General features: G+C 44.7%; 40 protein-coding genes (2 of these 40 cut by a window edge). 6 read left to right on the top strand and 34 right to left on the bottom strand.

What is annotated here, in order from left to right; all coding sequences use genetic code 11:
• Window positions 1–1,066, bottom strand: partial view of a galactonate dehydratase gene (dgoD, locus tag FJQ58_RS09535; protein ID WP_139992699.1) — the 5' portion only. 86 nt of this gene lie to the left of the window's left edge; 1,066 of the gene's 1,152 nt are visible here — the first part of the coding sequence; the start codon lies at window positions 1,064–1,066; its stop codon lies beyond the left edge, outside the window.
• Between the two features lie 13 nt (window positions 1,067–1,079).
• Window positions 1,080–1,724, bottom strand: a complete 645-nt coding sequence (locus FJQ58_RS09540) for a bifunctional 4-hydroxy-2-oxoglutarate aldolase/2-dehydro-3-deoxy-phosphogluconate aldolase (RefSeq protein WP_139992701.1) — start codon at window positions 1,722–1,724, stop codon at window positions 1,080–1,082.
• Between the two features lie 281 nt (window positions 1,725–2,005).
• On the opposite strand from FJQ58_RS09540, the gene FJQ58_RS09545 reads away from it, so the two are divergent.
• Complete coding sequence (locus FJQ58_RS09545; RefSeq protein ID WP_139992703.1) at window positions 2,006–2,674, top strand: FadR/GntR family transcriptional regulator; 669 nt, start codon at window positions 2,006–2,008, stop codon at window positions 2,672–2,674.
• Window positions 2,675–3,325: 651 nt separating this feature from the next.
• Window positions 3,326–4,303, top strand: a complete 978-nt coding sequence (locus tag FJQ58_RS09550; protein WP_139992705.1) for a tRNA dihydrouridine synthase — start codon at window positions 3,326–3,328, stop codon at window positions 4,301–4,303.
• Window positions 4,304–4,720: 417 nt separating this feature from the next.
• Here the strand turns inward: FJQ58_RS09550 and FJQ58_RS09555 are convergent, their stop codons facing one another.
• From FJQ58_RS09555 to FJQ58_RS09615, 13 genes are all read right to left on the bottom strand, one after another.
• Window positions 4,721–4,903: a hypothetical protein gene (locus FJQ58_RS09555; RefSeq protein ID WP_139992707.1), complete on the bottom strand. Its 183-nt coding sequence runs from the start codon at window positions 4,901–4,903 to the stop codon at window positions 4,721–4,723.
• A 206-nt stretch (window positions 4,904–5,109) separates the two neighbouring features.
• On the bottom strand, window positions 5,110–6,699 hold the full coding sequence (locus FJQ58_RS09560) for an S-layer homology domain-containing protein (RefSeq protein ID WP_139992709.1): 1,590 nt from the start codon (window positions 6,697–6,699) through the stop codon (window positions 5,110–5,112).
• Window positions 6,696–12,386 carry a hypothetical protein gene (locus FJQ58_RS09565; RefSeq protein ID WP_139992711.1) on the bottom strand — a complete coding sequence of 1,897 codons (5,691 nt, stop codon included), beginning with the start codon at window positions 12,384–12,386 and terminating at the stop codon, window positions 6,696–6,698. The genes FJQ58_RS09560 and FJQ58_RS09565 overlap by 4 nt, the downstream gene beginning before the upstream one ends.
• Before the next feature lie 3 nt (window positions 12,387–12,389).
• Window positions 12,390–19,217, bottom strand: a complete 6,828-nt coding sequence (locus tag FJQ58_RS09570; protein ID WP_139992713.1) for a hypothetical protein — start codon at window positions 19,215–19,217, stop codon at window positions 12,390–12,392.
• Between the two features lie 340 nt (window positions 19,218–19,557).
• On the bottom strand, window positions 19,558–21,198 hold the full coding sequence (locus tag FJQ58_RS09575) for a clostripain-related cysteine peptidase (RefSeq protein WP_139992715.1): 1,641 nt from the start codon (window positions 21,196–21,198) through the stop codon (window positions 19,558–19,560).
• 460 nt (window positions 21,199–21,658) lie between these two features.
• Entirely contained in the window at window positions 21,659–22,354 is a 696-nt protein-coding gene (locus FJQ58_RS09580; RefSeq protein ID WP_139992717.1) for a response regulator transcription factor, read from the bottom strand.
• A 316-nt stretch (window positions 22,355–22,670) separates the two neighbouring features.
• The gene (gene groL, locus FJQ58_RS09585) at window positions 22,671–24,305 is read right to left on the bottom strand and encodes a chaperonin GroEL (RefSeq protein WP_139992719.1); all 1,635 of its coding nucleotides are present in this window, start codon (window positions 24,303–24,305) and stop codon (window positions 22,671–22,673) included.
• Window positions 24,306–24,381: 76 nt separating this feature from the next.
• Complete coding sequence (gene groES, locus FJQ58_RS09590) at window positions 24,382–24,663, bottom strand: co-chaperone GroES (protein ID WP_054026679.1); 282 nt, start codon at window positions 24,661–24,663, stop codon at window positions 24,382–24,384.
• 227 nt (window positions 24,664–24,890) lie between these two features.
• Entirely contained in the window at window positions 24,891–25,865 is a 975-nt protein-coding gene (gene isdC / locus FJQ58_RS09595; protein ID WP_139992721.1) for a heme uptake protein IsdC, read from the bottom strand.
• 48 nt (window positions 25,866–25,913) lie between these two features.
• Window positions 25,914–26,690 (bottom strand): ABC transporter ATP-binding protein, encoded by a 777-nt coding sequence (locus tag FJQ58_RS09600; protein WP_139992723.1) that lies wholly within the window; start codon window positions 26,688–26,690, stop codon window positions 25,914–25,916.
• Window positions 26,680–27,663 (bottom strand): FecCD family ABC transporter permease, encoded by a 984-nt coding sequence (locus FJQ58_RS09605; RefSeq protein ID WP_139992725.1) that lies wholly within the window; start codon window positions 27,661–27,663, stop codon window positions 26,680–26,682. Before FJQ58_RS09605 ends, FJQ58_RS09600 begins: the two co-directional genes overlap by 11 nt.
• Window positions 27,664–27,713: 50 nt before the next feature.
• Complete coding sequence (gene isdE, locus FJQ58_RS09610; protein WP_139992727.1) at window positions 27,714–28,625, bottom strand: heme ABC transporter substrate-binding protein IsdE; 912 nt, start codon at window positions 28,623–28,625, stop codon at window positions 27,714–27,716.
• Between the two features lie 103 nt (window positions 28,626–28,728).
• Window positions 28,729–33,606, bottom strand: coding sequence for an NEAT domain-containing protein (locus tag FJQ58_RS09615; RefSeq protein ID WP_139992729.1), 4,878 nt, complete (start codon window positions 33,604–33,606; stop codon window positions 28,729–28,731).
• A 453-nt stretch (window positions 33,607–34,059) separates the two neighbouring features.
• Here FJQ58_RS09615 and FJQ58_RS09620 point away from each other — a divergent pair, with 453 nt between their 5' ends.
• Genes FJQ58_RS09620 through isdG form a run of 3 tightly spaced genes read left to right on the top strand, consistent with a single transcriptional unit; the run spans window position 34,060 to window position 37,170 of the window.
• Window positions 34,060–35,010 carry an ABC transporter substrate-binding protein gene (locus tag FJQ58_RS09620; protein ID WP_139992731.1) on the top strand — a complete coding sequence of 317 codons (951 nt, stop codon included), beginning with the start codon at window positions 34,060–34,062 and terminating at the stop codon, window positions 35,008–35,010.
• Between the two features lie 10 nt (window positions 35,011–35,020).
• On the top strand, window positions 35,021–36,019 hold the full coding sequence (locus FJQ58_RS09625; protein WP_139992734.1) for a FecCD family ABC transporter permease: 999 nt from the start codon (window positions 35,021–35,023) through the stop codon (window positions 36,017–36,019).
• A 5-nt stretch (window positions 36,020–36,024) separates the two neighbouring features.
• The gene (isdG, locus tag FJQ58_RS33175; protein WP_139992735.1) at window positions 36,025–37,170 is read left to right on the top strand and encodes a heme oxygenase; all 1,146 of its coding nucleotides are present in this window, start codon (window positions 36,025–36,027) and stop codon (window positions 37,168–37,170) included.
• Window positions 37,171–37,286: 116 nt separating this feature from the next.
• Here isdG and FJQ58_RS09635 read toward each other — a convergent pair whose 3' ends face one another.
• The 11 genes from FJQ58_RS09635 to FJQ58_RS09685 all read right to left on the bottom strand — a co-directional run bounded on the left by FJQ58_RS09635 (window position 37,287) and on the right by FJQ58_RS09685 (window position 47,526).
• Window positions 37,287–38,465, bottom strand: a complete 1,179-nt coding sequence (locus FJQ58_RS09635; protein WP_139992871.1) for a DUF2264 domain-containing protein — start codon at window positions 38,463–38,465, stop codon at window positions 37,287–37,289.
• Between the two features lie 43 nt (window positions 38,466–38,508).
• The gene (locus FJQ58_RS09640; protein WP_139992737.1) at window positions 38,509–39,639 is read right to left on the bottom strand and encodes a glycoside hydrolase family 88 protein; all 1,131 of its coding nucleotides are present in this window, start codon (window positions 39,637–39,639) and stop codon (window positions 38,509–38,511) included.
• 30 nt (window positions 39,640–39,669) lie between these two features.
• Window positions 39,670–41,502, bottom strand: a complete 1,833-nt coding sequence (locus tag FJQ58_RS09645) for a heparinase II/III family protein (protein WP_139992739.1) — start codon at window positions 41,500–41,502, stop codon at window positions 39,670–39,672.
• A gap of 226 nt (window positions 41,503–41,728) precedes the next feature.
• Window positions 41,729–42,319, bottom strand: coding sequence for a TetR/AcrR family transcriptional regulator (locus FJQ58_RS09650; protein ID WP_139992741.1), 591 nt, complete (start codon window positions 42,317–42,319; stop codon window positions 41,729–41,731).
• Window positions 42,320–42,391: 72 nt separating this feature from the next.
• On the bottom strand, window positions 42,392–43,558 hold the full coding sequence (locus FJQ58_RS09655) for a YhgE/Pip domain-containing protein (RefSeq protein ID WP_139992743.1): 1,167 nt from the start codon (window positions 43,556–43,558) through the stop codon (window positions 42,392–42,394).
• A 120-nt stretch (window positions 43,559–43,678) separates the two neighbouring features.
• On the bottom strand, window positions 43,679–44,467 hold the full coding sequence (gene tatC / locus FJQ58_RS09660) for a twin-arginine translocase subunit TatC (RefSeq protein WP_139992873.1): 789 nt from the start codon (window positions 44,465–44,467) through the stop codon (window positions 43,679–43,681).
• Between the two features lie 94 nt (window positions 44,468–44,561).
• Window positions 44,562–44,795 carry a twin-arginine translocase TatA/TatE family subunit gene (gene tatA, locus FJQ58_RS09665; RefSeq protein WP_139992745.1) on the bottom strand — a complete coding sequence of 78 codons (234 nt, stop codon included), beginning with the start codon at window positions 44,793–44,795 and terminating at the stop codon, window positions 44,562–44,564.
• Between the two features lie 55 nt (window positions 44,796–44,850).
• Complete coding sequence (locus FJQ58_RS09670) at window positions 44,851–45,906, bottom strand: molybdopterin-binding protein (protein WP_139992747.1); 1,056 nt, start codon at window positions 45,904–45,906, stop codon at window positions 44,851–44,853.
• Entirely contained in the window at window positions 45,903–46,397 is a 495-nt protein-coding gene (locus tag FJQ58_RS09675) for a MogA/MoaB family molybdenum cofactor biosynthesis protein (protein ID WP_139992749.1), read from the bottom strand. Before FJQ58_RS09675 ends, FJQ58_RS09670 begins: the two co-directional genes overlap by 4 nt.
• Before the next feature lie 27 nt (window positions 46,398–46,424).
• Window positions 46,425–46,904: a cyclic pyranopterin monophosphate synthase MoaC gene (gene moaC / locus FJQ58_RS09680; RefSeq protein ID WP_139992751.1), complete on the bottom strand. Its 480-nt coding sequence runs from the start codon at window positions 46,902–46,904 to the stop codon at window positions 46,425–46,427.
• A complete protein-coding gene (locus tag FJQ58_RS09685) occupies window positions 46,885–47,526 on the bottom strand; it encodes a 5-formyltetrahydrofolate cyclo-ligase (protein WP_238403932.1) in 642 nt (213 codons plus the stop codon). The genes moaC and FJQ58_RS09685 overlap by 20 nt, the downstream gene beginning before the upstream one ends.
• Before the next feature lie 154 nt (window positions 47,527–47,680).
• Here FJQ58_RS09685 and FJQ58_RS09690 point away from each other — a divergent pair, with 154 nt between their 5' ends.
• Entirely contained in the window at window positions 47,681–49,615 is a 1,935-nt protein-coding gene (locus FJQ58_RS09690; protein ID WP_139992755.1) for an ABC-F family ATP-binding cassette domain-containing protein, read from the top strand.
• 116 nt (window positions 49,616–49,731) lie between these two features.
• On the opposite strand, the gene FJQ58_RS09695 is transcribed toward FJQ58_RS09690, so the two are convergent.
• From FJQ58_RS09695 to FJQ58_RS09725, 8 genes are all read right to left on the bottom strand, one after another.
• Complete coding sequence (locus tag FJQ58_RS09695; RefSeq protein WP_139992757.1) at window positions 49,732–50,382, bottom strand: response regulator transcription factor; 651 nt, start codon at window positions 50,380–50,382, stop codon at window positions 49,732–49,734.
• Complete coding sequence (locus tag FJQ58_RS09700) at window positions 50,360–52,756, bottom strand: ATP-binding protein (protein WP_139992759.1); 2,397 nt, start codon at window positions 52,754–52,756, stop codon at window positions 50,360–50,362. Before FJQ58_RS09700 ends, FJQ58_RS09695 begins: the two co-directional genes overlap by 23 nt.
• A gap of 33 nt (window positions 52,757–52,789) precedes the next feature.
• A complete protein-coding gene (gene comX / locus FJQ58_RS32290; protein WP_161601433.1) occupies window positions 52,790–52,960 on the bottom strand; it encodes a competence pheromone ComX in 171 nt (56 codons plus the stop codon).
• Window positions 52,961–53,088: 128 nt separating this feature from the next.
• The gene (locus FJQ58_RS09705) at window positions 53,089–54,018 is read right to left on the bottom strand and encodes a polyprenyl synthetase family protein (RefSeq protein ID WP_139992761.1); all 930 of its coding nucleotides are present in this window, start codon (window positions 54,016–54,018) and stop codon (window positions 53,089–53,091) included.
• Window positions 54,019–54,065: 47 nt separating this feature from the next.
• On the bottom strand, window positions 54,066–54,293 hold the full coding sequence (locus FJQ58_RS09710) for a hypothetical protein (RefSeq protein ID WP_139992763.1): 228 nt from the start codon (window positions 54,291–54,293) through the stop codon (window positions 54,066–54,068).
• Between the two features lie 65 nt (window positions 54,294–54,358).
• Window positions 54,359–55,102: an ABC transporter ATP-binding protein gene (locus tag FJQ58_RS09715; protein ID WP_139992765.1), complete on the bottom strand. Its 744-nt coding sequence runs from the start codon at window positions 55,100–55,102 to the stop codon at window positions 54,359–54,361.
• Window positions 55,103–55,699: 597 nt separating this feature from the next.
• Window positions 55,700–56,518 carry a class I SAM-dependent methyltransferase gene (locus tag FJQ58_RS09720; protein WP_139992767.1) on the bottom strand — a complete coding sequence of 273 codons (819 nt, stop codon included), beginning with the start codon at window positions 56,516–56,518 and terminating at the stop codon, window positions 55,700–55,702.
• Between the two features lie 111 nt (window positions 56,519–56,629).
• Window positions 56,630–57,671: the 3' portion of a 2-isopropylmalate synthase gene (locus FJQ58_RS09725; protein ID WP_420799823.1), read on the bottom strand. 512 nt of this gene lie beyond the right edge of the window; only the last 1,042 of its 1,554 coding nucleotides appear in the window; its start codon lies off the right edge, out of view; the stop codon is at window positions 56,630–56,632.

Genomic DNA, 57,671 nt, shown 5'->3' on the forward strand with positions numbered 1-57,671 from the left:
ACTCCTCATTAACTGTAATCCCGAGTCCTGGGCCCTGTGGAATCTTCACATACCCATCCTCATAAGAGAATACGCTAGGGTCGGTTACATAATCTAGCAGATCATTCCCTTGGTTATAATGAATCCCGAGGCTTTGTTCCTGAATGACTGCATTGTGAGCCGTAGCGTCAACTTGCAGACAAGCAGCTAGTGCAATAGGACCCAAAGGGCAATGAGGGGCTACTGCAACATCATAAGCCTCAGCCATCGCAAAGATTTTCTTACACTCTGTAATGCCGCCTGCATGCGATAAATCTGGTTGAATAATATCCACATAACCATCTTGCAATAATGATTTAAAATCCCAGCGAGAGAACATTCTTTCACCCGTCGCAATCGGTGTGCTAGTATGATTAGCAATGTCCCGCAGAGCCTCATTATTTTCTGGAAGCACGGGTTCTTCTATAAACATCAGTCTGTAAGGCTCTAATGCTTTAGCAAGCACCTTCGCCATTGGTTTATGAACACGGCCGTGAAAATCTACACCGATGCCGAAGTTTGGGCCGGTCGCTGTACGAATCGCCGCTATCCGTTCCACGACTTGATCCACCTTATGATAGCTATCAATATATTGCATCTCTTCCGTAGCGTTCATCTTAATAGCAGTAAAGCCCTGCCGTTGCTTCTCCAATGCCGCTAGTCCAACATCACTCGGTCGATCCCCGCCGATCCAGGAATAGACACGCATCGAATCACGACATGCCCCGCCAAGGAGCTGGTAGATTGGGGCATCAAAATATTTGCCTTTAATATCCCACAACGCCTGATCAATCCCGGCGATTGCACTCATCAGTATCGATCCGCCACGGTAGAAGCCGCCACGGTACATCACCTGCCAATGATCTTCAATGCGAAGCGGATCTTTCCCGATTAACAAATCCATGAGTTCATCTACAGCCGCTTGTACCGTATGAGCCTTACCTTCAATGACAGGCTCCCCCCATCCCACGATTCCTTCATCCGTTTCAATTTTCAGGAATAACCACCGAGGCGGTACGATAAAAGTCTCAAACTTTGTAATTTTCAAATTTACCCTCTCCCTATTCTCTAGCTTTCTGAATTTCCTGTCTGAATTTTTGAGCCAAGCTTGTCAACTGCTCGTACCTTTCTTCCACAATCGCTTTCATATCCGTTAAAGAGCTTCCTATGCCTACGGCCACAGCACCTGCGCGAATAAATGAGCCTACATTATCCAATGTAATCCCACCTGTCGGCATCATCGGAATATGTCCGAGTGGAGCCGATAATTCTTTTATATAGTTAGCACCCAGTGAGGAGCCCGGAAAAATTTTAAGCAGGTCTGCCCCGTATTGATACCCCTTCACGATTTCTGTCGGCGTCATGACTCCTGGAATCGAGATACGCCCATAATGATTGGTTTGACGGATCGTCGCTTCATCCAGGATCGGAGAGAATATAAAGTCAGCCCCAGCGTCGATCGCTACCTTCGCTGTTTTTTCATCTAATACGGTGCCTGCGCCAACTAAGGCTTTGCCTTCGTATCTCTCTTTTAATTGAGCAATAATTTCATATGCCCTTTCTGTATCAACCGTAACCTCCAGCGCACCAACGCCACCTGAAACCAGTGCATCGGTAATCTGAATTACCTTGCTATAGGCAGGCTTTCGAATGACTGCAACGATGCCGGAATCTTTTAACCGTAGGAGTTGCTCCTCTTTATTCATGATTCTTCCACTTTCCTCCTCTGCTTTCATCACAACCGACACTTGCTATATTGATCCTATCTATATCAGATACATCAAATTTTAACACATATAGATCCTACCTAATGTCAGATATACACCTATAAAATTTAGATATATTACTTTCCGCCCTTTAAAGATCAGATCTTTATGAGGTTATCATAGTATCTTTATTTTTGGATGTCAATACGTCATTACGATTAGGAGGAGCTTGTACGATTATGTTAATATAGACCTAATATGAAGATACAGCGGGGATTACGATGATGAAAAAAACAACCTTTTCAATAACAATAGAGATCCTAAGACAGAAAATTATTAGTAGAGAATGGCCTCCTGGGTCGCGTATTCCAACACTGCAAGAAATTTCTAAGGAGCTGGCTGTTAGTGTATCTACCGTAAGAGAAGCGCTCCGGACGTTGGAAAGCCAAGGTAATGTCAGCATTGAGCATGGACGGGGAATGTATGTACGTAATGATCCTTTACTGTTAGAAGACCCTACCGCAGACCTTAAGGAACTTGGGGATATTTCTCTCATCAAATTACTGGAAGCAAGACTGCTCATTGAACCCAAACTGGCTGCCTTAAGCGCAGAGCATGCTACACGCACCCAGATTAAGCAGCTTCGCACGCTTGCAGATTCTATGGTTAACCAGATGAAAGAAGGGGGGCCATTTCTAGATACCGATCTTTCCTTCCATCATCTCATAGCGGAATCGGCACAACATCCTGTCCTATTACGCATGCTGGAGTCTATCTCCCCCCTTCTCACCGAAGGCCGCAAACAGACAAACACCTTGCCTCATATGCGTACCAAAGCATCCAATTATCATATCTTAATTGCAATCGCCATTGAGGAACGACACAGTGAGCAGGCAAGACAACTCATGCATAGCCATATTTCCGACATGATTGAAGCATTAAAGAAGTAAGTCATATCTGTCGGCAGGAAAGAAAGGTTTAGACTCAATACAGTAATTGAAACAGCGACAGCCAAGGACGAGAACATAAAGCGGCCTCCGTCCTATGGAATAAAGGACGAAGGCCGCTTAAACTCATTCAATGACTGTCAGAATGAGCTTGGCAGCTTCTGCTCTCGTTGCATTAGCTTTCGGATAGAACTTGTTATGACCTTCTACTTGCCCTTCCATCTTCCGTAATATCCCCACCATCGTTACCCTTCTATTGAAAATATATCTCTAACTTCACCACACACTTCCCCATCAGTATTCCGATATATACTTTGCTGGCATGAGGGAGCTTGTCCACCTGAAACGATGACAGCCACTTCACTATTAATTTCCTTATGAATACCGCTTACCCGCTTGATTTCCTCTTCCCGGTAAAATGGCAGATGGATAAAATTTATATTTTTTATTAATATGCTCCCTTAATCCAGCAAAAAAACCTTTACTATAGGGAACAGACATATGGGTGGAGTAAGCAGGAACAGATCGACAGGTTGCAGGCCCACATCATTGATTCTGTGCATCAAACGAGAAAAAATGATATTATGTATGTTGGGTAAAAGACTTTACTATGACTTTTATCGATTTTTATATATTGCAACAAGAGGAGATATTATGAGTAACGAACACAACTTTTGGCTTGATTTACCAAAGCCGTTTTTTATATTAGCGCCAATGGAAGATGTCACAGACGTTGTATTTCGTCACGTCGTTAGTACAGCTGCGAAACCTGACGTGTTTTTCACAGAATTCACAAGTACAGATAGTTATTGTAACCCTGCAGGAAGAGAAAGTACCCGTGGCCGGTTAACGTTCACAGAGGATGAGCAACCGATCGTCGCTCATATTTGGGGCAATAAACCTATATTTTTCGAACAGATGAGTATTGATATGAAAAAACTTGGTTTTCGCGGTATCGATTTAAATATGGGATGCCCTGTCCAAAACGTCGCATCCAATGGCAAGGGTTCTGGATTAATCCAACATCCTGAACTTGCAGCCGAAATTATTCAAGCAGCCAAAGCAGGTGGATTGCCTGTCAGCGTTAAAACAAGATTGGGTTACCATGAGGTTGACGAGTGGCGCGATTGGTTAGGCCATATATTGAAACAAGATATCGCCAACCTTTCCATTCACCTTCGTACGAAGAAAGAGATGAGTAAAGTTGAGGCGCACTGGGAGCTCATTCCTGAAATTAAAAAATTACGCGATGAAATTGCACCAAATACGTTGTTAACCATTAACGGAGATATTCCTGACCGCGCAACAGGGTTGAAATTAGTGGAACAATACGGCGTCGATGGCGTTATGATTGGCCGCGGCATTTTCACCAATCCATTTGCTTTTGAAAAAGAACCTAAAGAGCATAGCGCAAAGGATTTTCTTCAGCTATTACTTTTGCAGCTTGATCTTCACGATCAGTATTCAAAAGAAGACCTGCCGCGTCCATTCAAACCGCTTCTACGTTTTTTCAAAATCTATGTTCGTGGATTTAGAGGCGCAAGCGAGCTAAGAACCCAATTAATGGAGACCAGGTCGACGGATGAAGTCCGTCGGTTAGTGCAGGCTGTTTTGGAGCAGGAATTAGAGTAAAACAAATAATGAAAGACCTCTCAAAAGTTCAATGAACTCTTGAAAGGTCTCTCATTTTTACTATGTAGTCATTTGTGGAGACGAATCTTTTAAGCAAAAAGCATTCTCTTATGGTTTCTCTCAGAATCCAGCGAGAATGTTTTTTGCTCGCTTCACAGACGCAACGAGTTATCGTTTCTCGGTATATGATATTTGAATCTTCGAGGATGCAAATCAAATTAATCTTGGGCACAAGCAGATGTAGGAGCGGCATTGTCAGCTGGGATGATTCAAGGCCGCAGCAAGGGACAAATTGCCCCTTAGGAATGGATGACTAGAGCAGAGCTATCTGCAATTTTATATCGCTGGCCATTACATACGGATTGTCAATCTTAACCCTTGTATGGTATACAAAAGACACCTAGCGATTAGCTGTCTTCATCCTACAAGTGTCATGGCTCTTATTCCGAAGCCCAACCATCCCACCAAAAATAATAAAAGATATACTCCCTTACCTCGCTTCTTGTTTTTCCCAAACAATGAATACACAACTGCTGTACCAATAAATAACGCAAATCCCCAATAAAATATCATTAATAAAATTAAAGCAAAAATCTCCACTTGGACATCTCCTAGGCAAAGGAACACCACTTATTTCCATTTGCAAATATATTTCCAAGTATATCTCATTTATTTGTCATTGAACATTACGCAAATCGCTAGCTGCACGGCGTTTTATCATGCCGCAGCTTAATCAAAAGTTCACAGAAAGAAACCAAACTGACAAAGAAAAGCTCTAAGGCAGTTTGGTCGTATTCATTTTAAAATTATTCCAACTCTTTAAACCTTTGGAGCATAGTGGCAACCTCTGCTCTGGTTGCAAGACCAGAAGGGTTTAGAGTCAAATCAGAGTTGCCCTTCATAATGCCCTTTGACACAGCCCAATGAATTGACTCTTTGGCAAAGGCTGAAATTTTATTTGCATCTTTAAAGCTAAGACTTGAATTTTCGGTATGAAGGTCAAACCCTTTACCCTGTGCGTATCTATAGAGCATAACCGCAATTTGCTCACGAGTGATTGCATCATTGGGAGCAAATATACCCTTACGATATCCGTTCACAATTTGGTTTTGGTTTGCCCAAATTATAGAATCTGAATACCAATGACCGCTTTGAACGTCAGAGAATACATCTGAAAACTTAACATTTGGTTGATTTTCCATACGATACAATACAGTGGCAAGCATTGCACGGCTCATTTGCCCAGAGGGTGAAAATTTTGTTTCAGAGGTTCCCGTGAATAGCCCCTCGTTATAAGCATACCTTACAGAAAAATAGAACCAATCGTCATGTGCTATATCTGTAAAAGGCGTTTTTCTCGCAAATGTAACAACAACAGTTATGTCACGGCTAACCTCTGGAATGGTGTAAATGTCACGGCCTATAAATTTTTCACCGTTGATAAAGATATATTCGGTTTCAAACCCTTCATCGGGAATCATTCTGATGGTTGCAGAAGTTGTTGCACGAATGGTTTGAGCTTCAAAGCCATCGGCAATTTTGCCATTTCCTCCTTTAACAGAGGCTTTAACAGAATAGTTAATGTTGTTTCCGTCCGAGGCAACCCAACGTTTCGGACCTATAATTTTTGAGTTCTCAAAATTGGAAACACCAATGCTAAGCTTTTCGATTGCTGCTGAGATTTCCGAAGCCAGAGCATTTTCTTTATCAAAAACAGCTTCAGCCTCGGCAATAACATTCCTTAAATTTTGAGCGGATTTTGTTGAATACCAAAAATCCGGGCTATATATGGTTTTGGGATTATCCGCAATAATAACTGAAGCAAGTAAAGATTTTGCAGCAACAATGTCTTCGTATAGTGAAGATTTTGAGGCTTCCTTTATTCCAGAGCCAACAATGATTTGCACATCTTCAAACGGTGTGATATACCGCTGTGACGCATCTTTATTGGTTAGAATGAAGTTACTTAAAGAAAAGTCGAAAGTTCCGTTGTTTCTAGCTTGGAAAACAGCAGTTCCAATATTCTGAAGCATTGAATCATCTTTTCCGCTGGCGGTCATATCCAGATAGATATAGTTGATGACACCATCGGTATATTTCATTGAAATGTCCTTTTCCATCTTAACACTGGTATTTTTCAGAACATAGGAATCAAACTGTAGCTTTCCTTGAAAACCATATACTGGCGCCCTTCCGGCACCAGTATATGAAAGACTTAGTTTAACAAAAATATCTTCTCCAACGTCAAATGATGATTTTGGAGAACCAGAGCTGTCAGTTACTGTGATGTTTACACGATAGCTAAGGTCTGCAGCATCGTTTGCGCTGTAGGCATATGATGGTAAAACAGCCCCTAGAAGCATGATACAAATAATGGTTTTCAGATATTTCATCATCTTCTAAGTGCCTCCATTAGTGTAAGTTGTGCATCTACAATGTCAACAATACCATCACCGTTTTTATCAGATCTCACCCAGTTTTCTGAAGAAGTAAATCCGTTGTAGACATTGTTTAAAATAGCATCTTTTGTTGCCGAAATGTCATTTTCATCAATAACACCATTACCATCGGTGTCTCCACGAAGAAGAATAGGAGATTTCACCGTTGGATCAAAAACAAGGTTGGCTGTTAATTGCTCACCTGTGACAAGCTCCCTTGAAGAACCAATATAGGCTTTCTTAAGGCTGTCATATAAAAGAGTTTGTTTGTTTCCTCCAACCATAACTGTTGCCTTGCCCATGTTTATCTCAGTGTATATGGTGTACAACGAGAACCCTTGTGTTTGACGAACTTCATAACGATAACCAAGATCTTTCACACTAATTTTGATAACGTCTGACAGTTCTTTATAGACCGTTTTCCCATTTTGACCTTCAATTGCAGAAAGTCTATAGCTAACTTTGATTGCCGTTTCGCCGGGAGCTAATGCTTCAATTGTCCCATCTTGTGAAAGGCTGATAATGTTCTGATTATAAAGAACGTGCCACACAACGTCTTCTGCTTTTAAGACGGTGTCGCCAACTGTGCGAAGAGCTTTAACAGAAAGCTGCGTTTTCCCGCCTATGCCAAGCTCGATAGAATCAGGCTGCTCATCGGTGCTTTCAAGGTCAGAGATTAATTTAATGCTTTCAAACTCTGACAAAGCACGATTCACAAGATAAACCTGAACAACCGTTTCGTTTCCAGCACCATCAACCGCTTTAAGAATCAGGGTTTGATCTGGTTCTTCGCTTGAGGTCTTACGATTTACAACGAATGTTCCGTCTGAATTTCTAACAATTCCGTCTGAACTGCCGTCTAAAGTTAATGATGCGGATGGTTCTGATAGACCATGGAAGCTATAGCTTGAGTCCGCACCAACAAAAACAACTTGATTGCTGACGGTGTTGTCAACGTTTTCCTTGTCAAGGCTTGTTTGAACATCTTCACCAAGGAGTAACGTCGGTGCTTTTGTATCAACAGTAAATCCGATTGCACCTGATGACCTGCTGCCTCGAATGGTGTCACGGTTTTCACCAACTGCTAGAAAGTCAATCAATTGCTGGCCGTCTTCAAGACTTTCTTCAAATGACCAAACCGTCTTAAACTCTTGAGGCGTGTTTTTTTCTTCAGTGTTAAGGTTAAATATCATTTTAACAGGCCTGTCGAAGGTATAAGTTGCCTCTAGCTTATCAGTACTTAAATAATATCGTTCTTTTGTTCTGTCAATGTTTGTTTCAATGCTTAAAAGCTGTGGTTTCTCCATTGAAGGCATAACAAAGCTTTGCGATGATGCAAATTCGGTTGAACGATAATATTCTGCATGTTTAAGAGGATCTTCCACAATTCTAGCAGCCTGCACTTTAACAAAATAAGTCTTGCCTTCCTGTAATAGAGGTCGGTTCGTTTTGTCTTCTAATGGTTTTAGAATGATGTCACTGCCAACTTTAAATTGACCAAAGGAATTTTCAACCTCAACACCATCTTCGTCTTGGATAGCAACAAGATAGTGTGTTGCCGTTTTGTCACTTCCCGTTATATCAACCTTCACATAGCCGTCACCACTGTAGACCGCAGAAACAGATTCTGGTTTTTGAGGAAGCAGTGGGTTTGTGAAAGTGAATGTTGAAGAAGTGATTTTTTTGCTCATTCCACCTTGATGGTTAACAAGCATGGCAACAACATGGTATTTCCCTTGAGGGAAGGACTCAGGAAGTGTGAACACATGAGAACCAGATTTAATTTCATCTAACTCTAGGTTGCCAATACTAATTAAAGATGAAGTGTCTTTAATGTTAGTGGATTCAATGGCTTGCATGACTGATGGGTCTTTTGTGACATAGACATTAAGTGCACCCGAATAATTGCTTTGCTTATCCGTTGTCCAAGAAACGTTGATATCACGGCTTGAATTCTCGCTAGTAGAAGCACTGATTCCTGTAAGCTCTGGCATATCGTCAACACTGTTTACTTCAAAGTTGTCGATATAAACATCAGGTGTTTCAACTGAAATGGACCAGTTACCAGCAACAATAAGAGATGGGTCAGTGATTGAAATGTACAAATAATTAACGCCATCTAAAGATTGAACAAGATAGTTTCCGTTACCATTATTATCGTCTTCAACCATTGCCACTTTTTTTCCATCCGGATTGGTGACAATGATTTCTGATGCTGAAGGTTTGACAAATCCACGAAGTGGAATTTCAATGAGAAGTGAATCTTTTGTCGCCAAGCTAATCTCTTTTATAACCCCATTTCCGGCTCTAGTATTAGATATTGCCTTAGTCGTGAGTCTTCTCATATTAGTTCCATACGCCATGGTCGTTGGCACAAGGTTGCCGCTTTCGTCTAGCGCTTCCGAGTGAACATAGTGAACAGCGTTTCCTCTTGAAGACAGGTCGATTGATCCGCCAAAGCTTAGGTCGCCGTTCCAATAATAGATAAAGCCAAGCTTAATGCCAATGACTTTAAAGTTTGCACCCACAAAGTCAGTTGAAACCGCTGCCTCGACTCCTCCAATCTCCTTGCCCCCCACAAATGGGATAGAGTCTGGAATGAACAGTCCTGCGTAAACATAACCATAAAAATAATCTTCCGTAATTTTTATCGTTATACCACCACGTATTATTCCTGCGTGGATGCTGATATCGCCAAATGCATTTAGCTGAAAAGGCGATATCCATTGAACATTCATTCCCGCTCGAATATTAAAGATTCTTCCATCATCGTCTCCATTTAACCGGCCTGTTCCTTCAATTGCAAGACCGGATAGTTTTGCATCCAGCTTAAAATCACCTACAATAATGATATTAATTAAAAGCCTTGTTTGAAGATGGATGGTAATGGGTGGGAGTTCGCCTGCTGGTTCTCCAGCAATGGTATCTGCAAGATTTGAAATGCCTCCGCCAAGTCCTGTAATAAATACATAAGGCGCAACAACAGGTACTTTCGTTGTTTCCGATGCTAAAAAGAATGTGAGTTCGTCAAGCATCATTTTTGGAACTTCGTTAATAGGAACCTTTTTCAGTGCCAATGACCCTTCTACTTCCAGCATGGCTATAGAAACACCTGCATCGATGCTATAAATATCATCAATCGTGTTAATGGTTATTTCGGCCTCTACACCAGCTTCGTTTCCTACTAATGGGCCTAATATATCTTCTGGTAGACCTACAGATAGTGTTGTGTTAACACCAATAAAACCAATCTCGCCGTCTTTACTGCCATAGAGAACATCTTTAACGTCTGCAGTTAGTGAGCCTTTATATTCATCGAATTCTTCACCCTTCGACTTGTCAGGAGCTTTTAAAGGCAATGAGATCTTTCCGCCAAAGCTAATTCCGAAATCTTCATCATCTTGAGTCATAACACCATATTTAATATTGATTAAAAAACCTGCAATATTTTGCAGCATCGTTCCGGCATCTCCAAGCTTAAGTTCAAGTGCCTCAGCATTCTCCTCAGAAACAGCCTCCCGATCCAGGCTGTATTTGGTTCCATTCTTGGCTTCATAATACCATTTATTATGCCAAATATTGACGGAGTTGATCACTTTGATGGTACCATCGCCTTCTAGCTTTGCACCATTATTGTCAACTGTCATCTTAAGGGCTGCGTTGCTGTCATATGCCAAGATGTTGTTAATGGTAATGTCGCCATCGGCTCTGCTAGCAGAGTAGTATTTCTCTGTCCCCGTACCCATAAGCCTAATTTTCCCGCGAAGTGTCAAAAGAATTTCAGTTTTATCTTTTTCAAATCCTATACCTTTATTAAGAAGGCCATCTCTTTTAACGCTGCCAGATACAAATTTTTTCATTACATCTTCGTTTTCAAAACTAACATAGTCATACAACTGTCTGTTGTTTGAACCATTTGTAAATCGAACTAGCGAAACAATACCATAACTTGCACTTTTATCTTTAATATTATTTGTTACATCTAGTGTAGCTGTTGCTTTGATTTTTGTACCAAAGGCATCGATTAGTTGTTGGTTTGTAAATCTAAATTCAATGTCATATTTTCCAACTGCCAACGTTTGATCCGTTGAAAACGCAAGCGTTTGACCTTCTTCAATAAAACTTATTTTTCTTTTATCAATCAGAATAGCCTCGCCGCTTGATGATGAAACAAGATAAAGACTCCATCCATCACTTCCCGAAAGAGCCTCATCCAAAACTTTCATATCACCTGAAACCGTGATATTTTTGTCGCCTTCATAATAAACGGCCGCTGGGAAAACATGCTTCATTGAAACTTCAGGAAGCTTTCCTTCAACGGCAGGAATCAAAATGTTTGTATTCGCACCGTAGTCAACCACTTTATGTGTGCTAGAATCAATAATTTCTGTTGCACTTAACGAAACGACCAAACGTTTGGATGTGATCATAGACTGAGTCTCTGCAATAATTTCAACATTCGGAATATCAAACACAGTTCCAATGTTAAGACCGCCCGAAATCTTCACATTGTATTCTCGTGTATTCGTTGCTGCAAAAACAAGTCCCTCTTCAAGGCTAAGTTTCACGATTGGTTCTATGAGCTCTCTTGCTCCTGTAACACTGTTGTCAATGGTTACCGTTGCTTTAAAAACACCGTTTTTTTCATATCCTTTTTTGTCATTAGTTAGTAAAACGTTCTCGGTTTGGATACCTATTGAAACATGATCCTTTTGTGTTTGGTCAGAAAAATTACCAATACCATAGAGCATTTCAGAAATTCTAACTTGTCCTGGCTCAATTGATTTTTCGTTCCAATAATAAGCAGTTGCCGTGTCAGGAACTAAATATTTGTTTGAATAGTTGGTAAAGTCAACACTCGGGTTTGGTGTATAATCATATCTTGTATTTGCAAGATTAACCCAATGACCAACAATAACTTTATCAACGTCTACGTCTTTGTTGCCACTCCAGCCGGACAACATGGCATAAGCCATCTTGTCCGAAGCTGAAAGAGAATCAACATATCTAATTTGTTGAGGAAGGTTTTCACCGCTATATTCCGTTTCAACGATTGTCGGTTGTCTTGGGTCAACCAAAACGTAAGGTGAATCAATTTCTGAACCAAGCGCGTTGTCTAAAAGAAGACGAATACCCACTTTTCCGGCTGCGGCATTGTTATTTTTCACATCATATGAAATACCAATGTTTCCAGCCCTCGGGTTGCTAGGGTCAATAGAAATGGACACCTTTTGTGTAATGGTATAGCCCTTGATGTCCCATGCGATGGTTAACAGCCTGTTTTGCTCTGAAACGACAGGTTCATGAAGCTTTGTATCTATTCCAAACCAGCCATATTCCTGACCGAAAATAAAATCTTTTCCGTCGATACGAACGGTTGTGAATGATGTTCCATTGCTCCTTGCCGCATCTTCCCTATAAAGAAGCGGTAGGTTGTTGTCGAACGTTTTTTGTGGGTGACCGTCAATCGTTTCGATTGAAAAACCACCCGTTCTTGAATTTATAGAATATTTCATAAACTCGTTTGCAATTGAATAATCCGCACCACTAGCATCAGCACGAATAGGGAAACTTGCAAAAGTGAAAAGCATGGTTAGACAAAGGGCTGCAGCTATGCTGCGTTTTATGGCTCTATGGATAGTCATTGCCTATTTCCCTCCTTGTGTTGGAGCTTTTGAAACATATACAGAAATGTTGAAATAATCACGCTTGTCCGTCTGGATATAAATGGTATACCAACCTTCTGCTACATTATCCATTGTAAAAACTCCATTTTTCTCCCGAAGGACCGTTCCTTTTGTTTTCATCTGACCTTGCGTTAAAATACCTTTTTCATAACGTGCATATGAGATTCCGGAAAAGTTTTTCAGTGAAATTTCAACTTTGTTTCCAAGAACGGTTGCAGTATTTGTGCTGTCCGGCATAACTCCGTTAACAAGGGCTATGGTGTCATAAAGACCCACAAGGCGAATGGTTCGGCGAATGGTGGTTTGATTTCCTGCATCATCTCTTACTGTATAGTCGATATAGTAAGGGTTCGAGCGAACAAATTCATTTGCTGAGATGTTGTCAGGGTCAAACACTCGCCCGCCTACTCCATAGCTGATGGTAACTCGGTTTGTTAGATCAACTTTTTTATTTGCTACCATATCCCATGCTTCGAAGTCGAGAAGCTTTGACTTGTCATATGCAATGGAGGCATCTTTTTTAGGCGTCATTCCTTCGATAAAGATTAGCTCTTCACCATTTTTAAGTTTGAGCACAGGAGGTGTTTTGTCGATTAGACCAATGTTGACACCATACGAGGTATAGTCCCCTGTTCTTCCTTGGAGATTGAAAACATAAAGTCCATTATCCCTATAGTTCATTGACTTATCTTGTTCCCAAACATCGTTTCCGCCAACGAACTTAGCATCTTTGTCAGTGATTACAGTGACTTTGACATCTTGATTTGTTGTTGGGTTTTTATCCGTTCCCACCACATAACCTTCTTCTTTTCCAGATGTGTCAACTCCAACAGTAATCTTGTTTTGATAATCCTTTTCAATCCACTCACCAGCTTGGTTTTTTTCAAGATATTTATAGGACCAACGAACTTCTTTAACCTTTGGTCCTCCTACTTCAATTCCTTCAACCGTCAGTAGAATCTTTTGTGTTATGCCTGATTGGTCTCTAACTTGAAAGACGTGCTCCCCGTTAGTCTTAACGTTGATAACTGTATCTTTATAGGACACAACATCACCGTCTTCATTTTTCTGCTCCGTTAAAAGTTTATATTCATATCCACGATAAGAAACGGTAAGGTCTGTTAGCTTTCTAAGAATGTCCAGTGGAACACCATCACTGTCACGGATTTGGTCAAAGGTTACATTAACGCTCAGCTTATCTTTAGCTAATGCTGCAGTTGCGCTGATTTGCGGCGGCGTAGAAACAATATTTGAAATGGTAATAACCTCATGTCCTTTGTTTCCATAGTCGTCAACAAAGAACATCGTAACCGTACCATTTTTTCTAAAGCGAACCGCTTTTGTGCCAGGGATATGTACGATATCGTTGGCAGTTAGGCTTCCGGTAGGCTCTACACCCGTTACTGTAATGGTTTTAATGTCTTTGCTAAACTGTGTCAACTCAACATTCACACTTTGTGCAGTAATGGTGGTTGGAAGTGTGCTGTAAGTCCTTGATGTTGCAATTGGCACCACTTTATTAATATTTGAAACGGTGATTGGAGTCGTCCACTTGTTCCCTGCGTAGTCATACGCTGTCACATAATAAATGCCTGAGCTGTCAAGCTCAACGACATATTCATTTTCAAGCGGCTCACCTTTAAATGGATAAACCACTTCGCCCTTCTTAACCTCCGCAAATGCGATTTCACCTGAATCATCCGATAAAGTAATCGTTGCAAAGATATTTTGGTTCGTCTTGGAAGTTTTTGATAACACATAGGAGGTCTCACCAATTGTGTTGTCAAATTGGTTATAGCTAACCGTATGAGAACCTGTGTTTCCTGCATTATCCCTAAACTCAAATGTGAATGTGTTAATCTCTTGCGTTAGAGTCCTTGAAAGTGCTGCGTTGTTGTTTGTCATAGAAAGCGTTTTTCCGCCGCCGATAAACTTGAGCGTTGCCATAACCTTTCTATAGGCTCTTCCTTCTTGGATTGGAACCCAATTTCCAAGATAGTTTTCATAGGCGTATTCAACCGTGTAGTGACTGTCTTGCATGATTGGCGTTTTATCAATGTTTGAAACGGTGACTGGCAAGATTGTTTCTATTCCTGCTTTGTTAGTCACTTTGAAATATACTGTTGCATTTTGCTCGAATGTTTCGGTGTGCGAAACAATGGAGTCAATTGGGCTAAAGTTTATGCCGTCATACGAACGTTCAAGTTTTAAAATTCCGCTTTCCGGGTCCGATATAGAAAGTCTTGCGTTAACATTTTGGTTGGTTGACTCCGTGATCGAATAGTCCACATTTGCAACTGGTGCAGTTTCGTCAACCACTGTCATTGCAACATATTCGTCTTCCATCCTGTCGTCTTGAATGCCTTCTGTTGTGTACGCCTCGAAATAAGCTGATTTTATTGTATTGCCATCTCTTAGCGCTTCAAAAACAAGCTTTGAATACGCTGTTCTTCCTTCTGCTTCTGTAAATGAAGGGGCAAGAACACTTAGCTCTGTATTTAGTGCTAAGCCAGACAACACTGCATTTTCAACAAAGAAATATTGTCCAGAATACTTGGGATTGGGAACGACAACATAATAAAGCTTATCGCTTTGGTTATAGGCTATAAACCCTCCGTTTTGGATCGTTTGACCATTTTTCTCTACATACCCTTCAATGTCAAATCCTGTAACAAAATCAACATCAGGGGTGAATTCTAGAACACTATCCCTTCCGGCCTCGTCCTGAATATAAAGGCTGATTGGATTATTATTTTGAATAACAACATCATAGTCCATCGTATATTCAGTGGATGTTGTTAAAAGTCCTGTATAAAGAAGGTTCGACCTTGCCATGTCACCCACAGCATTACCCTGGGCAGGTGCATTAGGCATTACGGTTACTGGAACGTTAAATGAAACGGTAACCGTTGAGGTGGTTTTTGTTGTTGCAGGGTTTGCGCTAGCCGTTACAATGGATGCTTGCGCGTCAACCAGGTCTAGTTTGGAGTCAAAGAAAACTTTTTCAGTAACATTTCCTGATGTGTCAACGGCTTTGATCCCAATGGCATAGCTTCCACTAAGCCCCTTCAATTCAATTTTATAGGTTTTCTGTTTGTTTCCTTCGCCATTAACGATTACCGGACTACTTTGCATGTCCACGGATTGACTTGAATTAAACAACGCATAATCAGCTTCTGTTAGAATATGATTTTCTGTTGGGTCTTTAATAAGTGCGAATGAAACGGTTGTGTCACTCTTGTCTGAAACATCAACGGTGATAACACCATCTTGTCTTGCTCCTTTTGTCACGATTTTACTTGACGCAAGTGCAGATGGCACTGTTTTGTCAATGTTAGAAACGGAGATAGGAACAAGAACTTGATTTCCAAGCTCGTCAGATAGGATTAGGTTTGTTGTTATGTTTTCGCTAATCGTTACGGTGAATGCACCGTTTGCATATGGAGAAACCGTGATTTTGTCTGCATCTTCTGGTGAAACTGTCAGCTTGCTAATTCCCGTACCAACATCATTTGCTATTATTCTTGCTGTCACTGATGCGTTTGTTGGCTGAATGGTGCTATAGTCTGGCAATTCAAAGGTCGGCGCTTGGCTATCATAAAGAATCGTGATCGGTCTTGCTTCTGTTAAAAACTCAGGTTTTTCGTCAGCAGGATAATTGATGAGCCCAAACTGAAGATAGATGGTGTTGACACCCTCTTGAAGCGGAACAGGTGTGTCGAGTGTAAATGTAAAATAACCACCAGAATTATTATCCGCAGTAAACTCAGGCACTAAAACGCCGTTATCTGTTGACGTGCCATCAGTTGTTGCATAATATACCGGTTTTTGATATTTTGATGTACTAGTAGAAGTCCATGCTTTATGGGGTTCACTCAAAGCCGCATAGACACTATATGTTCCATCCGTTGTTGCACCCATTCCGTTTAATGTCTTTGACTGGGTATGGTTTAATTCATCAACTATCGCAGGTCCTGACCTCATGCCAAAGTACGGGGAAACCTTTTTGCTTTCTCTGCCATGCGGGTCTCTTGTAACAACAACAATGCTGTACGCACCTGACGGAAGTCCCGTTATGGTCAAGGTTTGATCAACTTCTACTATGTTTTCACTGTTTGGTGTCAGTGTCAGCGGATAGTCTGGCATATCTGCAATTCTACTTTCTGAGCCTGGCTGAGATAAATAATAATATGCACTTGCAATTCCGCTGTCATCTGTCACTTTCACGTTAAACTGATGTGATGATTTAAAATGATCATGCTGATTTCCGACGGTATAGCTAATTTCCGGTGCATTGTTGTCATAAACGTATTCCCGTGAAAAATCGGTAGTGTTGCCTGATTGTTTATTTGTAACACGATATTCAAGTATATATTTTCCGTTCATCTGCGCTATAGTTCCTTTAATATTACTTTTTTCATCAGCACCAACATCATCGCTCGATTTATATACACTAAAGTTTTGTGTAAAGCTTTGGTCATTGCTCGGATGTGAAATCCACCTATATCTCGTTTCAATGTTTGGATTGCTTATGTCGAAACTGATGTCAAAACGTGGCATTGGAAGGCTATAATCCTCCGTAATGAGTGTGTCAACAACATTTCCATTGAAAATACTCACAGGTTTTTTATAATATCTTGACGCTTGCTCGTTTCTTGAATCGTTTCCAAGTGAGTCCATTGTGAAATAATAGAGAGTTCCATCAAAGTTGTCACCTTTTGGAATGGATAGCATTGCAGTTGCGCTATCACCTTCTGAGTCTACAAATGCCCACATCCCTTGAGTTGAAGCAATTTCTTTTGATGCAGGTTCAATTTGATTGATTGGAGTGTCAGTTGGCGTCGCAGTTCCGTTTATAAAGGTATAATAAGTCCTTGACCAGCCGTTATTGCTTTGTTGAAAGTCGTTCATTTCGAAACGATAATCATTTCTTTTGCGAAGCTGCGCATCTTGCGGATGGATCGTTTCTTGAATGGTCACTCGTGGAGCCTGGCTATCGATTTTGATATTTTCAATTTCTGCATATCCGGCATCTCCGCCTAGTGGATTGTCAGCTTTATCCCATCCATAAAGCCGAAGCTTGAATTCGCCTTCCGTTGGATCGATTGGACTTAGCTTTATGCTGACTCCATTTAAAACTTGCGTGTTAATTGGCGCGGTAACTCTTGTTTTGTTTCCTGTACCATCAAAGTTTGTTATTCTTATCATTGCCGGTTCATAGGAATCATTGGTTTTCTTGTATAATTCATAATTAAAATAGTTTTGATTCAATGTGGTGTGGGCAACATTTCCTTCTGGATAGAGTGTTTCGCTTGAAACCATATAAAATTCATGCATCTTTTGGATCTTGTTTTGAATGGAGTTTTCGCCCACAAGGTCATTTCCACTTTGGTCGGTTACTCTTATGGTTGGTGTTTTTGTGTCAACTTTGTGAGTTGAAAAATAGAAACTTTGAGATGTTGTTGATTCTGGTGTTGGATTTTCCAATTGATAGGCCTGTGTTCGACCATTTTTCACTAGAGAGGTAGACACATTATTAAGCTGGAGCCTTATGCCCTCGCCTTCAACTTCGCTAACATCGAGCGGCACTTTCCCAGTAAACTGAAGTGTGCCGGTTGGTTTTCCGTCATTGCCTTGCAGTTTTGTCATCGTAAGATCAGAAAGCTTTGTTGCAGTACTGTTTCCAAGATATAACTCAGGTGTTGCTTTGAAGTTTGTTATGAGCTCCGTTCTATCTTCTTGCGTCATGTTTTTTTTGTGAATGGAAACCGCGTCAACTGTGATATTAACATCTGTAAATTTTCGATTTAGATATCGATTGTCAGTGCTGGGTGAATAGGTAATCGTTTGATTGATATTGGGGTTGCCAAGGTTATATATGCTACGATAAAACGTATAAGTTACATCTTTATAATAGTAATCCGCTTGCCCTATCTTTGTTGTTAAATAGGTTTTAACTTCGGGATTTCCTGAACTTGTATGGGCAAAAGTCCCTCCAAGGCTTTCAGCGTTGGTAGACTGAGCAAGAAGCGCCACCCTATAGGTTAGTGATATCTCCGCTTTATCTTGTGCAACCATTGCATCGTGAAGCTTATTGCGGTCAATATCCAACTTGAAATTTTTTGTTTTTGTTGGCTCTTCGAATGTTAACCAATCTCTACCTACAGCATCGTCCGAAAGGGTATAGCTGAAAACTGGAGCATCCTCATATTGCATAATGTCATATTGACCATATTGATCCTTAACATTTTTGTCCCAGTTTACACTTTGAGCGCCTGACGAATTAGCATCAAGGTAGAACTCTCCCCCAGGTAAGTCAACGGAACCCATATCTATGAATTTTCTTTTTGTTACGTCGGAAATGTCACGATAAAGTCTGCCCTGATCTTTTGTCCATGATTTTATTGGAATGGTCTTCGCTTGTGTTGGATTTATGTTCCCCCCAATTTGAGGAAGCCACAGAACCACAGATTCACCGTACCAGTCATCACTGCCCACCAGCCAAAAAACGAGTTCATTCATTCTCCATGGTGGAATATTTTGCAATTTAAATGTATGTTGTGGTTCAGACCAAGCCGCCGCGCCGCCAAGATTTACTACATGATCAGAGTTTGCTCCAGGTTCATAGGTACTTACGCCCATGTAAATATCATCACCTGTTCCGCCGTTTTCGTTTCCTCCTGTTTTCACACCAAACACATAGGTGTACTCTGTTGGCACATTCGCATAAACAGGCGCTACTGATGCTAGAAGCGAAAGTACTAGCATCAAACTTAAAATCTTTTTCATAAAATACCTCCTCGTATAATCGTACTTGTAATCGTTCTTTTAAAGTCGCATTCATTTTTGATCTCATAGTGACCTAACTTAGCAGTTATGAACCGTGACAGCCAAATTTCGACAATATTTTTCCTCCATGTTACCATGATTGATAGAAACACTGCTGCTTTATAAAGAAAACTTTAAGTTCCTAGGTAGACTAGACTACGAAGCCAACCAAAACACGCAAAAAAGAGACTCGCAAAAGTTTGGTAAACTCATGCGAAGCCTCTAAGCAGAAACCATCAAGGACTTTGCTGACTACTCCGTGGATGACATTCAGGACAAAGATCAGCCTTTACAGCTAATTTCAGTTGAAAATAGTTGCTATATACTTTGAGCTAAAACCAATGGCTTTTAGCTCTACTTTCATTTCATTTGTGTGTTCGATTTTTTGGTTAGAGACATATAAAGCCACGCCGTTGCGATTTTTATAACCTGCTGAATTTCTTACTTCGAATGCAAGTGCTTGGGCTGCAGCAGTGATTTCTGATGATTTGCCCATTATATCTATAAGATCATATTGATCAAATATCCCTTCGTTTTTGCCTAATAGCTCTGAGTTGTTTGCAAGGTCTGTTAGTGAGAAATCAAATTCTGCATTTTCTATTGCCTTAACCAATAGTTCAGCCTGAGAAAGCTTCATCATTGACATTGTTGTTGGCATAGTAGCTTCAATCCCCGAATGAAGGGTAAAGGAATCTAAAATTAAACGCCCCACTCTTTCCGTGCTAATCTGTGGGTTTCGCTCCATCGCACCTATCCAAGTGGTATAAAACAACCCTGCTGCTGGTGTTGAATCTTCAGAAGCTATGAGATATTTGCCATGGTTTCTAAGGGCATAGGCCGTTTCAACTGTGCCCATAAGACAGGCATCAAACACGATTAAGTCGAAATACATATCTGATGCATCGATTGCCTTCGAGAGCTCCGAAACTTTCATCGTTTTTCGTTCGTTTAGCTCGTCTGCACCAAAGCCCCCCATTGTACCATACCCATGGTCCCATAAAATCAGTATATAACGCTCACTTGGTGCAACGGTTTTGCCCCAAACAAGAAAATCCTTTAGTGTTTTAGGGTCTGATGCGGCGGTTTGGATGTGGCTTTCGTGCTTTTTAAGTTGTCCATTGCCAACTTCAAAGCGTTCTGATGCACCATTAGCCATATATTTGTTGTGATATTTGAGCGTTCCACCTGTTTGAATCAGGATTTTCGTATTTTGGTTTGGCTGACCACGAAAAATTTCTTCCAAGTCATCCGTTAGCCGACCTTGCTGTGATTCAAGGTCAGAACCAACTGCATATATCAAAATCGTCGATGAATCAAGATTTTTATCCTGCTCCCAAAGTGACCTTGCCTCGTTTAAACCTTGCGCTGTGAAAACATCTGTTGCACTGAGGGTTTGACCAAGTGTTGCAATTTGGTTTTTGGGTCTTGTGTTTAAAACATAACTGCTTATTTTCGCAAGAGTTCCCCGATTGAATTCGACTTCTTTTGTAAGGTCTATTCCTAAAACCATTGAGGCGAAAGAAACCGCGGTTTCATAGGTAAAGTCGCCCTTTGTTTCTGAATATCCCAAAATCCTTAAAACCATTGAACAATATTGGTTTAGAGAGGTTGGTCGGTTACCGCCAAAACTAAATTCATTAATTCCGTTAACTACACCCTTTGTATAGGCATACGACACGTAGCGACTTTCCCAACCCGTATCATGAAATGGATTTTTGTAGGTGCTTTTCAGGATCTCTTCTTCCTTCCCCCACAGACGCAGCATCATGACAAGGGATTCTGCTCTGGTAGGCACCCTCTTAAGTTCATATCCATTCCCCGTTCCGTTGAACATTCCCAAGTGGTTAAGCCCTTCTGCATAGCTTGAGCTTTGTGCCGCTGCTGATGGAGTGATTGCAAGAAGAACGATTAAAAAAATGATTAAATTTCGGGTATTTTTCATCAAATTCCGGCCTTTCCATTTGAAAATTTCCTTCTTAAATGTCAAAAATACAATTAGAAACTATTTACATGCTTTTGGCTCATCAGAACATTCAGCCCTTTATTGATCTCAACACCCGCAGCAATTGGCGCTGCTCTCCGTCTTTCGCTTGTTCCAACTCCGCCCAGCTCTTATTCCGAAATGGTATATTACATCATCATCAAAGTTTGTTATTGTATTGATTAAAAGCCTAGAATACATTGTTCTCTTTTTTGCTCTTCAATTAGTTGATTTATCCTATCAAGCTACTACTCTATCATGGCGGATTAGCCCCTGTGTGAAAGTTAAAGAAAACTTTAAGTTCGCACTTGCAGCTCACTTTTGGCAACCAGCGAAAAGAGCCTGATCTCCAGAAGATCAGGCTCTTACATATATCAGAAATCCTATTCAATGAAGTGTTATAAGAATGGATGTATTTTATCTAGGTCACACCACGATCAACCAGCATATAGCCAGTCCCTCGAGCTGTAATAATTGTCTCAGGATTAGCGGGATCTGCCTCAATTTTTTTACGTAAATTACTGATATGTACCGCCACTGTTCTCGTATCCTCTAAACTCTTCATTTCCCAGATGAGCTGGAATAACGCATCAACAGTGACGATACGATTGACGTTTTGTGCCATATAGGATAGCAGGCTGAACTCTTTCTTCGATAAGTAGAGCGATTTACTCCCCATGCTGACAGTCTGCGCATAGTAATCCAGCGTCAAACTCGGCAACTCTAGCAGTTGTTCCCTTCTGCCCGTCGATACTCGGCGAAGATGAGCCTTGATCTTGGCCATGAGTACTCCCGGACTGAACGGCTTGGTTACATAATCGTCGCCGCCATAGGTTAAAGCACTAATTTTGATCTCGTCCTCCTCATGATTACTTAGAAATACGATCGGCGCATTTGTATAGCTGCGTGCGTCCTTATACCAATCTTTGCCGTTGTCATTAGCCAGCAGCATCACATTCAGTACAATCAAATCCGGCTCGAACAATGTAAGCAGCTTCATAGTATCTTCCCCGTTATGACTGCATGCGGATATGAAGCCCTCCCGCTCACAATACGCCTGAACAATCTCGCATATATGGGGATCATCATCGACGATCATAATTTTTTGTGTGTCCATCCTACTGTCACCTTCCTTCTTCTCAATCGACAGGATGTTGGAATTTAACACCTATCTTAGCACGGAAGATTGGACTAGCTATGAAATGTAAAGGAATCTTTAAGATTTTGCTTAATGCACAAATTTAAAGTTTCATTATGATTCGTTTTGGGATACTTTCCTATATCAAAAACTTCGCAACGCTAAAAAAATAGGCTTCTCACAAAGTTCGATATGAACTCGTGAGAAGCCTATTTTTTATTTATGTGGTCAAAATGTGGTCAAATGACGCTTTCTAACTTGAGATTCCTTGCTGGGCAAGGGATTTCAGGTTAGTTTACATCATTCCGCCCATGCCACCCATACCGCCCATATCAGGCATGCCGCCGCCAGCGCCTTTAGGCTCTGGTTTGTCAGCAACAACGGCTTCAGTTGTCAGGAACATAGCTGCAACGGAAGCTGCGTTTTGAAGCGCAGAACGTGTTACTTTAGCAGGGTCAACGATACCAGCTTCGAACATGTTTACCCATGTGCCAGTAGCAGCGTTGTAGCCTACGCCGATTTTTTCGTTTTTCAGACGCTCAACGATAACCGAACCTTCTTGGCCTGCGTTCGCAGCGATTGTGCGAAGCGGCTCTTCAAGGGAACGAAGAACGATGTTTACGCCTGTTTGCTCGTCGCCTTCTGCTTTCACAGCAGCAACAGCGTTGTATACGTTAATGAGGGCAGTACCGCCGCCCGATACGATACCTTCTTCAACCGCTGCACGAGTGGAGTTGAGGGCATCTTCGATGCGGAGCTTGCGCTCTTTCAATTCTGTTTCTGTAGCTGCGCCAACTTTGATAACTGCAACGCCGCCAGACAATTTTGCAAGACGCTCTTGAAGCTTCTCACGGTCAAAGTCGGAAGTTGTTTCTTCCAGTTGAGCGCGGATTTGGTTCACGCGAGCAACGATGTCAGCGGAGTTGCCGCTGCCGTCAACGATGATTGTTGTTTCTTTTGTGATACGGATTTGACGAGCGGAACCTAGGGATTCCACGCCAGTTGATTTCAGCTCAAGGCCGAGCTCTTCCGTAATCACTTGGCCGCCTGTAAGAGCAGCGATATCTTGAAGCATTGCTTTACGACGGTCGCCGAAGCCTGGTGCTTTAACAGCCACGCAAGTGAATGTTCCACGAAGTTTGTTCACGACTAGAGTCGCTTGAGCTTCGCCTTCTACGTCTTCAGCAATGATTAGCAATTGCTTGCCGGATTGTACGACTTTCTCAAGAACCGGTAGGATCTCTTGAATGCTCGTAATTTTTTTGTCAGTGATCAAGATGTACGGGTTGTCAAGGATTGCTTCCATTTTGTCCGTGTCAGTAATCATGTATGGTGATACATAACCACGGTCAAATTGCATACCTTCTACAACTTCAAGCTCTGTAACGAAGCCTTTCGACTCTTCTACAGTGATAACGCCGTCGTTGCCGACTTTTTCCATAGCTTCTGCAATCAATTGGCCCACTTCATCATCCGCAGATGAGATCGATGCCACTTGTGCGATCGATTGTTTGCCTTCGATTGGTTTGGAGATCGCTTTAAGCTCTTCAACAGCAGCTTTAACGGCTTTCTCGATGCCTTTGCGGATAACCATAGGGTTAGCGCCTGCAGTAACGTTTTTCAAACCTTCGCGAATCATCGCTTGAGCAAGAACAGTAGCGGTAGTTGTACCGTCACCAGCAACGTCGTTTGTTTTTGTAGCTACTTCTTTAACAAGTTGAGCACCCATGTTTTCAAAAGCATCTTCAAGCTCGATTTCTTTCGCAATGGATACACCATCGTTCGTGATAAGCGGGCTTCCGAATTTTTTCTCAAGTACTACGTTACGGCCTTTTGGACCTAGTGTAACTTTAACCGCATTTGCAAGAGCGTCAACTCCGCGCAGCATTGCGCGACGAGCGTCTTCGCTAAATTTAATTTCCTTAGCCATGAACAGAAACCTCCCAAAATAGTTTAAGTACAAATATTTTCCGTGTCTTGCTTTCTATGTGACCCGAATCGGGCTGCTATTCAAAAATCGCGTGGATTTCGCTTTCTTTCATAATCAAATACTCTTTGCCTTCGTATTTGATTTCAGTGCCTGCATATTTGGAGAAAAGAACGCGGTCGCCTTCTTTCACTTCCAAAGCAATACGAACGCCATCTTTCAGCGTACCGCTGCCTACTGCGATAACTTTGCCTTCTTGCGGCTTTTCTTTCGCCGAATCCGGCAATACGATACCGCTAGCGGTTGTTTCCTCTTTCGCGATTGCTTCGATCAATACGCGTTCACCCAAAGGTCTGATCATTGAAAATAGCCTCCTTCAAAATTTGTCGCTGCTTTTATTCTCGTTAGCACTCGAAACCTTCAAGTGCTAACAACTATTTTTATCATACTCATTTTCGTTCTTAATTTCAAGTGCTTGGTCTCAATTTTCCGTTTATTTACACAGTGAGGTCCAATCCCTGCTGTAACACACGAAAAAATCGAAGAGGATGCCTCTAAGCCAGCATCCTCTTCTATCATGCATCGCCGTTATTTGCGTTTTAATTTACGGTTGCGGATGAGAATAAAAGATACGCCCGCCAAAATAATAACGACAGAAATGATGGATGACGTCATCCATCGCTTGGAACTCGCTTTCACAGGTTCAGCTTCGCCAATGAGTTCGGCGCTGGCTAGCGTCGCATCTCCACCCACAGAGGCTGTGACGACCTCGTCTGTTTCTTCAGTCGCTTCAGCGGATGGCTCCTCTGAAGGAGCTGTGCTTGCTTCTACCGCAGACTCCTCTTCCGCTTTCGGAGTAGGCTCTGCTGTCGCTTCAGCTGTACCGGCCGAGGATGCCTCGGTTGGAGCAGGCTCATCCGTTGCCTTGCCTGCTTCCGCAGCTGGCGATGCAGCTGCCGTTTGAGCTGGCTTGCTTGTAGGTGCCGCCGTAGCAGATCCCTGCTTCGTCCCTTCAGCTGGAGCTTGTGTCACTTTTGGCGCATCTGTTGCTTTTGGCGCTTGTGTCGGCGCGGCCGTTGCCGCAGGCTTTTCTTCTTTAACAACGGGCTTGCTCACTAGCTTCATGCTTTTCTGATCAAAATCAAAACGAATCGTATAATCATGGTCATAGTCAATGTCCGGCACGGTTACATGAATTTTAGACAGCATCGTGGAGGAAAGGTCAGGCACGCTGAATTGCGTGACTCGGCTATCCTCGGATTTGTTGCTGCTAATCACTTTCGTATTGGCATAGCCGCCGCTGCCATCCGGAGTCTTAAATTCGGTCACCCATTTGCTGTGGTTAACGACAATTTGCATCGTTATTTTCCCGTTTTCTACAATGACCTTGGCAGGCTTCTCCCAGTAGTCATTAGCCATCGATGCTGATTCATCCTCTGCTTTCTTAATCACATAGTCAATCGTATATGTACCGTCCTCAACCTCCGCCGCATGAACGGCAGGTACTGTGAACAGTATAACCAATAAAGCACAAAAACCGATTAATAATGACAGCTTACGCATGTTTTTCTCCGCCTCTCTTCTATATAAATGATGTTTGGGTACAATCACTTATAATGAAATACTTAATGGAATCATATATAAGCCCGTCTCTTCATCCTGTTTCATCACGACATCAACGCCATAGGTTTTCTTAACGACCTCTTCTGTAATTACGGCTTCTGGGGTGCCTTCCGTCACGATTTGGCCTTCCTTCATGACAATAATCGTATCGCTGTAGCGAATAGCCTGATTAATATCATGCAGAACCATTACGATCGTTAAGCCATAGGATTGGTTCAAGGTACGAACGAGCTGCAAAATTTCAATCTGATAAAAAATGTCCAAAAATGTCGTCGGTTCGTCCAAAAACAAGATTTGCGTCTTTTGGGCAAGCGCCATCGCAATCCAGACACGCTGCCGTTCCCCACCGGATAATTGATCCAGCTTAAGCGCCCGCTTCTGCTGCAAATTTGTACAGGTCAACGCCCACTCGATCGCTTGCTCATCCTCCTCCTCTGTCTGGCCGAGGAAGCTTCTGTGCGGCAGTCTGCCGAAGCTAACCAGCTTCTCCACCGTAAGATCGCTCGGTGCTTCATTCTGCTGGTGAACGACAGCCAGCCGCTTCGCCAGCTCTTTGGGCTTCGTCTGACTAAGCGCCTTCCCATCAAGCAGAATCTCTCCCGCTTTGGGCTTGTAGTTCTGTGACATCACGCCCAGCAGCGTTGATTTTCCGCAGCCATTCGGCCCAATAATGGTCGTCACCTTGCCAGGTGCGATTGTACTCGAAATTTGCTTAAGCTGGTCGTTCTTCTTATCGTAGGAAAAGGTGACTTCTTTAATTTCCATGAACGCGATCACTCTTTCTAAGCATGAATATAAGGAAAGGACCGCCGATTACAGTCATAATAATCGAAGCGGGAATCTCCGTTGGCGCGAGAATCGTACGTCCCAAAGTGTCCGCGGTTAAAATAAGCAAGGCGCCGCCCAGAGCCGAGAAGGGAATCAAAACTTTGTGATCCGATCCTACCAGCAAGCGGGCAATATGCGGCACAAGCAAACCAACAAATGCAATCAAACCTCCGATTGCTGTAGCGACAGAGGCCAGCAGCACGGCGACGACCGAAATGAGCAAGCGTGCTCTCGTCACACGAAGCCCCAAATTTTTGGCCGTTTTGTCCTGAAGGCTGAGCATATTGCACCAAGAGCTGAGCAGCAAGGAAAGCAGTAAGCCGACAATGCCATAAATGGCAATAATATTGACATCCTGCCAGGTCTTCATCGTGAAAATTGAGGAAATCGCTTGGTTAACGCTTGTGACAGCATAGCTTCCCCGATAATTAAAGGACTGCCCGAGTCCAGTAAACGTGGCATTTATCGCGATCCCAACTAGAATCAGGCGCAGCGGACTGAGCCCGGATCGCCATGAGAGTGCATATACCAAGTAACAGGCAAACGCGCCACCGACAAACGAAAATAACGGCATCCAGAAAAACAGCCCCGGAAAAATCGTAACGACCAGCAGCGAGACCAGACCCGCTCCGGATGAAATACCGATTACGCCTGCATCAGCGAGCGGATTTTTCATAACCGCTTGCAAGAGAACACCTGACACGGCTAGCGCAGCGCCGGTGAGCATAGAAACAATAATGCGGGGAAACCTTAAATCTTTAATGACCTCAACATGCTCATTCGTTCCTGACAACAAGCCTTGTATAAGCTCGATGGCAGATACTTTAATGCTGCCTGTCATCGCAGATACAACGATGGCCGCCAACAGCAAAATGGCAATAATAACAAAGCTTCCGATCTTCTTAACCATAGCCAACTTCCTTCGTCTAGTGATCGATCTGCAAGCGTCTCTCTATACGCTTAGGGATAAAGCATGCCCATCAAAGCATCAATGGTATCTACCGCAAACAAATTGCCTGTCGTACCGAACAAAGCCTCTTCCAAATCATACACACGATCATTTTGTACGGCCTTGAAATGCTTCCAAATGTCGTTTTTCTGGAATTCCTTGTCGAACATTTTTACAACCTCTTCAGGCATGCCATGAGCGGCGCGCAAAATCACATCAGGATTGGAATTGTGTAAATATTCCGTGTTGGAAGCCAGGTATTCTACATCCTCGCCCTGAGCGATATTAACCCCACCAGCCAAACGAACCAAGTCGCCAATATACGATTTTTCGGTGGCAACAAGGTAACTGCCGGGTACGCCAAGCAAAATGAGTACGGTCGGTTTTTCTTTTCCTTCCGTTGCTTCTTTAATTTCTGCTACCTTTGCATCAAATCTATCTATAATGACTTGAGCCTGCGCTTGCTTGCCATAGGTTTCTCCAAGCTTTTTCAGCTCTTGATTCAAACTTTCTACACTAGTCAGATTAAGAAAATTCGCTTGCATCCCTGCCGCTTCAAATACCGGCTTCAAATCATATTCCAGCGTCGTGACCGACAATACCTCCGTTGGCTTGAGTGACTTCACCAGTTCCATATCCGGGCTCATCGGGTTTCCAACTCGCGTCACATCCTCGTACCGAGCAGGCAGTTCCTTTGAGCTTGTCGGAACGCCTACCAGCTCCACCTCAAGCGCATCAAGCATTTGGGTAATGGCTACTGTCGTGGAGATGACCCGCTGCTCCGGTGCTGCTGTGGCCTCTGGGCTACTTGATGCTTCCGATTGCGTCTGGTTTTTTGTAGCTGCGCTCCCCACATTAGAGCATCCCGCAAGTAAAATAAAAACTAATAGCAGCAAGAAACCATACCATTTCTTCTTGTTCATCCGGACCGCTCACTCCCCTCTATACATCGCTAATAGCATGACGAGGACACCGGGTTTCCGGCATCCTCGCAGCAGCTATCGTGTAGTTTAATTCCTATTGCTCTTACTTTTGTTCAAGCAGTTTCATCACTAGCGTAAGCGCCTCGGCGCGAGTTGCGTTTGCATTAGGATCAAAGGTGTTATTTCCTTTTCCTTGAATGAAGCCCGCTGCAACTGCTGCAGCAACTTCTTTCTTCGCCCAAGCAGGAACCGCACTTGCATCCGCAAAACTTAGAGCCGCATCCTCTTTCGTCTCAAGCTTCGCTGCACGAACGATAATGACAGCTAGCTCAGAACGTGTAATTTGATTGCTTCCGCGGAAGGTCTGATCGTCATAGCCGCCAACTAAACCGGCAGCTACGGCGCTTTCCACATGTGACTTCGCCCATGTTGGTACTAGGTTTCCATCGTTGAACGTTGATGCGGTAGTGCTTGCAGGAAGCTTCAACGCGCGGCTGATAAGTACCGCGAACTCGGAACGCGTAATCACGCCGTTCGGACGGAACTTGCCATCCTCATAGCCTGCAACAATACCTAGGGACAAAGCCTTCGTAATGGCAGCTTCAGCCCAGTGTCCTTGAATATCTTTCAAGGACGTAGCGAGTGGTTCAGTTGCTTCTTCTTCTTTGTCTTTGTCCTCATCATCGTCTGGATCTAACACGCCGCCACCGCTTAACGGGCTAATGCTAGCTTCATTAAATTGAATTTGAATGTTGTACTCGTGGTTATAGCTCATTTCTGGCCAATCAATTTTCACCCAGCCATCCATGATTTTCGATAGATCCGATACAGGGAAAGATACGACGCGCGTATTTTTATCTGCATTTCTGTTTTCAACACTTACATTCGCACCGTTAAACATCAAACCGGTAATTTGTTTATCTTGCTTCAACGTAAGATGAATACGTTTGTTGCCGCCGGTTACTTGAAGCTTAGCCGTTGGAATGATGTAATCCTGCATAACCGAATTCTCATCCGTGCCATACTTCAAAATTCTAACACTGATGCTGTACTGTCCATCCGCTAACCCCGTGCCCGGTGTTGTTGTTCCTGGATCTGTTCCAGGGCCAGTACCCGGTCCTGTCGTTACTTCCGACACGATATTAGCGAGCTGCATAGCGTAACTTACCTCTGAAGTCGTTCCGCCTTCCGTAACATCAATAACGAGAGAGTAAGGAGCGTTAAGATCCTGCACCTTGAATTGAACTGGTGAAGCTATAGCAGGAGATGCAACTGTAGACGCAACTGAGAATAAAGCTGCTGTTTTGGAATAGGCCAGAGTCAATGCTTGCGGAAGCAAAGATGACCCTACCGGTAATATTTCTTCATTCGTATTTCGGTTAATCAACTTTTTAATTTGAACGCCCTCTTTTGGCGTAAAGCTAAGTGTGTTATTGCCATTTCCGATTACCAGACTGCCTGCTGTTTCCAAATGCTTAGCGAAATCCTGGTTAGGTGATTTAAATTGAACCCCATAGCCACCGCTCGCAAAATGTTTGGAAACTTTGAATATATCCAAAGCTTGCTCAAGCTCCTCCGCTGCCTTATCGACTGCTTGCTGGGAAGCAAGCTCCGCTACTGCTGTCTCAGCAGCTGTAATTGCCGTAGAAAGTATCGCTTTCGAGCCGGCAATGTAGCTGCCTGCTTCGCTACCTTCAACCGCTGCAGCATAAGCTGCTTTGGCGGTAATCAGCCCTTGCTTCAAGGTAGAAGCATCAACCTCTATCGGCGTATTTGGCTCTTCAATGTTCTCATTCGTCGCTTGCAACGAGGTTTCATCCAAACTCAGCTGAACATCATATTCGTGGAAATAATTCTGCTCCGCCCACTCGATTTTCACCCAGCCCTCAAGCTTCTCAGACAAGCTCGGCACTACAAAATAAACGACCCGTGTATTGTTCGCTTCATCATGGCTTGCCACTTGAACATTTTGACCGTTGAACTTCATGCCGGTAATTTCTTTGTCCTGTTTGACAGTAAAGAACAGCTTCTTCGTGTTACCTGATACCTTCAATAGGCCTGGGCTTACAACATAATCCTGCATGACAGAGTTCTCATCAGTGCCAAACTTTAAAATTTTAAAATCGATCAAATAATTCCCATCTGGAAGTGCGCTAATTACAGAATCTTTAAAGACAGTAACCGCTGCTTTAAGCGCAACTACTGCGCCATCAATTTGAGTTTGCGTGCTGCTAATATTTATTGCAATTGCGTTAGCTGCATCTATTGCGCTCTGCAATGTTGCCTTGGATTCAGCAGTGTATTCGCCTGATTCCATACCAATCTTAGCGTTTTTGTGCACTTCTTTGGCATCGGCAACCGCTTGGGTTAGTTCGGCCCGGTTAATATTGTTGAAGATCAAACGAATATCATGCGTACGGTCGTAGTTTTGTGCAGGCACGACTGTCCGTACCTTTGCCGCGATCGTTTCGGTCAAGCTCTCCAGCTTGAACTTCACAACTCTTTCATTCACAGCTTCGTTTGTGCTTAAAATTTCCGAATCTACAAACTCTCCGCCTTGCATTACTTTAAACTCTGCAACAGATGAGCTTGATTTGATCGTAAAGACTGCATAAGTCGAGCCATTTTCCTTAAATACTGTAGCTGGTCTAACGAAATAGCTCTCCATTGTGGAGTAAACGTTATCGGTTGCATGCAGCGCCGAGAAATATACTAGTTTGGAATCCGTCTCTTCAATGACAGACGCTTTAAAGGCTGTAACTGCCGCTTTCAGCACAAGTACTGCTTCATCAATTTGCGCTTGTGAGCTGCCAGTGTTTGCTGCAATCGCATCAGCTGAATTAAACGCGTTCTGCAATGCTGCTTTGGATTCAGCGGAATAATCTCCTGATTCCGTACCAACGGTCGCCTTGTTGTGCAGTACTTTGGCATCCGCAACCGCTTGGGTTAGCTCTGCCCGGTTAATGTTGTTGAAGATCAAACGAATATCATGCGTACGGTCGTAGTTTTGCGCAGGCACGACTGTCCGGACCTTCGCTGCGATCGTTTCGGTCAAGCTCTCCAGTTTGATTTTCACGACTCTTTCATTCGCCGCTTCGTTTGTGCTTAAAATTTCCGAATCCGCATAAACTCCGTCCTGCATCACTTTAAACTCTGCAACAGATGAGCTTGATTTGATCGTAAAGACCGCATAAGTCGAACCATTTTCCGTAAAGACGGATGCTGGTTTAGAGAAATAGCTCTCCATTGTAGAGTAAGCGTTATTGGTTGCATGCAGCGCAGAGAAATAGACGGGGCGAGAAGCCGACGCTTTGAATTGATCTATTGCGTTCTGCAAAGCAGCAGTCGCTGTCGTCAATTCTGTTTTGGTTGCCGCCGCATTGCCGCTAACCGATTTGCTGTTTGCTAGCGCTGCTGCTAAGGCTGCCTTAGCGCTAGTAGAATATTGGCCTGTTTGCGTGCCTTCAATTGCTTGGTCATGTAAGGCTTGAGCTGATGACTCCACAGCATTTAATGCTGCCAGCTCTACATCATTAAAGTTCAAGTAAGCAACCTTTTGCTCCGCAGAACCTATCAGGTTGTAATAAACAGCGACAAACCCGCTTGTAATCGCCGTATTACTGCTATTAAATATCAATTGACCTGTAAAGGAGCCAGTTGGACCTTCACTTTTGCTAACTTCACCAAACTTTGATTGCGAAGCGCTAAATGTGAGCAGTCCGGTGTTTCTAGGCTGCAAATAATAAACGCTCGATAGATCAACACCCGCACTATTTGGAATTGTGATATTGGCATATAACTTGCTTCCCGATTTCAAAATGGTTGCTTTAGGCCCGAAAGTGGCTGTTTGCCCCGTAGATACAATCCCTGTTGGGATAATCGCGTCAAGTACCTTAAGTGATACATCGCCTAACGATACGATAGCATCGCTGTAAAAGTTGGTTAAATTATTTTTTAACAAGTAAATCGCCGAATCTATATGATCCTGCGTAGCCAGTTCAGAGTTCAAAACCGTTTCGGCATTAACGATGTAGTCCAAGAAACTATTTTTTACATTGGCAGGATATTCTCCAATAGACCGCACAGCTGTATTTCCGCTTGCATCACCAAATATCTTTGCTTGCTGTTGAATAGCTCTGCTGTCCGTGATCATCTGCTGTAATTTATCTTTTGTTACGGTGACGAGCATTAGCTCGTAAGTTTGTGCCGCTTTGAAGAGTGAGGCATAGGCTGCCTGTATCGCATCATCAGCAGGAGTGTTATCTGCTACTGCTTTGGCGGAAACAATGGCTTGATATAGCGAAACTTTGGAGCCTGGCGCATAATTTCCATTAGCCAGCCCCTCGCTAGTATTGTCATAAACAGATTGCGTTACGGATATCAGCTCATTAAGCATAGCTATATCTGCTGTTGGGGGCTCTTCATTCCCGCCAGACCCTACGGGTATGATAGGAAGCCCTTCTGTATAGATCTGCAATTGAGCATTATACCAGTTGTTATAAGTAAAGTTTGGAATAGTAGTAATATTTATGTGCATAAGAACTTCTTTTTTCATGAGAAGGTTATCAATCGGAATAGCGACCGTACCAAACGCTCCGTTCACGTTCGTAATAGGTGTATAATCCTTAGCTACATACTCATCCTTCTTGTAATCGTCAGCCGATGCATAAGTATAAGGAATGCTTTTCTCTTTCCCTTGTTCTAGATAACCTAGATACTTAAACCAATCATAGCTGCTGAACTCATTTTGAAAAGTAATGACGCCATTTTTGACAATTAATTTGCCTGAATCGGGAACAACAAAATTTTGCATGTAAGAGTCCTTATCAGAGTTATCCGCCAAATATCTGAATTTAACCGGATACTCCCCATCCGCCAGCGTAACCGCTGGGGTAGCTGACACCGCTCCCACATTAACTATGGAAAGCAAGACCACTGCCGCCAATAGCATAGCAACCCATTTTTTAAACTGTATTTTCAACTCTATGACACTCCTCTTTGTTGGTTTGAGAAAGCTAAATCACTAAATTTACAGTTAATGATTATCATTCTCAATATATTGTCAAAAAAAATAACATACTTCTCTGAAGCCTGCCCAACCTCTTCCTTGAACAGCACCGCTTACCTAGCATTGCTGTTCCATGATAGAAATCATCGTAGCCCCATGTCTCTATTTTTTTCTTATAAACCCGCACCTCTTCCAAAAATGTTCGGCTCGTTAAACTCGTTATAGATATTACTTCAAAATTTTAGTAGCCGTCAACCGTTATTAAATTTTTAAATAGTGCGCATTTTCAAGCGTTAGCTATGCTATCCTATATGGAAATTATAAACAGATGATGCGGCAGAAATATATTGACAGAGCTAGCGTCTTTCACTATCCTTATAAATGATATTGATAATCACTATCATTTATTTTGGTTTGGAGGGCTCTATGAAGAAAGGCTTGCTTATTTGCTGTGCTGCTTTTGTATTATCACTTACTGCTTGCAGTGTTGGAGCGGGCGGCTCAGGCCAAGGCGCTAACCAACAGCATGCGCTTATCCAAATTGAGGATTTTGCCAATCGCAAAATCGCTTTCGATCAGGTTCCACACAACATTGTTGCGCTCAGCAACGGGGAGACGGACATTATTTATGCTTTGGGCGGAGAGCTCGTCGGCAGGCCCACCTCTACTACCCCGCTAGCAACACAAGCGGCTGAACAAGTCGAGCAGATTGGATCTGCGCATGAGGTGGATTTGGAGAAAATTACGCTGCTCCGTGCTGACGTCGTGCTTGGCAACAACCCGATGAATACGAAGGATGTGCCTATTCTGGAAGGAGTCGGTACCAAGGTCATTCTAACCAGCGCAAACTCGGTTAACGAAATTGAGAAGCAGATCGAGCTGTTCGGTCAGCTCCTTCAGAAAGAAGAGCGTGCTTCTGAACTCGTTCAGGAAATAGAGAAAAAGTTGAAGGAGTATGATACCGAGCCGGGAGGCACGAAGCCAAGAGCACTGCTCGTATACGGTGCGCCCGGCACTTATATGGCCGCCCTGCCTAATTCACTAAGCGGCAACATTCTAGAGCTGGCCGGCGGCACGAATATCGCATCCGACTATCCCAGCCTGCAAAGCTACCCCCAGTATGCCCAGCTCAATTCGGAGCGAATTGTTGAGGCTAATCCACAGCTCATCCTGATTATGACGCACGGCAATCCGGATGAAGTGAAAAAAGGCTTCCTCAAGGAAATGCAGTCTAATCCTGCTTGGAGCAGCCTAGAAGCCGTTAAGCAAAATAAAGTGGAAGTGCTGCCGTCCGATTTATTCGGCTCCAATCCGGGAACCCGCATCATGGAATCGCTTGACTACCTGCATGAGAAGCTCGAAGGGTTAAAGCAATGAGAGGATTGACATGAATAAACAACTACGATCAAAAAGACGAAAGATTGCCCTTATCGCAGCCCCTATCCTGCTGCTGTTAAGTGTGTTTTATGGCCTGTCATACGGCTCGGTATCGATTTCCCTCAGCGAGATTTGGACAATTTTAACGACTGACGGACAATCCGCTCAAGACACGATCATTATGAATTTGAGGCTTCCCCGCGTACTCGTCGGTTTGCTCACCGGCGCATGTCTCGCTGCTGCCGGCGCTATTCTGCAGGGAGTCATGCGCAATCCGCTCGCCGATCCCGGCATTATCGGAGTTTCAGCTGGAGGCGGGCTTGCTGCTGTGATTACGATGGTCTTGCTGCCACAGCTGAGCTATCTGCTGCCAGCGGCAGCTTTTGCCGGAGCGTTCGTTTCCTCTATCGTCATTTATCTGATCTCTTGGGACAAAGGAACTTCTCCAGTCAAAATCGTGCTTGCCGGCGTTGCCGTCAATGCTCTGCTCGGCGCCATTATGAACGGGATTATGGTCGTTTACAGCGACCGTGTTCAGTCGGTTCTCCCTTGGCTATCTGGTGGCCTGAATGGGCGCAGCTGGCATCATCTATCTTTTATGGCTCCTTATGCCCTCGTCGGGCTTGGGCTGACGCTGCTGGCTATCAAGCCTGCCAACCTCATGCTGCTAGGAGATGATTCGGCTAAGCTGCTAGGGCAAAAAGTCGAGCTTCAAAGGCTACTGCTCATTCTGCTCTCTTCCCTGCTTGCGGGCGCTGCCGTCAGCGCCGCCGGATTAATTGGCTTTGTCGGGCTGGTTGTCCCTCATGCCGTTCGGCTGCTTATCGGAGAGGATTATCGCTACCTTCTTCCCGTCTCCATTCTTGGAGGAGCAGCCCTGGTCGTATTCGCAGACACGATCGCGCGCACGTGGTTCGACCCTATCGAGCTTCCGGTTGGCATTTTGCTTGCATGCGTGGGAGCGCCTTTCTTTTTAATTCTACTGAGAAAACGGAGTAATTGGAGGTGACTATGATGAATAAAGCGATAGATTTGAAGGAAATTGAGCTGGAAATGGGGATGTTTCAGCTTTTTGACGTAACGACTGCCATTCCAGAGGGCAAAATGACTGCCATTATCGGTCCGAACGGATCAGGCAAATCCACCCTGCTCAAAATCATAACGAAGCTGCTGAGCGCTGACAAAGGCGAGGTTGCTATTCAAGGGAAAGAAGCGGGAGACTACTCGAGAGCAGACTATGCGCGTACCATTTCGATGCTGCCGCAAGCCAAGGATATGCTGCCTGAGCTGACGGTCCGTGAGCTCGTCGCTTACGGGCGTTCTCCGCATAAGAAGCTGTTCAAGCAGCGCTTGACGGAGGAAGACCAGAAAATCATTGATTGGGCGATGAAGACGATGAGTATTCGCCGTCATGATGATCGCATGTTTCATACTTTATCGGGAGGTGAGCAGCAAAAAGCGCGTATTGCGATGGCTCTCGCTCAGAAAACGGACATTATTTTGCTTGATGAGCCTACGACCTATTTGGATATTTCCCACCAGCTCGAGGTCATGGGCATGCTGCGAAAGATCAATCAGGAGCATGGCATCACCATCGTAATGGTCCTGCATGATTTGCAGCAGGCTGCCGCCTATTGCGATCATCTCATTGCGATGAAGGATGGCGAGATTATCTCGACAGGAACGCCGCAGACGGTGATTACCTCTCGCTTTTTGAGGCAAGTATACGAGATTGAAGCGAAGGTTAGTTTCGATCAAAACTATCCCGTTATTATTCCAATCCCTAAAAATTATGAGGAGGATGCTACTATGATTATTGTAACGAACACGTCCCACATTACGAAAGGAAACGGCGATAAGCTTATCGAGCGTTTCGACAGAATTGGCAAAGTAGAAGGAATGGAAGGTTTTCTCGGACTTGAGGTTTTGCTGACACAAAATACGGCTGAGTACGATGAGGTATCCGTCGTCACGCGTTGGAATTCCAAAGACGATTTCCAAGCGTGGACGCGAAGCGAAGCATTCCGTGAATCCCATTCTCACCGCAAAACGCCGGATTACATTATTTCGAACAAAATTGTTTTCCAAGAGGTCAAAATCAAACGAAATCCGCTTCCTCCTGTGCATGCCGAGGCCATCGCAGAAGCGAAAGCGCAATAACATTCGTTACGGACTTCTTTCATTTCATTCCATTCCTAAACATATGGTCGGTCGATAAGAACAGGCAGACGACGGAATCATCCATCGTCTGCCTGTTCTTTTTTTCCACTTATACCTTATTTCAATGCGGTATCAAGCCCAAAGGCTTGCCCCGACCAAGCTTTCTTCGAAGTCCAAGGCTCCGCAGCGCTACTCCAAAACGGATGCGTGTCCGGTAAACCCAATGGCAAAAAGACTTCGGAGCATAGGTATAAGCTTCCCGTTGAGATGTAGCGTTCCCCAACCCCCGGCTGATGCCCGCAGAAGCCAATACTTAGCCAGCCTTCAGCCGTAAAATTGCCTGGCACCTCCAAGGTACGGCGGATCGCTGCAGTCAATGCGCAGCGCACCTGCGCGCCGCTAACCGATTTCGGCAGCGTATCCAGCAACGCGCTTTGAGCTAAGCTTTGGAACGCTCCAAAGCGATAGGCCAGCGATCGCCCGATCGGCGGGTATGTGCCATCCGGTCCGATTAAACGTTCAAGCACCTCTGCATAGCGCTGTGCTCGGCTCACAATGGTTGGTCGCATAGCATCCCATTCCGCATAGTGATCGCCAACGGCTGCAAGCACATCAACCAGCATCGGCTGAATGACAAAGCTATTGTAATAATCCCAGTGAAATTCGGGGCCATCGCCATAGGCGCCATCGCCGAGATACCATTGCTCATGCTGCTTTAAGGCATAATCGACCCTCATCGAATCCCAATCGCTTTCGCCCAGCTTGAACAAAGCGGACTCTGTCGTTGCCGCAAACAGCAGCCAGTTCGAGAAGACTGGCTTTCTTGTGCGCGTTTGCTTCAGCGCAGCAACCACATTCGCTCTCACGCGCGGCTCCAGCTTTTGGCCTAGCTCTACGGGAGCTCTCAAAATCGCCTGCGCAAGAAACGCCGCGTCCACAATAGGCTGCAAGCCTTCGCTGAAATTCATATAATCCGGCGACTCCGGATCAGTTCCTGCGTCAATCGCTGCGCGAGCAAGCTCCGCATAACGACTCCGGGTCTCCTCTTCAGCTCCAGTGGATAGCTGATTCTCTAACCAAGGAGCCATGCCGGATAACAGGCGCCCAAGCGCCTCCAAATGGGTGAATGTAGCCCGGTCAGCAAATAGCTCCTCTTTTTCCTTAGCCGAAGCTCCCGGAATTTCTGCGCATTCAATCGGCATTCGCTCTTTGAGGCGACGCTCGGAGAGTGCATTAAGAACCGGATCGCTTATGGCGAGCATCTGCTCCAGCCAATATTTACGGTCAGACAGCAGAGTGCTGCCCAGTTCATTCGATTGCAATGCCTAGCCCCCCATTCTACCAAAAAGTATCGGCATTTCCTCTTAGTCTGGCCAAGCCCTCAACAAAGAAATAATCGCCGTATATGAGCGGAACATCCACGTTTTTCCGCTCCGGATAGTGGCTGGTCCCATGGAGAACCAAGCCTTCTTCTGCATCATTATCCCAAGCTCCGTAATTTTCGTACATCGAGCGCAGGATCCGCTCGCCTGCTGCCTGATAAAGCTCTGCCTCCTCGCTTGGCACCGATCTTGCGATTTCAAGCAAGCCGCATGCCGCGCATGCGCCTGCCGAGGTATCACGGTAGCGCTCTACGCCGGATGGCAAGCGGAAATCCCAATGCGGTACCGAATCCTCAGGCAGGTTTGCCAAGAAGAAATGGGCTACGCGCTTTGCAGCCTCCAAATATCTCGGCTCGCCGGTATAACGGAAGCTCAGCGCCATCCCGTAGATCGCCCATGAGGCCCCACGTGACCATGCCGAGTTTGGCGCAAAGCCCTGTCCACCGTTTACGCTTTCAAATTCACCCGTCTGAGGATGGAAAATAACGATATGATTAACGGAACCGTCCGTCCGGATAAAATGGTCAAGCACCGTATCGGCATGCTCCATCGCCAAATGCTTGAACCTCGGATCGCCAGTCGTTTCGCTAGCCCAGTACAGCAGCGGCAAGTTCATCATACAATCGATGATGGCCCAGCCTTCGTTGCGATCGCCTTCACTCCACGGATTCCACGCTCTAATATAGTTTCCTTTGACATTGAATCGTCCGCTTAAAATGCTTGCTGCCAGCAGCGCTCGTTTGCGCGATTGCTCTTCGCCAAGCAGCTTGTACCTAGCAACACTCGTAAGTGACCACATAAAACCGATATCATGGTCCAACTTGTCAAATCCCGTTAATACCTCATCTAGCTGCTGCTCGCAAGCTTCGGCAATGTCTTTGTACCGCTCATCCTTCGATTCCGAGTCACGGTATAACAGCCATAACAAGCCCGGCCAGAAGCCCGCGGTCCACCAATGAGGCGCCTCTAGCACATAAGTGCCCTCTACGCTGGCATGTGGAAATCTAGCACCAATGCGATTGCTCGTTCTCGTAACCTTCCCATGTACCTTTTCCCAAGCTTCATTTACCCAACTCGTTTGCACCATTTTTTTCTCTCCCTGCTGTATCCTTGTCGATCAGGATTCAAATTGAAAAACAAAAGTCCCAATGAGCGGTTTTGCTTTAACTGCCGTTGCATGAAAATCAAGCGTGTGCCAGAAACGTTCAACGCCAAAATGATCAATGTCGCTTCTAGCGGTTACGACAGGCGTCCAAACCGAAGGATCGTAGGTCAAGCTTAGCTTTCGCTTTCCTTCGATGAGGATCCGCCCTTCTCTATCTTGCGTGGGACTTAACAGCGTAATAAACCTCTCTGTTACGGCCCGCTCAGACGAACGGTTATCATTCATGCCAAATAAAAAAGTATCGGTCAGCACAAGACGAGGAAGCGCTTCCTTATTCCAGCTGAAGCTCCGCTCAAGCCGCTCCAGTCCCGTGTCTTCATAAGCTGAGCTGAGCTCCAGTATCAGCTTATCCATATCATCGCCAGAGGCCGCCTCAACAACCTCAGAACGATAGGTTACGCCGCTTTTCTGGTAATGATCGTCAATAATCGGAACCGAATGTCCCTGCGACCCATTGCACCATAATGTATAACGCTCTGGGCCAAAATAGTGCGCCGTATATTTTCCGCTGCCGAGATCTGCCAAATAAGCTTGTCCGTCCGCATGCACCATAAAATGGCCAAGATCGTTATGATTATGCGGTTCATCATTGTGGCCGCCCTTGGCTGCAAAGCTGTACACAGCTCCATCCTCTTTGACATTCCTAGACAAAAGCCACCGCACATCAGGCAGATAATACGATTCGGACGGCCACATCGCCTTGTCTCCCGAGCTCGTCAGCCATTCTTCTTGCGTCCAAAGCAAATTGCGTATTGCTGGGGCCCAGCGCCCGCAATGGTCGGCAGCATACGACGCTCTCAGGCTCGCATCTGGTACAGCCACTTCTTCATACTCCTTATGCAAGCAGCAGCTTAATCCCATGAAGATGCCGCTGGAAGCGGGAGAATCCGAGAAATTGACAACCATGCTCCCGCTCGTAAAACATTTCTGCTGGAATAATGCGATCTCCTTAACCTTGTTGGCAGCAAACAAATCAATTTCGCCGGATGTCGCTGTCTTCAAGAGCTCGGCAAAATAAACATAATAACCAAAGCCATACTGCCAATATAAATAACCTTCGGCGCAAGCTCCGTCTTCGCCAAAGCCGCTTAAGTAACATGCGAGAGAACCAAGAACGCGCTCCAGCACAGCAGATAATCTTGCCGAATCGTCCATAAGATGCAGTGCCGCTGCGCCAATTGACCCCGCACATACCGCTGACCAATTGTGATCAGCCGTCTCCCAGCCGTAAGGACCTTGTTCAAGAAAAGGTAGGAAAATCCTCCGCTCTACTTCGTCTGTAAGCTTAGCTTTCAACAAGGCAGGCATCCGCTCGCCTAATAACGCCTTCACTTCGCTAAGCGCAAAAGCCGTTTCCGCAGCAAACAAATCAATGTCCGGTCTCACTGCACCCTCATTATAGTGGGCTGGCAGACACCAGGTAAACTCATTGCAGATGGACCAGACGATATTCCATGCCGCCATCTCATAACCTGAATGCTGAGGCTCAAGCAGTGCCATAATAACAAAAGCGTTCAACCTTTTGCGCCGCTCAAAATAAATCTTCTCGTAAGCTAGCCGCTCTCCCGTGTCGCCATATAAACGAAACAAATCGTAGGTTAGCTCCGGATCGGGCGTTTGCCCAAAATGGTCAGCTTCTGCTTTCATTTCATCAAGCAGCGAACGATTATCCTTAGAGCTGTGCAGCCTTGCAGCCAGCAGCTCAATTGAACTGTCAGGAGCAAGCAGCGCAAGCCCTCGTTTTCTGCGGCGCTCGACAATTGTGGCGATCTGATCGCGATTCATCTTATCACTAAGCTCCTATTCTGACTGCCCTGTTTCTTCGTTCCGGATGACAGATTACTATGTATTTTCGTTATAAAAACGTTGTGCATGCAGCACCTTAACTCCTTGAATGCCACCTATAAATTGTACCAGTATTAATTCCCATTCGTCTATCTCCACATGCCATTCCTTCTTATAAAAAAAGAATACCGCACAGCGAATTTTCGCTAGCGGTATCCTGTCACGTTTATTTATCTTTATATTGCAATCCGCCCATGATGAACATGGTCAAATCCTCAATCAACGGCTCCAATTCAGGATCGGCCTCTTCAAGTATGATAGACCAATACTCGGTATGCCTATGGAATAATAGCGTGCCAATGATCGACATTAATGCGGTATCGAGCGAGCGGAAATGGAATAAGCCCTGTTCCTCGCCCTGCTTAAGCCATTCCCGAAGCAGCCTCCACATCGGCATCACATGCTCCCGTATTTTTCGAATACGGTCTGTGTTCATAATAATTTCCTGCTGAATGATGCAAATAAGCTGACGATCGCTGAATCGGAATTTGGTTACTTCTCTGATAATAAGCTTAACCCCCTCGACCGGGTCCAGCTGTTGATCCACTTTGGAGATTTGATCATTGGGGAAAAAATGCTCAAATATGGCGCCAAACATATTTTCTTTCCCGCCAAAATGGTAGGACACGAGGGCGACATTGGCTCCAGCCTCCTCGCAAATTTGCCGTACGGTCGTTTTTTCGAAGCCGTACTTAGCGAATAGCTTTTTGGCAGCTAGCAAGATTTTAACTTTAATATCCGCATCTCCTGTTGACATGTCGGTCCCCCATTGAAGCGTATTTCCTTTATTTTGAACGATTCTTGGACAAACGGCAAGCGCCTAGCTAGATTAACGCTTCTGGCCTGCCACGACAACCGTTGGCTGCTGCTGAAGCACAGGCTGTTTCTTCATGGCTACGGCAAACATGCTAATCGCGATGGCAATCACTGCAATCAAGCTAAGCAAAAGGGCGTCAGAAGTAGCAGCTGGGCCGCCGAACAAAATATTCATTGTGCCTTCTACTGCATAGGTAGCAGGAAGGGCATCGCCTAGCTTGATGTAGAAGTCCGACAGCAGCTCGCGCGGAACGATAGCACCTGAAGTAACCAACTGCGCAGACAATAAAATAATATTAAACAGCATGCCGGCCATTCCAAACAAGTATAGAAATAACTGCGATACAAAAATAAACGTGAGTACGAACAGTAGCTGGAATAACCAGATATGAAGGAAGCCCTGAACCATTTGACCGCCGAAGGAAGCAAGCAAGGTGGAGCCAACCAGCGAAACAACAACCGCCGCGATTACATTGATTACGCTTCTTGCCGCAAATCGGCGCCATCTGCTTACCGATCCGCTTACAGCCATAGACGATTGTTCAAAGTTCATGCCCATAATCATGGCCCCAACATACGAAGCAAGCACCATCATCATCGGAACCATCTGGTTGTTCATTCCCTTTACCACATTCGTCGATTGAACGTCCGATGTGACACGCTGTGATAATCCTTGCGCCGCTGCTGCTGCTTGATCAGCTGGCATGCTCATATTGCCAAGCACGGTTTGAATGCCGCCTGCGACCGCTTGACCGTTAATTTGGGCCGTAATTTGCGCTGCCGCGCCGCTCATTATGCTTTTAATAAGCGCAGGATTCGATTCATTAATCAAATACTGAATGGAAGCCGTGCCATCCGCTGCAGATGCTTTTTGAGTAAAATCAGCCGGAACGACAACGACCATCTGTAGCTCACGAGCATTCAGCTGATCCTTGGCATCGTCAAGGCTGTCGATTTTACTCATATTAAAAGGCAAGCTTTGAAGCAAGCCAGTGGAAATTTGCTGCCCCATTTGTTGATCCTCGCTGACTACAGCAATTTTCAATTGATCAATGCGATCCGTAACGCCATTATAGCCTGTCATCCAAATGACAGAGAAAATAACCTGGAACATAATGGCGGTAATAAGCCCAACCCAAGTCGTTGGACGTTTCATAAAGGCTTGTAATGCATTTTTCATTCCTATCCACTCCTATTGTCTATTTAAACGTTTGTTTTAAACACCTGTTTAAATACTACGAAGAAACTAAAGTTTTGTCAACAACAAAAAAAAGGAGAAGAGGAATATCCTCTTCTCCTTTTATGCCTTATGAAGCGAGTCATCAAATTCGGACTCCCATTTTGCATCTGCCGCAAGCTGCTTCTTATGCACCGTTCCGGATAAAAACACGCTAATCTCATAAAGAATGATCAATGGAATAGCGACCAAAATATCTGAAATAAAATCAGGCGGCGTAATGACTACCCCAATAAACACCATGACGAAATAAGCGAACCTGCGCATCTTGCGTAGGCGTTTCGGGTTCACCAGCCGAATGGCCGTTAAAAACATAATAACTAAAGGCAGTTCAAAAAGCAGAGAGATCGGTATTAACAAATTGAACATGAACGTAAAATATTGCGCAATACCGTACGTCTCCTCCAAGTTCAAGTGCTGCGCAACCGTTCTTGTAAAGTTGAACGCGAGCGGAAATACGACAAAATAAGAAAAAGCGAGACCAATTAAAAACATTAGCAGAGCGAACGGAACGTATTTCAGCGTGGATCGCTGCTCATTCTTGCGCAGTGCAGGCTTTACGAACGCCCAAAGCTGAAAAGCAATCATCGGCAATGCCAAGATTAAAGCGATGACGAATGCAAATTTCATATACATGCCAATACCGTCCCAAAGCGAGAACGTATGTAAGGAGATCGTATTGGCCGGCTTCTGGCTCATCAGGAAATCATAAACAGGCTGCGCGAATACAAGACCGACGACCAAGCCTAAAACCAATATAATCAACACGTAAACGAGTCGCTTCCTTAGCTCTCCAAGATGCTCAAGAAGCGGCATCAGCCCTTCTTCGCGAAGCAGCGCTTTACGTGACATCTGCCCTGATTTATTTTTTGCTTCCGTACCCACCTGTATGTACCTCCTTCACTTACCGTTTCCAGCTCTTTATTCAAGAAAAAAGCGGGCCCGATTAGTCCGGAAGCCGCTTGTTTTCTTTATCATTATTTTCTGAGCGATTTACTTCAGCACGGCTGGAATCCTTGTCCTTACGATCATCATCGTCCATGATATCTCTTGCACCTGCTTTGAATTCACGCAGCGTCCGTCCGAAAGCACGGCCGAGCTCCGGCAGCTTGTTTGGTCCAAACAGCAGCAAAGCGACCAAGACTAACAATATAATACCCGTTGCACCTATACCTGACATCTTATTACCTCCTTCATGTCTTACGAACCCCTATGGCTTCGCAAGCATTTTAAACTTAGCAGTTGTTTAACCCGCCGTAGCCCATACTGACGATATCTTCACGCACAATCGTATCCCCCGCCAAAATTCGTGGCAGCAGCACATCAAAGGATGTGTACGGATCATGCATTACGCAGCCCGGCAAGCCCATAATCGGCACTCCATTCAAATAACCGATGAGCAGCATCGAGCCTGGCAGCATCGGTGTTCCATAACTTATGATCTCCGCGCCTGATGCTTTAATCGCGCCCGGCGTGCGGTCATCGGGATCTACCGACATTCCGCCTGTCACTAGTATCATATCATACCCTTGTTCAAGCAAATAGTGTATTTCCTTGACAATTGTTTGTCGATCATCCGGTGCAAATCTCTGCTCGCCAACCTCTGAGCCAAGAGCTTCTAGCTTGCTTCTCACGGCCGGACCGAATTTATCCTCGATTCTGCCGTTAAACACTTCTCCGCCAGTCGTTAACAGGCCTGCTCGAATTTTCCGGAAAGGCTTGACGGTTAGAGGAGAATGCCCTTCATATGCTGCGCGGTATTCAGCAGCCAATCGCTCCACAGCTTCTACCTTTGCTTTGGGCACAACGAGCGGGATGGCCCTTGTTGCAGCAAGCTGCTGTCCAGGCTTGACAACCGTATTGGTCTTAATCGTAGCCAGCGCGATTTCTCCAAGCTCGTTAATGGCATCCACGATGCTTTTATCCACGATTGCCAATCCGAGAAGATTCGATTTGATGCCTACCTTGCCCTCATGGGGCTCGGATAGCAGAAGCTGATCGTCTTGCAAAGCCTTGGCCATTCGAATCGCCGCGTCATCCTCATGCAGTTCATTTTCGCCAAGTTCCATAATGTAAATATGTTCTTTGCCGATATCAAGCAGGTTAGGAATATCTGCCTCGGTGATCACATGCCCTCTCTTGAAGAGACGTCCCTTGAATTGGCCGGGAATAATACGCGTCAAATCATGTGCCAGCCGCAGCCCAATTGCATCATAGACGGATACTTCCCTTAGTATGGTCGTTCCCAGCTGCTCGACACCATCGTTTCCCTGCTGCTGATTTTGGCTCATCCGCTATGCTCCCCCAGCTGGCCGGACAAGATGCCCAGTGCATGCGGCAGTTGATCCATAATCGCCATCAAGCTCTCGTGAACGCCTTTTGGGCTGCCAGGCAAATTGACAATAAGCGAGCTTCCACGAATGCCGCAAACGCCGCGGGAGAGCATGGCCCTTCTGGTCTTCTGCAAAGCCCCCATCCGCATCGCCTCTGCTAGCCCCGGCACGGCACGATCAATGACCTTAAGCGTTGCTTCTGGTGTGACATCACGCTGGGCAAGCCCCGTCCCGCCTGTCGTTAGTACTAGATCGGCATGGAAATACTCCGTCATCTCAATGATCGCAGCCATAATTTCATCCTGCTCATCAGGAACAATTCGGTAATCCACAATTTCGCCGCCGAGCTCTTCCTCAATCAGCTCGCGAATAACCTGAGCGCTTGTGTCCTCTCGCTCCCCGCGTGATCCTTTATCGCTTGCCGTTAATATTGCTACCTTCCACCGCATTTCCCATTCCTCCCATTCCTATTCCGCTCATGGGTTTGACGAAATTTGATAATCTCCGCTCTTGCCGCCAGTTTTAGATACCAGTTGCGTCGGCCCAATGACCATATCCTTTTGCAATGCCTTACACATGTCATACACAGTCAAAGCCGCCGCAGAGACAGCCGTAAGGGCCTCCATCTCTACGCCCGTTTTTCCAGTGGTCTTCACGACGCCTTCTATGTATAGCTCGTCCGTCCCATTATCGGTGAACATAATATTTATGCCTGTGAGCGGAAGCGGGTGACACATTGGAATCCAATCTGCTGTTTTTTTGGCGGCCATTATCGCTGCAACCTGGGCAACGGCCAGCACATCCCCTTTGCCAATTTTGCCTGCCTTAATTTGTGCTAATGTTTCCGGATTCATGATTACTTTCGTTTGAGCAACGGCAGTGCGTGAAGTGACTTCCTTCTCGGTAATGTCAACCATCCGCGCCCGTCCCTGCTCATTAAAATGCGTCAGTTCCACTCCTATCACTCCTTCTATGCAAATACACCGCTTGCTCGGTAATTACCCCGTCCATGACTAAATCATGTCTTTCGAGAGGAACCTCGTCAATTAGCTGTTCTTCAAATGAAGCGCCGAGCCATAGCCGATGGCCATTTCCAGCTGCGTAGCCTTGCATTTGTTCAGCGAATCGGTCGTAATAGCCTCCGCCGTACCCCAATCGCCCGCCATTCCTGTCGAAAGCAAGGCCTGGAACAATAATGGCTCCCGGTGCAGCTCCTGCTTCCACCTTTGTCGCTGCTTCGGGGTTTGGCTCCATGATCCCATATGCACCCGGTGTTAGCTCGTCCCAGCTTCGCAAATAATAAAGGATCATCGAACGATCGGCAGCTATGCATTTGGGCACGATAACTTCACGTCCCGTTCGCCAGCCCCATTCAATAAGCTCAGATAAATCAAGCTCGCTCCTAAAAGCAATGTATACCATAAAAGAATCGACAGATCTGCTTTCAAACAGCATTTGTGCATTTGTGCAGGCAGCGGCTGAGGCTATTTTCCTCTGCTCTGCTCGCAGACCATTCCGTTTCATGGCCATCTGTTTCCGTATGTAAGTTTTATCGCCAATTGGATTTGTTTCAGCCAAAAGCATTCACCTATTCTGCATTACATCATTTTTCTTTCATTAATAGTAGTTTACCACTGTTATGCAACTTTCGCCAATGCAAGCGCTCGTTTATGGTACACTAAGGAGTAGTGAAAGCCTACTTAATTTACAATTATTTGTTGGAGGTTTCAAAATGCTGCTGCAGGTTTCTAACGTAACAAAGAGCTACGGCGTTAACGTCGTGTTATCCAATATTTCATTGCAGGTTCAAGAAAGAGAACGGATCGGCCTGGTCGGAGTTAACGGAGCCGGCAAATCCACGCTGCTAAAAATTATCGCTGGCGAAATGTCCATGGATTCAGGGGCCATTCATAAAGCAAAAGAAACAAAAATCGGCTATCTCGCCCAAAATAGCGGCTTACAATCCAGCCGTACGATTGAAGCTGAAATGCTTGCTGTGTTTGCTCATTTGCTAGAAGCGGAACAGGAGCTTCGCGAGCTAGAGATCAAAATTGCCGATCCTGCCCTTCATGATGATGAGAAAAAATACACCGATATCCTTGACCGCTATGCCAAGCGCTCCGATTGGTTTCGCGAGCAAGGCGGATTCGAAATCAATACCCGCATTAACAGCGTTCTTCATGGCATGGGATTTGGCAGTTTTCCGCCCGACACCTTAATTTCAACGCTAAGCGGCGGTCAAAAGACACGCCTAGCTCTCGCCCGTATTTTGCTTCAGGCACCCGATTTGCTCATGCTCGATGAGCCTACCAACTATCTTGACATTGAGACATTAACCTGGTTGGAATCATATTTGCGCGGATATTCTGGCGCTATTCTTGTCGTTTCGCATGACCGGTATTTTCTCGATGCGCTTGCACAGACGATAATTGAAATCGAGCGTCACACATCGAAACGCTACACTGGCAATTACAGCCGATATATGGAGCTTAAAGCTGCCGAATATGAAATCAATATGCGGCAGTTCGAGAAGCAGCAGGATGAAATTTCTCGGATGGAGCAGTTCGTCCAGCGCAACATCGTCCGGGCTTCAACCACGAAGCGGGCACAAAGCCGCCGCAAAGCACTCGACAAAATGGACCGTCTGGACAAGCCTCAGGGCGATTTGAAAAAAGCAAATTTCACATTCGAAATCGAACGTTCGACAGGTAAAGACGTTCTTGCCGTTCAAGATGTTTCCGTTACCTTCCCAGAGAAGGACTCCCCCATATTCCGCAACGTTTCCTTCCAGCTTACCAGAGGCGAAACCGTGGCATTAATCGGACCTAACGGCATCGGTAAATCGACCTTGCTGAAAGTAATCGTCGGACAAAATGAGCCTACGTCTGGTACCATCCGTTTCGGAACGCATGTCAAAGTCGGCTATTATGACCAGGAGCAAACTAGGTTAAACGGTCAAAACACCGTTCTTGAAGAAGTATGGGGCAATTACTCCCATATGGAAGAAGCCCGCATCCGCACGGTATTGGGTAACTTCTTATTCAGCGGCGAGGATGTACTAAAACGAGTTTCATCACTTAGCGGCGGTGAGAAAGCACGGGTCTCGCTAGCCAAGCTGATGTTAGCCCAAGCGAATGTGCTCATTTTGGATGAGCCTACCAACCATCTTGATCTCTTCAGTAAAGAAGTGCTTGAAGCTGCTTTGCTTGATTATGAAGGTACTTTGCTGTTCATATCCCATGACCGTTACTTCCTGAACAAGATGGCAGAACGAATTGTCGAACTCAAACCAACGGGAACAGATCATTTCCTAGGAAATTATGACGAAATGATAGAGAAAAAAATTGAAATCGAAGAAGCAAGGCTCGAAGCGCTGTCAAAACAGGCTACTCGCTCAAAATCTACAGCTGTTTCCGACAATGCTCCCGCCAGTTCCTATGAAGCCGACAAGCAAGCCAAGCGCGAAGAACGTGCAAAACAGCGCAAGCTGGAGCAGTTGGAACAAGAAATTGCTACACTTGAGCAGCAAATTACGGAATTGGAAGTACAGCTTACAAATCCGTCAATTTTCAACGATTATATTCGGATTCAGGAAATTCAGGCGGTCATAGAAACTCGTAAAAACTCTCTAGCAGCCGCCTATGAAGATTGGGAGCAATACATGTAACCGATCAACAATATCATGCAAGACATAAAACGGCAGGTTAAGGATAAATCCTTAATCTGCCGTTTATGATTAACTGGGTAAATGCTTTGTTGCATAAAATGTCCCAGCGTATCTAATTAATATTGTTCTAGGCTGATTAAACCGAGTCGTTGTGCCTCTTTGATCGCTTCCGAGCGCGAGCGGACATTCAGCTTGTCAAAAATTCGCGATAGCTGATACTCTACGTTTCTCTGGCTGACATGCAGCATGGCTGCCAGCTCCTTATTGCTAACACCAGTTGCTACCTCGTGTAGAATCGTCTGCTCTTTCTCGTTAATCGATACATCCTCAATCGTAACTTCGGTCCTGCCTATAGTTACCTCATGCCGTCTAAGCTGCTTGAGAAGCGTGATTGGGATAACCGTATCTCCCCTCATTACGCAGCGAATCGCATTGTGAAGTTGCTCTCTGGAAACCGTCTTGGAAATGAAGCCTGATACGCCTGACTCGATAAGCAAGTTAAAATGCGAGCCAATCTCATAACCCGAATAAATAATAACTTTTCGTTCCGGGTCCTGTTGGATGAGACGCTTGGTTAGCTCCAGACCGCTAATGCCAGGCATGTTCAAATCGCATAAAATCAGATCAAAAGGCTCTACCTGTACAATATCAAGCGCCTCGATTGCCGATAGGACAACCGCTACCGACATCTCGGAGTCTTGCTCAATCATCGTTTTTGTTCCTTCCCCAACGGAAGGATGGTCATCAACTAATAAGATACGAATCACGCGATATACCCCTCTCCGATATGCCGGTTGTCATTGTTTCTGGCAACAAAATAACAACCTCTAGGCCGTTACCGCGTTGAGAATAAAATGAAATGTCTCCTTCAAGACCCGTCACCCGTTCTTTAATGCCTGACAAGCCCATATGCTCGAAAGAAACTGTCATTTGATTTACATCCATACCTACACCGTCATCCTGATACCGGAAATAGATAGTTCCTTTACGCAGCTCTAGCTCAAGAATAACTAATTTAGCTTGTGAATGTTTGTCCGCATTGCGAAGCAGCTCTTGCACAATACGATATATAGCCGTAATTTGCTCCTCATTAAGCGGACGGTTAAACGATTTAGCGCGGAAATCAACTGCAAAATTCACGCGCATTTGAGTATGCTCAATAATGGATTCCACGGCCTCAACCACGCCCATTTCCTTCAGCAGCGGCGGACGAAGCTCGTTGCAGGTCTCCCTAATTTGATGGATAACATCGAGCAGCCCCTCCTTGATATCCTCCAGCTCCCGCCCAAGACTATCCGAAATCGGATAATCCATCATGATAGATTCGAGCTTCCGATACCATAACAGCTGGTCCTGCAGTGCTGAATCGTGTAAATCTGCAGCGAGCTTCCTTCTCTCGTTCTCCGACAAGCAGAATAGCAGGCGAAGCACCCATGGTGAAGTAGACTGTTCCTTGCGAACTTCGGATTCCAGATCCTCGATCAGTCCCTCAATTAAATACAAGTTTTCAAAAACGATACTGGAATAGTTCGACATCGTCTTAAGCCAGCGAAGCTCGTCCGAGTTGAAGCGAGTATGGTTCGTCTTCATTCCGATCCAGAGAATATGATATCTCGACCGCTGCCTTCCGATAACCAGTCCCAGGCCGTAAGGTAATTCAATCAGCTCGCCAACCTGAAGGGAATTAACCGTTCCCAGCAAAAATTCTGCCGTGATCAGTTCCTCCGGATGCTCTCCCATCGGATAGACGGTATTTTCCGATTGCTCGACCACCATGAACGTAATGCGATTGACTGGCAGTAGATCAGCAATCTCCTGCTTTAGCACAGCCTCCAAATCGCCTTGCTTCATAACTCTGGCTATTTTGCGGGAGAAGCGGTCAAGGCTGTCCTGGTAGCTGTACATCGCCTTGAACAGCTTTGGTCTAAAGCGTTGATCGATTTGTTCTTTGGCATATAAAAACAACGTCATTCCGATGTAGATGACAAAAAACACGCCAAACCATGCGGCCCATGACGGATTGTTCTCCCCTAGTAATACAAAAGCTACAAGAGCAGACACGATGACTGCGGGTACAAATGCAAGCGCCGTGTAGTATTTAAATCTCGTTAAAATAAAATCAATATCGAACAATTGATTGGAAGTGGATAAATAGAAATAGACGATTGGAAGAATAAATAAAAAGAGCGCCGTAAATGCCGCCGGGAGAATTTGGCTTTTCCCGAATATTTGAGGAAGCAAATTCAATGTGGCGAATGGTGTAAATGCTACCAAATGCGATATGAGCGTAATGGTAAACAGAGAGTGCAGCTTGGTATTCCGATATTTCATAAATTTGCTGACTAGCTTAAATACGCATACTAAATTGCCTAAGAGCACCATCCCGCTAAAGGCCATTTCAATATAGTTATAAAATTGGATGGGAAACAGATTGGTCCAAATATAGAGCAAGCTGGAAGCACCGACTAGCCCTATTACGGTGAATAAAGTACGCAGCAGTTTCTTGCTGATGAAATTCACGTCGAATCTTTGCAAATAAATATTCATAAAACTCATAAACAGCAAAGGAATGGCAGGCAATATTAAATAAATAACGCTAATGCCTACTGGATCGCTTCGATAAGAAGCGGCTGAGCTGTAATAGCTAATCCCAATAGAAATAAAAAATAAAATAAGCATAATGACAGATTTGTCGTTTCTTCGCTTCACATATAAAAACGCGGAGAAAGCGCAAAAAATAACAAGCGATATTCCCGGAATATACAATTGAAGCAATAGTTCCCAAAGCGAATGGTCACCTGTCCATCCTTTCGGAAAGGATATGGCTTGCTGAACGTTATCCTTATGTAAGAGAAGAACATTATCGGCGTTCTCAATTGAATTATACTTCTTCACATTGCGGAACTCTTCAACCGGCTGGCCGTTAACCTCTAGAATCTGATCGCCTACCCTTATTCCCTTTACTTCTGCCTGACCTGCTGGCTCTATCGACTTCACGATATAGCGATCGTCAGTATCCTGAATCAATACGGCACCTATAGAGGGGACTCTTACGATTACGGAAGTCAAATAGAGGAGCGAAGCGAGAAATATTGCTAGGAAGAGGATTGCAATCATGCGGTTCAATACGGTAGGTTTCATGCTGTCCTCTTCCCTTCAAGCATAATCAAGATTTTAGCTCCACATGTATGCGTATCCGCTGTTCTTTTCGTTTTTTTCTTTAAGTTCGCCAAGAAGAGCTTTTTGTTCCGCCGCAGAAACACCTGCAATTTGCAATTGTCCACCCATAGCCATAGACATGTTACCAGTGTTGCTTACCAACTGTCGAATCGTTTCTTTCAACATTTTAACTCCTCCGCTTCTCTACTAAAATATTATAAAATATGATACTTCTCTACTATAACAGGAATAGAATCGACAGAAAACGCAAAAGTGATTCGTATTTACCGAAACGTCTTTTGCGCGGTTTGTTTTTATGCAATTTCTTGGTTTAAAATAGATAAAAAAGTCGATTTCCAAGGACTTATCTCCTGAATGGTATCCAAGAGCTCTTCAAAGCGATTATAGTGCATGCGACTCATGACTGATCCATACAATGTGACGCCCGTTCTCTCGCAAGTTTCGAGAAAAAGCTCACGCTTTGCTTCGACGTCCTGAATAGAGATAAAGCCTTGAAAATACTCTTTTATCCAAAGGTCCTCTTCCGCTTCTCCTTCTATTAAATAAAGAGTAAGCAAAGTACGTTTCCGTTGTAGAAAATCGCTCTTGTCATCCCATCTTAGCAAATCACGGAGATCATTTTGAATTTGGGCCGCCATACCGATCTCGAGTGAATATTCAGCTACGATTGGATTCCAAGGCTGACCTGCGAGCAAAACACCAGTCATGCAGGCAAATTGCAGCATCGTTGCTGATTTTTGCTTAACCATAGCCAAGTAGGCTTGTTCGTCCTCTATTACATTGACCAAATCCAGCATTTGCCCGTTTGCTGCCTGAAGCAGCTGAGTATTCATCATTTCCATTAGGGAAAGCCGGATCTCGTTACCAGCACTGCTGACCAGCATAGCCTGTTGAGATAAGGTTAATAATGCCGTCGCCACATGAATTGCAATAGGCTGCGGCGCTTGCATCCACGACTTATGCGGAGCATCTTGGTCCTGAAGGTCATCGAGAATGTCCGAAGCCAGTACAAACAGTTCAACGGCAGCCGCGGCCTCGTAGGCTTCATCGCCCATACCGCCAAACATACGGTAGTGAATGACAGTCAGCTGTCCAAATCGAATGGATTCTGCCAGCTTGTCCTCAATAAACAGCTCTGCGTAATGGATAAGGGGCTCAGCTGTGAAGTATTGCTGAACCAGCCTCCGCATTTGCCCGGCTATAAGTGGATTACAATTATTCACAATGGATCCTCCGCAAATCGTGATCCTTCTATTATACTATGAAACCGTTAAGTAAACATACGCTGAAGCATCGTTACGCATTGCCCTAATCTGTTAAGTATCCATACGCCGTTGCAGTCGATGATTCTTGTGCGCTTATTCTCCGTCTCGCTTTCTTTCTTCGGGCTATCCTCCTCATTCATTTGATAAACTAAACTTGCGATCATCTCCATTCTCTTCTCTAGTAGTTTTCTGCGCTCGACTGACGGACTTTCGATGTGATCGCGATGATCCATTGACTAAAAAGCCCTCCTTGAGGTTTACGTGTGCATCTTAGGCGATTGCTGAATGTCTTCTTTTCTTATACGCTCACACTCCCATTAATTTCTACTGCATGATGCATATATACAGCTTCCATTGTCATGCCGCCGCCCGGCAACTGAGCAATCAGCGTCGTTGGATTGTCACAAGTAATAAATTCGCCTTTGCGCATGACACATACCCGATTGCAATTGCGCTGAATTTCCTCCATATCGTGGGAAGCAACAACAATCGTTTTTCCTTGCTGCTGAAGCAGCTGCAATAAGGACCAATAGTCCTTTTTCGCTTGCGGGTCCAAACCGGTTGTTGGTTCATCTAGGAATATGATTTTCGGATCGTTAACGAGTGCGATTGCCAAAGCCGTACGCTGCCTCCAGCCGCCTGACAAACGTTTTACTAATTTATCGGAGTAAGGGCTTAGGCCAAACTGTTCAATTATTTGGTTTAAATCATTTTTTCGTTTATAAAAGCCCTGAAAAAGCTCCATCGCTTCGCGGACATTCATTTTGTCGACCAAAGATGTGCTTTGCAAATGAATGCCGATATCTTCCTTTAGGCGTTCCGCGTCAAGCACTACGTCATGCCCGTAAATCCGGATGCTTCCTTGGTCCGGCATACGGATTCCCATTAACATTTCAAGCAGCGTCGTTTTTCCAGCACCATGCGTACCGATAATGCCAAACATTTCTCCTTCGTTAACTTTAAAGGATACCTTGTCCACTGCTTTGTTCGCACCATAATACTTGCTGACCGAGCTTACCTGAATGATCGTTTCCTTATCCATTCTTTGGTTAACCTCCATTCACGCTTAAACCTTTTGAGATTGATATAATTTAAGGTGAGATTTATGTTTTGGTATGCGTCATAGTTTCACGATAACCGAAAGTGATAACTTTTTCACCGAAAACCTGTTTAGTATTTCCCGCAATTTTTTTGCGTGACCGCAATCGAAGCGCAAAACAGGAAAACTGATAAATACCAATAATTAACCAAAATAAAAACAGTCAAAACACTAAAAGATAGCGATTTGACTGTTTTATTTTTGATAATAGCTATGTTATCCATAACCCAAACGTTATCCACAGAGATATCAACAGTTCTGTATAAATTGTTAGTTAATTCAGTCGATAACCTAGGCGAATTTTAGTAGTATTTTCGCGAATTCCGTCGTTTTATAGGTCCAAACTCATAAGTCTTCTGAATTTATCCACGTTATTCACATTATCCACAGAAGTAGACCGAAGAAAATATCCCCTTTTCGCACACAATGTTAAGCGTTCGTAAATCCAGTGTTTTCGGGCATTTCTCCACTTTATACACAATTTAGCACCTCATTGTGGATAACTTTGTGCACAACACTAAATTTGGTAAATTTATTGGATTATTTTCTTCTCCCGATATAGAGCAAATGCGAAGACATGCCAAGAATATGAGTATTTTCAGCGGAGTCATATAAAAATTGCATAAACCTCGCGTATTCCGCATCACCGAGCGATTCCCAGTAATCAAATTGCTCCTTGCCAAGTAATCCTGCTGCGCTAGAGGAGCCAATGAGTTTAATCGTTTCAAAGCCATGGGCTTCCATAAAGGGCGTTATCTCATCCACATTGTAATAGTACGCGCCTGTGAATCTTCCTTCGTCGCTATGATTAAATATGCCCGATTCCATAAACGCGTTGATGTCCGCCATATTATCGGTTGGCCTCCAGCTGCGGGGATGGGCAAGCGCCGTAAGCGCATGTCTGATCCGGGTCATGAATGAAACAAATACATAGCCGCCGATCCTGGTTACGCGATGCAGCTCGCTCGCGGCTTGTTTTCTTTCTTCGAGCAGCTGCAGGTGGTACAGCGGTCCCATCATTAAGGAGGCATCGAAGCATTCGCTGGAAAAAAGGCTTAGGCTCCTCGCATCCGCTACATAGAAGCCTTGGAAGCGATTGGCAAGCCCAAGCTCTTCCGCTTTTGCGCTCGCCGCCTGCACAAGCCTCGGCGTTAAATCGGCCAATGTGACCTTATACTCGCATTTGGCCAGTTCCATTGCATATTTACCGGGACCGGCACCATTGTCGAGAATGTGTCCGCTTAAAGGCAGGAAGCGTCTGATATAATGCCAATTGATATGGAACTCAAGCGGCTCGCGATCAAGGCGCCCCCATTCATCAAACTGGCTGTAATAGTTTATCGTGCGGCTATCATCCATCCCAGCAGCTCCTTTGCTCACAGCCTGCAATCCTTTAACAAGATGGTTTTCCCATAATAGAGGCTTCTCTCTCTACTATGGAAAAAACCGCTGTTTATTTTGTCTTATCGATTAATTAGCTGCCTGTTTAGCGGCTGATTTCACCATCCTGCTGCCTGTTGTCATAACTGCTTGATTACAAGCTGCAACATAGGCTTGTGCCGCTGCTAGGACAATATCGTTGTGAGCAGATGTCCCACGAAAACGCTGCTGTTCATGCAGGATGCTGACGACTGCCTCGCCATGCGCATCCTCGCCCGTTGATAACGAATGCAGCTCTAGATCCTCAAATTCAGCTGCAACGGGAATCGCTTGTTGAATGGCATGAATAACCGCTTCGATCGGCCCTGCCCCCATAGCTACATAGGTTTGCTCTGCGCCAAATTCATTTTCACGAATCGTTACGGTAGCCGTGCGAGAGCGCTGCGTTCCGGCATGGACTTGAAGATCGACCAGCACATAAGGGTCCGGCTGCGTCTGCGTCAGCTCGCCGGCGATGCGGATTAACTCGTCATCCGTCACGATTTTTTGCACATCTGCCGCTTCCTTGAACTTGTCGTACACATCCTGCAATTGAGCCTCTGTCATGGCAATGCCATACTCGGAAAGACGGTGCTTGATGGCATGGCGCCCAGAGTGCTTGCCCAGAATAATCATGTTCCGCGGAATCCCCATCGCCTCTGGGTCCATAATTTCATACGTGCTTCGGTTTTTCAGCAGTCCGTCCTGATGGATGCCGGATTCATGCTGGAATGCATTACGGCCCACAATCGGCTTATTGTAAGCAATCGGGAAGTTCATCGCGCGGCTAACCATTCGCGAGGTTTCATAGATCTCTCCGATTTGAATATTGGTTTCCGCTTGAATGGCATCCTTCCTCGTTTCGATGGCCATTACCAGCTCCTCTAGGGAGCAATTGCCCGCACGCTCGCCGATGCCGTTTACCGTCACCTCAATTTGCGTTGCCCCTGCTTGGATCGCCGCAATGCTGTTCGCAACCGCAAGTCCAAGGTCATTATGGCAATGCGCGCTGTACCTTACGGTGTCGCCGCCTCTGGCTTCTTTCCTAACCACGCGGAATAGCTCTTTCATTTCCTCCGGCATGGCGTAGCCC

Source organism: Paenibacillus paridis (genome assembly GCF_006345825.1).
In the GTDB taxonomy this organism is placed as follows: domain Bacteria; phylum Bacillota; class Bacilli; order Paenibacillales; family Paenibacillaceae; genus Pristimantibacillus; species Pristimantibacillus paridis.

Excerpts from the sequence above, each read along its gene's own strand:
- FJQ58_RS09540 (WP_139992701.1), bottom strand. The coding sequence starts at position 1,724 with ATGAATAAAGAGGAGCAACTCCTACGGTTAAAAGATTCCGGCATCGTT.
- FJQ58_RS09545 (WP_139992703.1), top strand. The coding sequence starts at position 2,006 with ATGATGAAAAAAACAACCTTTTCAATAACAATAGAGATCCTAAGACAG.
- FJQ58_RS09550 (WP_139992705.1), top strand. The coding sequence starts at position 3,326 with ATGAGTAACGAACACAACTTTTGGCTTGATTTACCAAAGCCGTTTTTT.
- FJQ58_RS09560 (WP_139992709.1), bottom strand. The coding sequence starts at position 6,699 with ATGATGAAATATCTGAAAACCATTATTTGTATCATGCTTCTAGGGGCT.
- FJQ58_RS09565 (WP_139992711.1), bottom strand. The coding sequence starts at position 12,386 with ATGACTATCCATAGAGCCATAAAACGCAGCATAGCTGCAGCCCTTTGT.
- FJQ58_RS09570 (WP_139992713.1), bottom strand. The coding sequence starts at position 19,217 with ATGAAAAAGATTTTAAGTTTGATGCTAGTACTTTCGCTTCTAGCATCA.
- FJQ58_RS09575 (WP_139992715.1), bottom strand. The coding sequence starts at position 21,198 with ATGAAAAATACCCGAAATTTAATCATTTTTTTAATCGTTCTTCTTGCA.
- FJQ58_RS09580 (WP_139992717.1), bottom strand. The coding sequence starts at position 22,354 with ATGGACACACAAAAAATTATGATCGTCGATGATGATCCCCATATATGC.
- groL (WP_139992719.1), bottom strand. The coding sequence starts at position 24,305 with ATGGCTAAGGAAATTAAATTTAGCGAAGACGCTCGTCGCGCAATGCTG.
- groES (WP_054026679.1), bottom strand. The coding sequence starts at position 24,663 with ATGATCAGACCTTTGGGTGAACGCGTATTGATCGAAGCAATCGCGAAA.
- isdC (WP_139992721.1), bottom strand. The coding sequence starts at position 25,865 with ATGCGTAAGCTGTCATTATTAATCGGTTTTTGTGCTTTATTGGTTATA.
- FJQ58_RS09600 (WP_139992723.1), bottom strand. The coding sequence starts at position 26,690 with ATGGAAATTAAAGAAGTCACCTTTTCCTACGATAAGAAGAACGACCAG.
- FJQ58_RS09605 (WP_139992725.1), bottom strand. The coding sequence starts at position 27,663 with ATGGTTAAGAAGATCGGAAGCTTTGTTATTATTGCCATTTTGCTGTTG.
- isdE (WP_139992727.1), bottom strand. The coding sequence starts at position 28,625 with ATGAACAAGAAGAAATGGTATGGTTTCTTGCTGCTATTAGTTTTTATT.
- FJQ58_RS09620 (WP_139992731.1), top strand. The coding sequence starts at position 34,060 with ATGAAGAAAGGCTTGCTTATTTGCTGTGCTGCTTTTGTATTATCACTT.
- FJQ58_RS09625 (WP_139992734.1), top strand. The coding sequence starts at position 35,021 with ATGAATAAACAACTACGATCAAAAAGACGAAAGATTGCCCTTATCGCA.
- isdG (WP_139992735.1), top strand. The coding sequence starts at position 36,025 with ATGAATAAAGCGATAGATTTGAAGGAAATTGAGCTGGAAATGGGGATG.
- FJQ58_RS09640 (WP_139992737.1), bottom strand. The coding sequence starts at position 39,639 with ATGGTGCAAACGAGTTGGGTAAATGAAGCTTGGGAAAAGGTACATGGG.
- FJQ58_RS09645 (WP_139992739.1), bottom strand. The coding sequence starts at position 41,502 with ATGAATCGCGATCAGATCGCCACAATTGTCGAGCGCCGCAGAAAACGA.
- FJQ58_RS09650 (WP_139992741.1), bottom strand. The coding sequence starts at position 42,319 with ATGTCAACAGGAGATGCGGATATTAAAGTTAAAATCTTGCTAGCTGCC.
- FJQ58_RS09655 (WP_139992743.1), bottom strand. The coding sequence starts at position 43,558 with ATGAAAAATGCATTACAAGCCTTTATGAAACGTCCAACGACTTGGGTT.
- tatC (WP_139992873.1), bottom strand. The coding sequence starts at position 44,467 with ATGTCACGTAAAGCGCTGCTTCGCGAAGAAGGGCTGATGCCGCTTCTT.
- tatA (WP_139992745.1), bottom strand. The coding sequence starts at position 44,795 with ATGTCAGGTATAGGTGCAACGGGTATTATATTGTTAGTCTTGGTCGCT.
- FJQ58_RS09670 (WP_139992747.1), bottom strand. The coding sequence starts at position 45,906 with ATGAGCCAAAATCAGCAGCAGGGAAACGATGGTGTCGAGCAGCTGGGA.
- FJQ58_RS09675 (WP_139992749.1), bottom strand. The coding sequence starts at position 46,397 with ATGCGGTGGAAGGTAGCAATATTAACGGCAAGCGATAAAGGATCACGC.
- FJQ58_RS09690 (WP_139992755.1), top strand. The coding sequence starts at position 47,681 with ATGCTGCTGCAGGTTTCTAACGTAACAAAGAGCTACGGCGTTAACGTC.
- FJQ58_RS09700 (WP_139992759.1), bottom strand. The coding sequence starts at position 52,756 with ATGAAACCTACCGTATTGAACCGCATGATTGCAATCCTCTTCCTAGCA.
- comX (WP_161601433.1), bottom strand. The coding sequence starts at position 52,960 with ATGTTGAAAGAAACGATTCGACAGTTGGTAAGCAACACTGGTAACATG.
- FJQ58_RS09710 (WP_139992763.1), bottom strand. The coding sequence starts at position 54,293 with ATGGATCATCGCGATCACATCGAAAGTCCGTCAGTCGAGCGCAGAAAA.
- FJQ58_RS09715 (WP_139992765.1), bottom strand. The coding sequence starts at position 55,102 with ATGGATAAGGAAACGATCATTCAGGTAAGCTCGGTCAGCAAGTATTAT.
- FJQ58_RS09720 (WP_139992767.1), bottom strand. The coding sequence starts at position 56,518 with ATGGATGATAGCCGCACGATAAACTATTACAGCCAGTTTGATGAATGG.